The organism is Ensifer sp. MJa1 (assembly GCF_037026475.1).
GTDB lineage: Bacteria > Pseudomonadota > Alphaproteobacteria > Rhizobiales > Rhizobiaceae > Ensifer.
Map to the genome: position 1 here is coordinate 1 of NZ_JAKUMO010000023.1, position 57671 is coordinate 57671.

The following is a 57671-nucleotide window of genomic DNA, read 5'->3' on the forward strand; positions in this document are numbered from 1 at the left end:
ATGGCGGCGAGAAGTTCACCCATATCCCCTGCCTGAACGACAGCGCCGAAGGCATGGCCGTGCTCGAGCACGTCGTGCGCCGGGAACTTGCCGGCTGGCTCTGATTCCGCTTGCACCCGCTTGAAAACGGGTCGGCAATCACCACCTCTGGATGAGAGAGAAGCGCTGGCGTCAACTCACGTCTGCGCCATTCTAACATTTTGAATCTATGCGCAATCCGCTGAAACCGATTCCGAAGGGAACCGGAATGCGCTAGAGTGCAGCCTCAGGTCGCGATTGCAATTTAAGGGGGAATGTCTTGGGCGGGATGGATTTCGTTGTCATCGGCTTCGTGGTTCTCGTCATCCTAGTCCTCTTTATGGGGATCAAAACAGTGCCACAGGGCTACCGCTACACGATCGAGCGCTTCGGTCGTTACACCAAAACGCTGGAGCCCGGCCTGAACCTGATCGTTCCGTTCATCGACCGCATCGGCGCCAAGATGAACGTGATGGAGCAGGTGCTCGACGTTCCGACCCAGGAAGTCATCACCAAGGACAATGCCAGCGTGTCTGCCGACGCGGTTGCCTTCTATCAGGTGCTGAACGCGGCGCAGGCCGCCTACCAGGTCGCGCATCTGGAAAACGCCATCCTCAACCTGACGATGACCAACATCCGCTCGGTCATGGGTTCGATGGACCTCGACGAGCTGCTGTCCAACCGCGATACGATCAACGATCGGCTGCTGCATGTCGTCGACGAAGCCGCAAGTCCCTGGGGCATCAAGATCACCCGCATCGAGATCAAGGATATCGCACCGCCGAAGGATCTCGTCGACGCCATGGCAAGGCAGATGAAGGCAGAGCGCGAAAAGCGCGCCCAGGTGCTCGAAGCCGAAGGCGCCCGAAACGCCCAGATCCTGCGCGCCGAGGGCGCCAAGCAATCGGCGATCCTCCAGGCCGAGGGCCAGCGTGAAGCAGCCTTCCGCGACGCCGAGGCCCGCGAGCGTCTGGCAGAGGCTGAAGCCAAGGCGACCAGGATGGTCTCCGACGCCATCGCGGCCGGCGACGTGCAGGCGATCAACTACTTCGTGGCACAGAAATACACCGAGGCACTCGCTTCGATCGGCACCGCCAACAACCAGAAGATCGTGCTGATGCCGATGGAGGCTTCCGCGCTGATCGGCTCGCTCGGCGGCATCGGCGCAATCGCCAAGGAAGTGTTCGGCGATGGCCAGACGGCTCCGGCAGCCCGGCCGCGCCAATCGACGCCGCGCACCACCCCTGCCTTTCCGGCTGATCCGTCGCAAGGAAAGTAAGGGATGATCGAACGCGCCATTCAAGAACTCGGGCCCTGGAGCTGGTGGGTTCTCGGTTTCTTGCTTCTCGCCGCCGAACTTGTCGCGCCCGGCGTGTTCCTGATCTGGATCGGCATCGCCGCACTGGTCGTCGGTATCCTGTCACTGCTGCTCTGGGATGTCGGCCTCTGGACCTGGCAGGTCCAGTTCGTCCTGTTCGCGCTGCTTTCGGTGGCGGCCGTCCTGCTTGGCCGCCGTTTTGTCCTGTCCTCGTCCGAAACCACCGACGAGCCGCTATTGAACCAGCGCGCCGAAAGTCTCGTCGGCCGCACGGCGGTGCTGGACAAGCCGATCGCCGAGGGACGCGGCCGCATCCGCCTCGACGACACGTTCTGGATCATCGAGGGGCCCGACCTGCCCGCCGGAACCCGCGTACGCGTCGTTTCCGCCCACGGCCGCAGCCTGACCGTCGAAAGCGCCTGAACGGCGGCTCCGTCGCCAACAAGCGGCTGATGCCACGACGTTTTTTCCGGTTGGAAACGATTGCTTAACCACGTCGCTTTACGATTGCGAAAGGATTGCAATCAGGCTCGTGGACAGACGGCATATGGTGCCAGGCTCATCACGCTCGACCAGAGGAGACGCGCGGCGTTCGACGTCGCTGGCGTTGCTGTTGGCCGGGACCGCACTGTTTGCCCCCGCGTCGTTGAGCGCCCAGACGGCGACGACCCCAGCCACGAACCCTTCCACGACATATGGCACCGGCGCCGCGCCGGGAGCCACGGCTGCCACGACGGCCACGCCGCAGGCAATCGCGGATCCACAGACCACCGGGGCCGTCAGCGGCGACGACTTGCCGCCCGCCCAGAACGAGGACTACGTCCGCCTCAATCAGCGCGAGCCGACGATCGATGGCCTGCGGTTGCGGACCTATAATCCCGAATACGACCGCGTACCGGGCGTCCGCATCGGCACTTTCACTTTGCGCCCAAGTATTAGCGAGTCGATCAACCACGAATGGCGCGACGACAGCGGCGTCAAGACGAACCGTGGCTATATCGAAACCGGGATCCGCGGCACCTTGACCTCGGACTGGTCGCGGCACCAGCTGACGGTGACCGGTGAAGGCGTCCTTCAAAACAACATTTCCGGTGAGGGTGAGGAAGAGCCGCGTGCCAATGTCGACGCGGAACTGCGCCTCGATCTCTGGGAAGAGACGATCGCACGCCTGCGTGCCGGCTACAGCTTCTATCGCGAAGACGCCGACGATCCGAACGCGATCTCGAACGCCAAGACCCAATCGGCGGTCAACACTTACCGCCTTGGCGCAGCCATCGAGCGCGACTTCGGCCTGATCCGCGGCTCGGTCGGTATCGACTTCGACCGGAAAACCTATGGCGATGTCGAACTGGAGAACGGCACCAACCTTTCGGTCAAATATCGCAACCGCAACACCGGCATGCTCACGGCCCGCGTCGGCTACGAGCTTTCGCCGGCATTGATCCCGTTCCTGGAAGCCTCCGTCGGCAAGTCGCTCTACGATTTGCGCGAGGATCCGCTCGGCTTCGAGCGCTCCTACCAGACCTATGGCGGTCGCGGCGGTGTCGAGGTCGACCTCGGCGAGAAATTCTATGGCGAACTCGGCCTCGGCTACGAGACCTACAACTTCGAGGACGACCGGCTCGGCGAGCTCAGCGGTCTGTCGGTCGACGGCAGCCTGAACTGGTCACCACAGCGCGGGACCGATGTGCTCTTTGCGGTTTCGACCGACCTGAACCCGTCGACGACGCCGGGCGTAGCCGGCTCGATCGACTACAACTTCACCAACATCATTACCCACCAGATGCGATCGGATCTGGTGGCGCGGCTGACCAACAGCCTGACGCTGCGCAACTATCCATCGGACGCCACCTCCTCGGACGAGACCACCTGGCGCACCGGCGCCGGCCTGACCTACGACCTCAACCGTTATCTCGCGCTGACCGGCGACGTCAGCTACGAGCTTACGACCCGCGATCAAGGCGATGACAGCGACATTACCCGCGTCGGCGTCGGCCTGACGCTGCGGCGCTAGCGCAACGCCAGGAAAAGCGTGAAGCGGTTTTCCTGGCGGAGTTGCCTCGTTTCAAAGAGGCCTGCCATCGCGAACGAAATAGGCCGCGCCCAAGGGACGCGGCCTTTCGTATCCTAGGGATTCTGCCGATTACTTCAGGCTGCCGAGCAGGTTCTTCAGCGGACCCTCGACGCTCGGACGGATGTCGCCGCGCTCGAGCGCAAAGGCGACGTTTGCCAGGATGAAGCCGTCCTTGGCGCCACAGTCATAGGTATCACCACGGAAGTGATAGGCAGCGAACTGCTGGCTGTCGGAGAGCTTGAGCATGCCGTCGGTCAACTGGATCTCGTTGCCCGCGCCGCGCTCCTGCTTTTCGAGAATCGGGAAAATCTCGGGTTGGAGGATGTAGCGGCCGTTGATGAAGAAGTTGGACGGTGCCGTGCCCGGTGCAGGCTTTTCGACCATCTTGGTGATCTTGAAACCGTCGCCCACCTTGTCGCCGACGCCGACGATACCGTATTTGTGGGCCTGGTCCGGGGCGCATTCCTCGACGGCGATGACATTGCCGCCGCTCTGTTCATAGAGCTCGACCATGCCCTTCAGGCAGCCCTTCTCCCCCTTCATGATCATGTCAGGCAAGAGCAGCGCAAACGGTTCGTTGCCGACGAGATCACGGGCGCACCAGACCGCATGGCCAAGGCCAAGCGGCGCCTGCTGGCGGGTGAAGCTGGTCGTGCCGGCCTTCGGCAGAATGCCGTCGAGAAGTGCGATCTCGGCCTTCTTGTTGCGCTCGCGCAGCGTCTGGTCGAGTTCCACCTGGATGTCGAAGTAATCCTCGATCACCGCCTTGCTGCGGCCGGTAACGAAGATCAGATGCTCGATCCCGGCCTCCAGGGCCTCGTCGACGACATATTGAATGACCGGCTTGTCCACCACCGTGAGCATTTCCTTCGGCACGGCCTTAGTGGCCGGCAGGAAACGTGTGCCCAGTCCAGCGACCGGGAACACGGCTTTGCGGACTTTACGCTTGTCGGTCATCGATACCTCCTTGATAGGATTTCACTCATAAGTCTTACCGAATGGCCCGAACGTCATTCCGCCCGGAACCATACAGCGGTCCGTAATGGAGCCGCAATCTCTATGCCGTCAGCTGAACACAGCATGAACCGACGGAACAAATGCATAGGCGAACTCCACGACCAAGGCTTGACATTTTCTTCATCGGAAGACGCCACCACAATTTCATGGTAAAGGGTTTGTTGACCACGTTTCTGTAGATTCGTTGCAATCCGGCAATGCAACAATCGCGGCCGGATCCGAAACAGGAGCCGCCGACGACTGCCCCACCGTCGACGCTGGCCCCAGACTGCCACCATGCGGCGTGATTCGGGCCATGACGGCCGAAGCCCCGCAGAGAAACGGAACCGACAGCTGATGATCAGAAACCACAGGACGTTTTTCCGTCATATCGCAGCCGCCCTCGTCCTCTCCGCCGCAGTGCTCGGTACTTCGCCTGCGCGCGCCGATGCCGGGTTCCAGAACTGGATCAACGAATTCTACGCAACCGCCGCCAAGGCCGGCATCAGCAAGGCGACCTACCGCCAGGCCTTTGCCGGCGTGAAGTCACCCGACCAGTCGGTGATCGAGAAGGCGAACTACCAGCCGGAGTTCAAGCACAAGATCTGGGAATACATCGATTCCCGCGTGAACCCCTATACCAAGCGCATCGGCCAGGAGATGGCCGCCAAACACGCCCGCACGCTCAATGCGCTCGAAAAGCGCTATGGTGTCGACAAGACGATCCTGCTGGCAATCTGGTCGATGGAATCCAATTACGGGGCCGTTCTGGAGAAGGACGACCGGCTGCACTACGTGCCGCGGGCGCTGGCCACCCTTGCCTATGCCGATCCGAAGCGGGCAAATTTCGCCAGGAAGCAGCTGATCGCGGCGCTGAAAATCCTTCAGAGCGGCGACATCACACCGCGCGAGCTGACGGGTTCCTGGGCCGGCGCCATGGGTCACACCCAGTTCATCCCGACGAGCTACCTGCTCTATGCGGTCGATGCTGACGGCAATGGCCACCGCGACATCTGGAACTCCGTCCCGGACGCCCTGGCGACCGCCGCCAACCTCCTGAAGAAGAATGGCTGGCAAGCGGGCGAAACCTGGGGCTACGAGGTCGCGCCGCCGGCAAATGCGGCGAAATACTCCGGCCAGACGAAGACGCTTGCCGAATGGGCCTCCCTCGGCTTCCTGAGACCGAACGGCAAGGGCTTCCGCAACGGCGGCACGCGCGCAGAACTGAAGCTGCCGAGCGGCGGCGAGGGCCCCGGCTTCCTGATGACCAAGAACTTCTTCGTCATCAAGCGCTACAACGCCTCCGACAGCTATGCGCTTGGCGTCGGCCTTCTCGCCGATCAGATCGCCGGCTATCAGGGCATGCAGCAGCGCTGGCCGCGTCCGGACGGATCGCTCGACATCAGCGAAAAGTTCGAACTGCAGAACCGCCTGAAGGAGCTTGGCTACTACAACGGCGAAGTCGATGGCAATTTCGGCTCCGGCTCAAAGGCTGCGATTCAGGCGTTCCAGTCACAGAACGGCCTGACCCCGGATGGACAGCCGACCCAGATGCTGCTGCGGGCCCTTCGCAACTGAGTCCGGATCGAAACGGTTTCGCGATCACAGCATCCGTGAGATAAAGTACTTCAAAGCGCGCTGCACTCCGTGCGGCGCGCTCAAACGTGACAGCGGCCGATGGCCGCCCGAACACGGGCTAGAAGCAGATGACGAGCAAGCGCCGCACGCAACAGCGCCGAACGGCCCTCGAGATTGCAACGATCTGCATCGCTGCCATGGCGATGCTTGTCGTTGGCCTCTACGCCGGTTTTGCCGAAGCGCAACAGCGCGTCCAGCGACGCACTCTGTTCCAGGTGCTTTTCGGTGGATTGGCGCGCGAGCGGCCGGTCTACGAGGACCGATCCTACTTTCCTGAACAACCGCGCCCGAAACGCCAGCGCCAGCAGCAGCAGCGGCAGAAGGGCCAGGGCGGGCAGCAGAAGACGAAGCCGAAACTGGCCGACACCCCTGCCCCCGTGCCGCAGGTGGTGGAGAAGGCACCCGATGCCAAGAAGGTTCTGGTCGTCGGCGACTTCATGGCCGGCAGCGTTGGCGACGGTCTGAAGACGGCTTTCGAAATGACCCCCGGCATCACCGTCGAAACACGAGCGAACGGCTCGTCCGGTCTGGTGCGCGAGGACTACTTCAACTGGCCGGGCACGCTTCCCGGCTATGTCGCCGAAGTGAAGCCGTCGGTGATCATCGTCAGCCTTGGCGCCAATGATCGCCAGATGATGCAGATCGGCGACGTCAAGGAGAAGTTCCGCACCGACCTGTGGACCGAAGAATATCGCAAGCGCGTCAATGCTCTGGCGGCTCTTGCCCGCAAGGAAAAGCTGCCGGTGCTGTGGGTCGGCATGCCGCCGTTCCAGTCCGCGGCCATGACCGCCGACATGGTGACCTTCAACGGCATCTACCGCGAGGAGATCGAGAAGGTCGGCGGCCAGTTCGTCGACATCTGGGACGGCTTCGTCGACGAGGGCGGCAAGTTCGTGCTGACCGGTTCCGACATCAACGGCCAGCAGGTGCGCCTGCGCGGCGCCGACGGCATCAACCTGACCAAGGCCGGCAAGCGCAAGCTCGCCTTCTATGTCGAGAAGGACATCCGCCGGCTGCTCGGCGACGCCGCGGCAACGGACAAGGACATCCCCGGCGCAGACGGGCTCAAGGATCTGGTAGTGACCGCACCGCTTGCCAATGAAGACATCGTCAAGACCCAGCCGATCGGCCTGACCGATCCGGAACTCGACGGCGCCGGATCGCTTCTCGGCAATGCCGCCCCGGCCAAGGGCACCGGCAAGAGCCCGCGCGACCTGCTGGTGGACAAGGGGGACATCGCCACGGCACCGGCTGGCCGCGTCGATGATTTCCGCCTGGCTAAGCCGAGCACGGTGATCAGCAACCCCGTCATCCGCAACTGACGACCGACGCCGCTCGATAAGGCCGGTTCCCGCTGCAATAAAAAAAGCCCCACATCGCTGCGGGGCTTTTTCGTGCTTGGGAGTAAGAGGTCTCAGCGCGGCAGGGTCGTCGACCCCATCAGCGCCTCGTCGATGGCGCGAGCGGCCTGACGGCCTTCGCGGATCGCCCAGACGACCAGCGACTGGCCGCGACGCACGTCGCCGGCGGTCCAGAGCTTGTCCACCGAAGTCTTGTAATCGCGGTCGTTGGCAACGACGTTGGTCGAACCGCGGCGGTCGGTGTTGAGCGTCAGCTTGCCACCGAGATCCTTGAGCACGCTGTTGGTGAACGGGCCACTGAAGCCGATGGCGATGAAGGCGAGATCCGCCTTGATGATGAACTCGGTGCCGGCGATCGGCTTGCGGCGATCGTCCACCTGGCAGCACTTCACACCGGTCAGGTGGCCGTCCTCATCGCCGATGAACTCGAGCGTCGCCACCTGGAACTCGCGGATCGCGCCTTCCGCCTGGCTGGAGGAGGTGCGCATCTTCGTTGCCCAGAACGGCCAGACGGCGAGCTTGTCTTCCTTTTCCGGCGGCTGTGGCCGGATGTCGAGTTGGGTCACCTTGACGGCGCCCTGGCGGAAAGCAGTGCCGACGCAGTCGGACGCCGTGTCGCCGCCACCGACGACGACCACGTGCTTGCCGCCGGCCAGGATCGGCTCCGACGGCCAGCCGGTGCTGTCGATGTTCTCGCGACCGACGCGGCGGTTCTGCTGCACCAGATAGGGCATGGCATCATGGACGCCGGCGAAATCGACACCGGGAATGCCGGCGTCGCGCGGCGTTTCCGAGCCGCCGCAATAAAGCACGGCGTCATAGTCGTCGAGCAAGCGCTGCATCGGCAGGTCGACACCGACATTGATGCCGCAATGGAAGGTGACGCCTTCGCCCTTCATCTGCTCGACCCGGCGATCGATGAAGTTCTTCTCCATCTTGAAATCAGGAATGCCGTAGCGCAGCAGCCCGCCGGGCTTGGATTCGCGCTCATAGACGTGAACCTCGTGGCCGGCGCGGGCAAGCTGCTGGGCGCCCGCCATGCCGGCAGGACCCGAGCCGATGATCGCCACCTTCTTGCCGGTCTTGGTGACGGCCGGCTGCGGCACGATGTAGCCCATTTCATAGGCCTTGTCGGCGATCGCCTGCTCGACGGTCTTGATCGCGACCGGCGTGTCTTCGAGGTTCAGCGTGCACGCTTCCTCGCAGGGCGCCGGGCAGACGCGGCCGGTAAATTCCGGGAAGTTGTTTGTCGAATGCAGGTTGCGGATCGCCTCGTCCCAGTTGCCGTTGTAGACGAGGTCGTTCCAGTCGGGGATCTGGTTGTGCACCGGGCAGCCGGTCGGGCCATGGCAATAGGGGATGCCACAGTCCATGCAGCGAGCGGCCTGCTTCTGCACTTCCGGTTCGGACATCGGAATGGTGAATTCGCGAAAATGGCGGATGCGGTCGGATGCCGGCTGGTACTTTGCCACTTGCCGGTCGATCTCGAGAAATCCAGTTACCTTACCCATCGTATCATCCTGAAAGCTTTGCGTCTGAACAGGCGCTTTTGACAAGCGCGCGTGAGGGGCCCCCGAACCGATCTGTGATGAACCGGGAGCCTTGGTCACCGGGGCCTCCTATTCGGCCGCCTCTGCCATTTTCATGCGTTCCATGTCCTCGAGCGCACGGCGGTATTCGACCGGCATGACCTTGCGGAATTTCGGCCGGCAATCCGCCCAATGATCGAGGATCTCCTTCGCCCGGGGCGAACCCGTGTGGTGAAGGTGGTTGGATATCAACTGGTAGAGCCGTTCCTCGTCGTGGCGCGTCATGTCGCCGGAGACGTCGACCATGCCCTTGTGCATGATGTCGCCGCCGTGATGATGCAGCTTCTCCAGCATGTCGTCCTCTTCGGGAACCGGCTGCAGCTCGACCATTGCCATGTTGCAGCGGCGGGCGAAATCGCCTTCCTCGTCAAGCACGTAGGCAACGCCGCCGGACATGCCGGCCGCGAAGTTGCGGCCCGTGCCGCCAAGCACGACGACGACACCGCCGGTCATGTATTCGCAGCCGTGGTCACCCACACCCTCGACGACGGCGACCGCACCGGAGTTGCGCACGGCGAAACGCTCGCCGGCGACACCGTTGAAGTAGCACTCGCCCGAGATCGCACCGTAGAGCACGGTGTTGCCGACGATGATCGATTCCTGCGGGACGATCTTCGCGTTTTCCGGCGGGCGGACGATGATGCGGCCACCCGAAAGCCCCTTGCCGACATAGTCGTTGCCGTCGCCCACGAGGTCAAAGGTGATGCCGCGTGCCAGGAACGCACCGAAGGACTGGCCTGCCGTGCCCTTGAGGGTCACGTGGATGGTATCGTCCTTCAGGCCCTTGTGGCCCCATCGCTTGGCAAGCGCACCGGCAAGCATCGTGCCGGCCGAGCGGTCGACGTTCTTGATCTCGGCTTCGATCTTGACCGGCGCCTTGGTCTCAAGCGCGACCTTGGCTTCCGCGATCAGCTTGCGATCGAGAACATCGTCGATCGGATGCTGCTGGCGCGTCGTCCAGTAGGTCTCTTCCTTGGCGGCGTCCACCTTGTGGAAGATCTTCGAGAAGTCGAGGCCATTGGCCTTCCAGTGAGCGAGCGCGCTGTCCTTTTCGAGCAGTTCGGACGCGCCGATGATCTCGTCGAGCTTCTTGACGCCAAGCGAAGCCAGGATCTCGCGCACTTCCTCGGCGACGAAGAAGAAGTAGTTGATGACGTGCTCGGCGGTGCCCTTGAAACGCTTGCGCAGAACCGGGTCCTGGGTGGCGACACCGACAGGACAGGTATTGAGATGGCACTTGCGCATCATGATGCAGCCGGCAGCGATCAACGGTGCGGTGGCAAAGCCGAACTCGTCGGCACCGAGCAGCGCACCGATGATGACGTCACGGCCGGTCTTCAGGCCACCGTCGACCTGAAGGGCGACGCGCGAGCGCAGGCCGTTCAGCACCAGCGTCTGCTGGGTTTCGGCAAGGCCGATTTCCCACGGGCTGCCGGCGTGCTTCAGCGAGGTCAGCGGCGAGGCGCCGGTACCGCCGTCGAAGCCGGCAACGGTGATGTGGTCGGCGCGCGCCTTGGCAACGCCGGCGGCAACCGTGCCGACGCCGACTTCCGAGACGAGCTTGACCGAGACGTCCGCTTCCGGGTTGACGTTCTTCAGATCGTAGATCAGCTGCGCCAGGTCTTCGATCGAGTAGATGTCGTGGTGCGGCGGCGGCGAGATGAGGCCGACACCCGGGGTCGAGTGCCGGGTCTTGGCAACCGTCGCATCGACCTTGTGGCCGGGCAACTGGCCGCCTTCGCCGGGCTTGGCGCCTTGCGCCACCTTGATCTGCAGCATGTCGGCATTGACCAGGTACTCGGTGGTCACGCCGAAACGTCCCGACGCGATCTGCTTGATCGCCGAACGCTCGGGGTTCATGGAGCCATCCGGCAGCGGCAGGTAGCGGTCACTTTCCTCGCCGCCCTCGCCGGTGTTCGACTTGCCGCCGATCCGGTTCATGGCGATCGCCAGCGTCGTATGCGCCTCGCGGCTGATCGAGCCGAAGGACATGGCGCCGGTCGAGAAACGCTTGACGATATCGGCAGCCGGCTCGACCTCGTCGACCGAGATCGACTTGCGACCGAGGGCTTCCGCACTCTTCACCGTGAACAGGCCACGGATCGTGTTCATGCGCAGCGCCGAGTTGTTCACCATCTCGGCGAATTCGCGGTAGCGGTCCTGAGCGTTACCGCGCACGGCATGCTGCAGCGAGGCGATCGCGTCCGGGGTCCAGGCGTGGCTTTCGCCGCGCATGCGGTAGGCATATTCGCCGCCGATATCGAGCGTGTTGGCAAGCACCGGATCGGCACCGAAGGCCGCCTTGTGGCGGGCGACCGTCTCGGCGGCGATCTCGTCCAGGCCGATGCCTTCGATCGTCGTCGCCGTGCCGAAGAAGAACTGGTCGACGAGCTTCGACGACAGGCCGACCGCGTCAAAGATCTGCGCGCCGCAATAGGACTGGTAGGTCGAGATGCCCATCTTGGACATGACCTTGAGGATGCCCTTACCGACAGCCTTGATATAGCGGTAGACCACTTCGCTGCCGTCGACTTCCTTGGGGAAGTCGCCGCGCTTGTGCATGTCGGTCAGCGTATCGAAGGCGAGATAGGGGTTGATCGCCTCCGCGCCATAACCGGCAAGCAGGCAGAAGTGGTGTACTTCGCGCGGTTCGCCGGATTCAAGCACGATACCGACCGAGGTGCGCAGGCCCTTGCGGATCAGGTGGTGGTGCACGGCAGCGGTTGCGAGCAGCGCCGGGATCGCCACGCGGTCCGGCCCGACCTGACGATCGGAAAGCACGATGATGTTGTAGCCGCCCTTTACCGCCGCTTCCGCACGCTCGCAGAGACGGTCGAGCATATCCGGCATGCCTTCGGCACCGCGCGAAATGTCATAGGTGAAGTCGAGCGTCTTGGTATCGAAGCGGTCTTCGGTGTGACCGATCGAGCGGATCTTTTCGAGATCGCCATTGGTCAGGATCGGTTGGCGCACCTCGAGCCGCTTGGCATGCGCCATGCCTTCGTGGTCGAGAATGTTCGGGCGCGGGCCGATGAAGGAGACGAGGCTCATCACCAGCTCTTCGCGGATCGGGTCGATCGGCGGGTTGGTGACCTGCGCGAAGTTCTGCTTGAAGTAGGTATAGAGCAGCTTGCGCTTGTCCGACATCGCCGAGATCGGCGTGTCGGTGCCCATCGAGCCGATTGCTTCCTGACCGGTCGTCGCCATCGGCGACATCAGAATCTTGGTGTCCTCGAGCGTGTAGCCGAAGGCCTGCTGGCGGTCAATCAAGGAGACGTCGCGGCGGAGAGCCCGCGGCTCGACCGGCTTCAGGTCTTCGAGGATCAGCTGCGTGTCTTCAAGCCACTTGCTGTAGGGGTGCTTCGTGGCAAGCGAGGACTTCACCTCCTCATCGGAGATGATGCGGCCCTGCTCCATGTCGATGAGCAGCATCTTGCCCGGCTGCAGGCGCCACTTCTTGACGATCTTGTCCTCGTCGACCGGCAGCACGCCGGCTTCCGACGCGAGGATGACGCGATTGTCCGAGGTGACGATGTAGCGGGCCGGACGCAGGCCGTTGCGGTCGAGCGTCGCACCAATCTGGCGACCGTCGGTAAAGGCAACGGCAGCCGGTCCATCCCACGGCTCCATCAGGGCGGCATGGTATTCGTAGAAGGCCTTGCGTTCGGGCGACATCAGCTGGTTGCCGGCCCAGGCTTCCGGGATCAGCATCATGACGGCGTGCGACAGCGAGTAACCGCCCTGCACGAGGAACTCGAGCGCGTTGTCGAAGCAGGCGGTGTCCGACTGGCCCTCGTAGGAGATCGGCCAGAGCTTGGAAATATCGTCGCCGAAGAGCGGCGAAGACACCGACGCCTGGCGCGCCGCCATCCAGTTGACGTTGCCGCGCAGCGTGTTGATTTCGCCGTTATGCGCCACCATGCGGTAGGGGTGTGCGAGCTTCCACGACGGGAAGGTGTTGGTCGAGAAGCGCTGGTGAACGAGCGCCACCGCACTTTCGAACCGCGGGTCGGACAGGTCCTTATAGTAGGCGCCGACCTGGTAGGCGAGGAACATGCCCTTGTAGACGATGGTCGAGGACGACAGCGACACGGGGTAGAAGTTGCTCTCTTCGCCCTTGTATTCGTCGTAGATGCGGTTGGAGATCACCTTGCGGAGCGTGAAGAGACGGCGCTCGAATTCGGGGTTGGAGGCGGCATCGCGGCCGGCGCCAATGAAGACCTGAATGTGGCGCGGCTCGGTTGCGGCGATTTCCGGCGCCTTCGACAGCGACGAATTGTCGACCGGCACATCGCGGTAGCCGATGAGCACCTGGCCCTCTTCGGAAACAACGTCCTTGATCACCTGCTTGAAGTGTTCGACGAGCGCATCATCCTGCGGCATGAAGATGTGACCGACGGCGTACTCGCCGGCCTTCGGCAGGGTGATGCCCTGCTTGGCCATTTCCTCGCGGAAGAAGCGGTCGGGAATCTGCACGAGAATGCCCGCACCGTCGCCCATCAGCGGGTCGGCTCCGACGGCACCGCGGTGCGTCAGGTTTTCGAGCATGAAGAGACCGTCGCGCACGATCTGGTGCGACTTCTCGCCCTTCATATGGGCGACGAAACCGACGCCACAGGCATCGTGTTCGTTGCGTGGATCATAGAGACCCTGTTTTCGTGGCAGGCCAGTCGGGAATGCGGGCGTTTTTTCAGCCGTCGCAACGCTGTGTGCGAGGTTGAGCCCAGATTGCTGTGATGGCGAATGATCCGTCATCGTTTTCCCTCCTGTTGAACCCGGCGACCGCCGGGCATGGTACCGCCCGCGCATGGCTCTTCGTTGCGCGCAAAGGCACGCCGAAAAGCCGGGGCACTCATCGTCTCATGATCCTGATCAGGTCGCAAATAAGCACGGCATCATCAGGCATTGATGTCTGCGACCATCCTGACGGCAGGCGTTAACAACCGGATGAAATCCGGCAAATCCCCCTGCTTCACACGCCGGATGCCAATTTTTTAGGCACTCGCGGCGATTGTTCCGGTCCCTAGACCGAAATAGGACAGCAAACCTGTCCTATTTCATGTGCTCTATGCCAGAAACCACCCCCCTCTGCAAGAGGCATATCAGCAAATAATAGAGAAGATTTTGCCGAACATTGCCGGAAATTTCCGCCTTTTAAAATTTAATTACGGCGATCCGGCGTTTTCTTCCTTTTGGTTTCAAACTGGCCTCCGGCTGGCCTCCCGGCCGCTCACCGTGATTGATCCGGTCGAGAACTCGGCTAAGGTCGACTGAAGCCGTCAAAAACACGGTAAAACAGAGTGAGAAGTGATGATTTTTTCGTCTGACAACTGGGCCGGCGCCCATCCCGCGATTGCCGAAAGCCTCATGGCGCATGCCGGAGGCTACGCTTCCGCCTATGGCACCAGTGAGCTTGACCGGAAGGTGGAAAAGAAGTTCGCCGAGATTTTCGAGCGGGACGTCGCGGTGTTCTTCGTCGGCACGGGAACGGCGGCCAATTCGCTGGCGCTTGCGAGCGCTCACCGCGCCGGTGGCGTCGCTTTCTGCCACCGCGAAGCACATGTGATCGCCGACGAATGCGGTGCGCCGGAGTTCTTCTCGCATGGTTCCCGGTTGAAGCCCGTCGACGGTGCCCGCGGCAAGATGGAAGCGGCACGGCTGGAAGCCGAGATCCGGCGTTTTCCCCTCGATAACGTCCATGGCGGCCAGCCGGCGGCAGTCTCTCTGACACAGGCGACCGAAAGCGGCACCGTCTATTCGCTCGCCGAGATCGAGGCGATCGCGGCCGTCGCCAAGGCGCACAAGCTACCGGTGCACATGGACGGCGCGCGCTTTGCCAATGCGCTTGTCGGCCTCGACGCAACTCCCGCCGAAATGACCTGGAAGCGCGGCGTCGATCTCGTCTCCTTCGGTGGCACGAAGAACGGCTGCTGGTGCGCCGAGGCGCTGGTGCTCTTCGACCTCTCGAAGGCGCATGAGATGCATTTCCTGCGCAAGCGTTCGGCGCAGCTCTTCTCCAAGTCGCGCTTCGTTTCGGCGCAGTTCGACGCCTATTTCGCCGGCGATCTCTGGCTGAACCTGGCGCGCCATGCCAACGCCATGGCCACGCGCCTGGCCGAAGGCATCGCCGCCTCCAAGACGAGCCGGCTCGCCTGGCAGGCCGACGCCAACGAGATTTTCGCGATCCTGAAGAAGGACGTGGCCGCGAAACTTCGGCAACAGGGCGCGGTGTTCTATGACTGGCCGGTGCCGCACGACCTCGACGGAAGCATTGCCCCGGACGAAAATCTCCACCGCCTCGTCACCAGTTTTGCGACGAAGACGGACGACGTCGACCGTTTCGCCTCGGCCTGCTGAGGCAAGGAAGGAAGGGCAAGCAGCTTTCGGTCCGGAACTGCAGGCTTGAATTGGGTCGTTCCGCCCCCTCGCGGAATGATCCGTGCGCTCACGCCTGCCCTTGTAACGTCCTCACATTGGAGAGGATCTCGACCGAAAGCGCCGCACTCAGCTTTCGGTCCACGCCCTTGCTCGGAACCAGCACGAACTCCACGTCCTCGAGCGGAGGCAGGGCGCCAACAGGTATCTCCTTCAGCCCCTGCGGCACCATGCTGCGGGGCTGCACCAGCACGCCCATGCCGGCGCGGGCTGCCGCCGTCAGACCGCTGAGGCTGCCGCAGGTGCAGACTATCCGCCACGGCAGGCGGTGCCGGTCGAGCACTTCAAGCGCGACACTGCGGGTAATGCTCGGCGGCGGAAAGGCGATCAGCGGCAGCACCTTGTCGCGCCTGATCCTCTCGGGCTCGCGCGCCAGCCACACCAGCGGCTCGCGGTAGACAAGTTCGCCCCTCACATCACCGAGCCTACGTTTGGCAAGCACGAGATCGAGATCGCCATTGTCCTGCATCTGATAGAGCACGCCACTGAGCGCCACGGTCAGTTCGAGATCGACCGACGGATGGGCGCGAACGAAGTCTTCGAGCACCGCCGGCAACCGGCTCATGACGAAATCCTCGGACACCCCGAGCCGCAGGCGGCCACGCAGGCTGCTCTCGGCAAAAAGCGCCCGCACTTCGCCGTCGATCGCCAGCATCGAGCGGGCATGAGCAAGCAGCGCCTGCCCATCGGCGGTGAGCGACACGCGGTGGGTGTCGCGGGCAACGAGTGTACGACCGAGGGAGGCCTCAAGCCTTTGAATGTGCTGGCTGACGGTCGATTGCCCGAGCGACAGTTTTTCCGCCGCAAGCGTGAAGCCGCCCATCTGTTCCAGGGCGACGAAGCTGCGCAACTGCACGAGGTCCAGCATGGTAATCTCAAATCATGATAACTGTTATTCCTTGCATCCTGTATCATAATGAGAGATCCCGGCAAGACGTTTTCTGCCGAGCAAGTGACCCGAGATGCGCCGCTACCTTCCCGATACGTTTACGATCCTGCTTCTTGCGACCGTTGTCCTCGCATCGGTCCTGCCGATCCACGGAGAGGCGACCGCTTGGTTCGGACTGGCGACCAAGGTAGCCGTCGGCATGGTCTTCTTCCTGCACGGCGCACGATTGTCGCGCGATGTCGTGATCGCCGGCATCCTGCACTGGCGGCTGCATCTGACGATCCTCGCCGCGACCTTCGTGCTCTTCCCGCTGCTTGGCCTTGCGATCGGCTTCGTGCCGGATTCGGTGCTGCCGCAGTCGCTCTACACCGGCATCCTGTTCCTCTGCGTACTGCCCTCGACCGTGCAGTCGTCGATCGCGTTTACGTCGATGGCCGGCGGCAACGTGCCGGCCGCGATCTGCTCGGCGTCGGCCTCCAATATCTTCGGCATGTTCCTGACGCCGCTTTTGGTCGGGCTCCTGTTTTCCGCCGGCGGCCATGGCGGCGTGACACTCGATGCGCTGGAGCAGATCCTGCTGCAGCTTCTGGCACCCTTCGTCATCGGGCAATTGCTGCAGCCCCTAATCGGCGGCTGGATCCGGGCACGCAAGGGGCTGTTGGCACCGGTCGACCGTGGCTCGATCCTGATGGTCGTCTATCTCGCCTTTAGCCAGGCGCTGACGTCCGGACTGTGGCAGACCTACTCGCTGACCGATCTCGGCGTCCTTGTCGCCATCGAGATCGTGATGCTGGCGCTCGTGCTTGCGGTCACCATGTTCGGCAGCCGCCTGCTCGGTTTCGACAAGGCAGACGAGATCGCCATCACTTTCTGCGGCTCGAAGAAGAGTCTCGCAAGCGGCGTCCCGATGGCAAGCGCCATCTTCGCCGGCCAGAACATCGGCGCGATCGTGCTGCCTGTCATGCTCTTCCACCAGATCCAGCTGATGGCCTGTGCCGTGATTGCCCAGCGCTATGCCGCCAAGAAGGCAGCAGCCGCCTCGGCCGTGCCCGTACCGGCCCAATCCTGATCCAACAGCCCGTAGACCCGACAAGCAAAAAGCGGCGCCCTCTTGGGGACGCCGCTCTTCGTGGGAGGTCTGTTTCGCGCCCTACCCGGGCATGATGCTTAGAGGGTCTGGGCCTCGATCTGCTTGGGCTGCGAAGCGACGGACGAAATCTCGATCCGGCGGGGCTTGGCGGCTTCGGGGATCTCGCGGGTCAGGTCGATGTGCAGCAAGCCGTTCTTCAGCGATGCGGACTTGATCTCGACATGATCGGCAAGCTGGAAGCGGCGCTCGAAGGCGCGCTTGGCAATGCCGCGATGGAGAAACTGGCTTTCTTCGCCCTTTTCTTCGGCCTTTTCACCCTTGATCGTCAGCGTGTGTTCACGCGCCTCGATCGAAAGCTCGCTTTCGTCAAAGCCGGCAACGGCCATGGTGATGCGGTAGGCGTTTTCGCCGGTGCGCTCGATGTTGTAGGGCGGATAGGTCTGGGCCTCACCCGGCTGGCCAAGGCTGTCGAGCATGGTGAACAGGCGATCGAAGCCGACGGTGGAGCGGTAAAGCGGAGAGAAATCGAAGTGACGCATGGTGTCCTCCTTGGAGCAACGTTTGCGATGTCTGGTCGGCCACCCCATTCTGGCAGTGGCAGGACCGGTGAACGGACCCGTCATCGGCGCCCGTGACCCTGATTTGGGGAGGCGTTTTCGCAAGTTCAAGACGCGACCTGCGACGATTTTTTTCCGGTGAACCTGACATGAACACCGGCTTCGGCTGCCGTTCAGCGTCACAAGATTAAAACAGAAAGCCTGGGAGGAAACTTCCAGGCTGAAGTGACATGTCCCTTCCCCTTCAGCGGCCGGAAACGGTGATCGTCCGGATTTCACCCACCGTTTCCGGCTTTTTTCTTTGACGGCAGGCAACCTGCCGCCTATCCCTGATGACATCGATCAACGCGCATCTTGAGCTCCGGCCCCGCATCCATGACCTCGATCCTCCACTCCACACCGGATAATCCGATCCCGGACAATCATGTGGCGGGATTTTTCGATGGCGTCGGCGGCCGCAAGATCCGCTACGCGATCTTCAAGACGAAGCAGCCGGTGGCGCGCGGAACGGTGGTTCTGCTGCAGGGCCGCAACGAGTCGATCGAGAAGTACTTCGAGACCATCGCCGAGTTGACCGCGGCCGGCCTCTGGGTCGCCACCTTCGACTGGCGCGGACAGGCTGGCTCCGAGCGGCTGTTGCCGCATGCTACGCGCGGCTATGTCGACCATTTTTCCGACTACGAACGCGACCTCAGCACCTTCCTCGAGCAGATCGTCCTGCCGGACACCCGCCTGCCGTTTTCGATCGTCGCCCATTCGATGGGCGCACTGGTGGCGCTCTCGCTTGCACCGATGCTCGCAAGCCGCATCGACCGGCTGGTGGTGCTCGCACCCTTCGTCGGCCTTGGCGGCCAGGCGCTCGGCGAGCGCAGCATTGCCACCGTTGCAGCCCTCATGCGCTGCGTCGGCCTCGGCGCCTTGCCGGCCCATCCCGACAAGGGCAACCGTCCCTTCGAAAACAACGTGTTGACGGCCGATCGCCGCCGCTACCAGCGCAACCTGGCGCTGACCGATACCCATCCGGAACTGAGGCTCGGCCCACCGACCGCGCGCTGGCTGAGCGAAGCCTTCCGCGCCATGCGCCGGATCATCCGCCGCGAGCACCTGACGCGCATAACCCTGCCGACAATCATTCTGGCGCCGACGGCTGACCGGTTGGTACCGCATCTCGCGGTCGAATGGCTGGCGCGCAACTTCCGCGCAGCGCAGATGATCCCGATCGACGGCGCACGCCATGAACTGCTGCACGAAGCCGATCGTTATCGCGCCCAGGCGATGGCCGCTATCCTCGCCTTCGTCATTCCCGAAGACGGCGACGGGCGCGAAAGCACGGCCGCGTGAGCAAGGCTTTTCCAGGCAAAGGACGCCTAACGTTCTGATTTTCCAGTGATCCTGGAATTGTCTAGCCGTTGAGGATTTCCAACGCCTGGGCATGCAGTTCGGCGCTGCCGGCAGCGATCACCTCGCCACCCATTTCGGCCGGCCCCCCCTGCCAGTTGGTGATGATGCCGCCGGCCTGCTCGATCAGCGGGATCAGGCCGCCGACGTCATAGGGCTTCAATCCACACTCGATCACCAGGTCGATTTGACCGGCAGCGAGAAGCGCGAAGGCGTAGCAGTCGCAGCCATAGCGGAAGAGCCGCACCTTGCTCTGAACTGCCTCGTACCTGCTCTTGAATTCACCGGTGTAGAGGTGCGGCGAGGTGGTGAACAGCACCGCATCCGAAAGCGAACCGCAGGCCCGCGTCGAAAGCACCTTTTCGCCGCCAGGACCGCTGTAGATCGTCTTCTGACCGTCAGCGAAGTAACGTTCGCCGGTGAAGGGCTGATCCATCAGTCCCATCACCGCCTCACCGTTGCGATAGAGACCGACCAAGGTGCCCCAGACCGGCAGACCGGAAATGAAGGCGCGGGTCCCGTCGATCGGATCGATGACCCAGACATGCTCGCGATCGAGACCGACATTGCCATGCTCCTCGCCAAGGATGCCGTGCTCGGGGAAGTGCGCATCGATCAGCGCCCGGATGGCGGCCTCGGCCGACTGATCGGCTTCCGTGACCGGATCAAAGCCGCCCTCGAGCTTGTTGACGACGCTGGTGCCGATGCGGAACCGCGGTAGGGTTTCTGCCTTGGCGGCATCGGCGAGGCGATCGAAGAAGGCACGGTCGGGCAGCATGGCTCTCTCTTTTAGGAACAAAGGCGGAAGGTCGATCTTGAATAGACGAATTTTATTGAAAGGCAAACGAGCTGAACGAAGCCTGATTCATCGACTGCGTGGCCATCCGGTGGTTTCAATCGGTTCAGGTCTGGCTTTCGATTGAAATTCTCTTGATGCACTGCAAAACCTTTCAGGTCCCGAACTTGACATTTGTGCAGTGCAATATTAAAGTTTCGCTACAGTCACCTGTGACTGTAAATACCCTCCTTGGGTGTTTCCTCCCTAGACTTAACCGCGCCGCTGGCGCGGTTCTTTTTAGACACCCCCAAGAGAGCTGAAGATTATTCCGCCGCAAGCGGCAGGTAGGCGCCGAAGTCTTCGACGTGGCGCGCCAGCGAGGCGATGAAAGTCGTGAGATCCGCGACCAGCGCACCGAAACCAGGTTTGCGCACAAGCGTCGTCTCATCGACATAGAGCGCCCGGTTGATTTCGATCTGCAGCGCATGCAGCCCACGCGTTGGCCGTCCGTAATGCTCAGTGATGAAGCCGCCGGCATAGGGCTTGTTGCGCGTGACGCTGTAGCCAAGCTCCTGCAACAGATCGACCGCAGTGCGCGACAGTTCCGCGGCCGCACTGGTGCCGTATCGATCGCCGACGATGAAATCCGGGCGCTGGACGCTTCCGGGCAGATGCACGTTGCCGGGCATCGAATGGCAATCGATCAGAACCGAAAGACCGAAATTGACGTGCGTGCGGGCAATCAGTTTGCGCAAGGTGGCGTGATAGGGCTTGTAGATCGTCTCGATCCGCGCAAGCGCATCTTCGACGGGCACGCGTCCGCGATAGATTTCCATGTTTTCGGCAACGAGCCGCGGGATCGTCCCGAGGCCCCCGGCGACACGCATCGAACCGATATTGGCATGCGGCGGCAACGCACCGTCGAACATGCGCGGATCGAGCTCGTAGGGTTCGCGGTTGACGTCGAGGAAGGCGCGCGGGAAATGCGCCAGAAGCATAGGCGCACCGAGAAAGGTGGCGTTCTGGAACAATTCATCGACGTAGTGATCTTCCGACCGGCGTATGGAATGCCCGTCAAGACGGGACTGGTCGAGAAAGCTCTTCGGATAGGAGCGGCCGCTATGCGGCGAGTTGAACACAAAAGGGATGCGCTGGATCGGAGGCTCCAAAACCTCGAACAGGTCCCTCTCGGCGATCTCCCCCATCTGAACCCTTTTTACCATATGCGGTTCTTACAATTGTCATCATGTTGCCAGTTGGTCCGCTCTGTGTCCATAGTGCCGCCAACAGCATTCTGGGGAGTTGACGCCCCCCATTCACCAGATATTTACCGCGTTGGGGTTTGGATAAAACGCCGCAATCCATACGCAATGAATAAAGAGAAGCAACGGCCGAATTCATGACTGTGAAAATCCTTCTTGCCGAAGACGACAACGACATGCGCCGGTTCCTGGTCAAGGCCCTGGAAAAGGCCGGCTACAAGGTCATGTCCTACGACAACGGCGCCAGCGCCTATGACCGGCTTCGTGAAGAGCCTTTCTCGCTTCTCCTGACCGACATCGTCATGCCCGAGATGGACGGTATCGAGCTTGCCCGCCGGGCAACCGAACTCGACCCGGACCTCAAGGTGATGTTCATCACCGGCTTTGCCGCCGTCGCGCTCAACCCGGATTCCAAGGCGCCGAAGGATGCCAAGGTGCTCTCCAAGCCCTTCCACCTGCGCGACCTCGTCGACGAGGTCAACAAGATGCTGGCCGCCTGAGGCCACCCGAGGTTTTCCACAGGCGCGACCGCCTGCGGCAAGCCGGCATGAAGCTTGAACTGCACGTCCGATCGACCGCCGTGATCCACAAGGATCTCCGGCGGTCTTTTCGTTTCAATGCCTTAGCCAAAATCCCGCGAATCCCGGCGATTGCGCCAACGCCGAAAAGCCCGGCCGCAGGGGAAAAAACGCGCCAGCAAAATTTCTGTCAAAAAACCTTCGAAAAGCCTATTGACGCGACAACGGCTTTTGTGGTCTATGCGCCCCATCGGATGGGCGTGTAGCTCAGCGGGAGAGCACTACGTTGACATCGTAGGGGTCACAAGTTCGATCCTTGTCACGCCCACCATTCGAATTCAAAAGGCCTTTCGAGAGATCGAGAGGCCTTTTTCGCATTACCCGACAAATGGCCAGCTCTTCCGGTCGGAAACGAGAATGCCGCGCGGTCTTCGAGTGTCTACGGGCACGCCGCGCCAGTGCGGGCCTCCCGATTGCGGCGATCTCGAATCGCCTGCGCTGATCCTGCGAGAATCATTGAAGAATCTTTGTTCCGTACCACCGGACCCTCTTTCTCACGCGACAATCATCCCGTTTTCCACCGGGGCGCCCGGCAAGAGCGGGCCGGTCGCTAGGACTTTGGTCCTACAGGCCCCGGCAAAGGTCCGGGGCGCATTGCCGAATCTGCGTCGCGACGTTCTAGATGCAGACAGCGCCCGGGAGCATAGCCCCGCCCACCAGGGCGCCATTGGTCCCGGAGCGACGCCCCGAAACCCCATACCGTCGCTCTGGGACCCCGCCTCCCTCCTCCTACTGTCGCGACAATCGCCGTTCCGTGCACGCGCTTGTCAAAGGGCGATTCCGGCCGCAATCACTCACGTCCCTGTCGCGGGTATTTGTGGCGCGCGTCGTGGAAGGCGCGCCTGCTCGCCCTATCTTTCCTGCGCAATCCCATCGCATCGCCGCGCCGAGCGCGATCGAGCAAAGGAAAATCACTGAGCGAAGACGGGCAGCATGCCTTGCGGGCGCCAAGCGACGCGCGCGCGATGCCCAGCCGACCAGATCTCAGCCAAAGCGAAAGGAACGGACCATGCCGGCAGTCAAGAACATCGTGCTTGTACACGGCGCCTGGGGCGATGCCTCTCACTGGCGCCACGTCATTCCTCCGCTGCACGCCAAAGGCTACAGGATCGCCGCTGTACAGAACCCGCTCACCTCGCTGGCCGACGACGTCGGCCGTACCCGCAAGCTGGCGGAATCGCTCGAGGGCCCGACCCTTCTCGTCGGCCATTCCTATGGCGGCGCCGTGATCAGCGGCGCAGGCCATGCCGCAAACGTCGTCGGCCTCGTCTATGTCGCAGCTTTCGCGCCGGATGAGGGCGACAGCCTCGGCAGCATCTTCGCGCGGCGCGAGCCGCCCTCCGGCGCTGCCAGCATCCGCCCGGACAAGCAAGGGTTCCTCTGGCTCGACCAGGCAACGTTCCGCCAAAGCTTCGGCCAGGATCTGAATGAGACCGAGGCCTTGGTCATGGCGGTGACGCAAAAGCCGATTGCCGGACGCTGCTTCGAGGACAAGGCCGGGCCGCCGGCCTGGAAAGCAAAGCCGAGTTGGTACCAGGTATCGAGCCACGACAACATGATCCCGCCTGAAACCGAGCAATGGATGGCCGAGCGCATCAAGGCGAAGAAGATCGTCACGCTCGACGCCAGTCATGCCTCGCTCGCCTCGCATGCGACCGAAATTGTCGCTCTCATCGACGAGGCGATTACTTCGCTCGGCTAGATCCCGATTCTATGTCGTGATAAAAAACCCCGTCGATCGCCGGATCGACGGGGTCTGTTTCAGGACCGTCGACGACGCCAGCAGCCATCGACACCCAAACCCGATGTCCTAGTGTACCATGGCAGACGCGGCGGACATCAACTCTTCGCGACGCGGCACGCCGAACAGGTTCTGGCCGCCATCCGGCACTTCCGTAAAGCTCCAGCGCACGACGCCATCACGATCGAGCAGGAACTCGCCGACGAGTTGCCCGGTCCCGGTCGCCATCATCCGCTCGTCAGCCTCGGTGATCTGGTAGTCTTCCACCTTATCGAGGTAGGCCATGGCTGCGATCGGATCCATCGGTCCGGGCAATTCGCCGGGCATGTTCACCTTCATCGCCATGATCGTCTTCTGGGCGACCTTGTACGGCCAGGCGTCCTCGTCCTCGGTGAATTCGAGGTTGGGAAGCCCGAAGGCTCGATGCGAGATCCGTTCGGGGTCGGCGGCGGCCAGCAAGTTCGGCAAAGGATGATAACGGAAATAGAGACGCGCCCGATCGATCGGCGTGTTGACGACCGTCAGGCTTTCGATGCCCTTCTCACGCAAGGCGCCGTCGAGTTGCGCCATGGCAGCGATTTGGCGTCTGCAGAAAGGACAATGCAGGCCGCGAAACAAGCCGACCAAGACCGGTTTGCGGCCACGAAAATCGTCAAGGGCGATCTGACCTTCCTGCGTGATTGCGTCGAGCACTACGTTCGGCGCCCGGTCACCCGGCTGCAACGGCCGTCCACTCAGCGTCTCAACCATGGTTTGTCTCCTCATCCCGGCCGGAACGCCCCTGGTACGCCTGGCAGGCGCTTTTTCTCCGGCAAACAGTGCGCAGCAACGCAATCGCGGGCGCCGCACCACGCGGCGATCGGGAACATCAGTCAAGAAACGGCAAAATCATCAACGCCTCAGGGTCGAGACCGTGTTGCGCACATATGTCTCGCGCCAAGGCGAAGTACCTTTCCGCTGCATCGAGATCGTCGGCGTCCAGGCAGAGCGTCGCCAATCCATCATAACACGGAAACAGGAGCTGCGCCTCTTGCGTTTCTCCACAAAGCTCAAGCGCTTCCTGATAAAGGCTGCGGGCGACATCTGGCCGGCCATGACATTGATGGATCTGGCCGAGCACCAGCAGCGATACCGGCAAATGGTCGCGCTGGTCGAGCTCCCGGTCGATCGCGATGGCGCGCTCGGCTGCCGGCATGCCATCCGGCGCACAGCGATCGGTAAAGGTACAATAAGCGACGGCAAGATTGGCAAGCAGACGCGCCTGGAAACCAAGATCGCCGATACGCTTTGCCATATCGAAACCGCAGCGGCAGACCTCAATCGCGCGTTTCGGATCGGTCACTGCGTAAAGCACCGCCAAATTGGTATAGCCACGGCAGGCGGCATTCAGCAGATTCGCGCCTTCCGCCACGGTGACGCTTCGCTCGACGATGCCGATTGCTTCGGCGCTGCGGCCGAGGCGGGCAAGTGTCACGCCCTTGGTGTTCAGCGCTTCGGCCGTGACCCGCACCGCCTCTCGCTCGGTGTCCGGGTCATCCGGCGTAAAAGCCTCAATGCGATCCAGGGCGCCATCCGCCGCCTTCAGGGCGCCCGCATAGTCACCCATGCGGAAAGCAAGGTGGCCGCATTCCTGTGACAGATGCGCACCTTCGATCGGCGCACTAGCGCCTTCGAGCAGCGCGGCGGCCGCCGCAAAGGAAGCCAAAGCCTCATCACGCCGTCCGGCTTCCCAGAGATGATGTCCGAACTTTCGCTGGATCCGTGCCGAGGCAATCCGGTCGCTCGTGGCGCGGTAAACCTCCAGGAGCGCGCCGTAGTGCTGAACCGCCGCCTCGCGCTGGCCGGTCGGCCCGAGCAGATCGGCGACGCGCTCGCGTGCGGCAAGCCATTCGGGCCCCTCGTCGCCGGCAGCCACCAGCGCCGCCATGGCCTGTTTGTAGAGCCGGATGGCATCATCATTGGCATAGAGCGCGCGTGCCCGGTCTCCCGCCGCGATCAGGTAATGGGCGCCCTTGGCCTTGTGTTCGGAGAGACCGAAATGGTGGCCGAGCAACGCCATCTCCTCAAGCCGTTCGGTATCCTCGCCGAACCGGCGCTCCAGAACCGTGCCGATCAACGCATGTTCGTCCGTGCGCCGGCTCAGCAGAAGATTGTTGTAGACCACCTCCTGCAACAGCGTCTGGGTAAACCGATAGGTCTGGGCGCCCGGGTGCCCGACGCCGTCCCGAGTTTCTTCGATGATCTCCGTGTCGCAGAGCAGATCAAGAAGCGCATCCACCGGCGCCCGCCCCGAAACCGCTTGCAGCAGATCCGCATCGAAGCGCGGACCGATCATCGCAGCGTGGTACAACATCCGGCGGGCGTCGGCCGGCAGCCGATCGACGCGACTGAGCAGCATCGCCTCGATGGTCACCGGAATGTCGGCAGCCGCTTCGCCCTCCACCGCCCGCCAGACCGAGCCGACCTGCTGCATGGCAGATACTTCGATCAGGCCACGCACGATTTCCTCGATGAAAAGGGGATTGCCCCCGGCCCGTGCCAAGATGCGTTCTGCAAGCGCCGCAGGCAGCCCTTCCCCACCGAAGAACGCCGCAAGCAGCCGTCGCCGGTCGGCCTCAGAAAGCGGCGCCAGGCGTAGCGCGGTCAAGCTTGTATGGCCGGGCTTCAGGCGATCGGCATCGACGTCGGGCCTCTGGGTGGTCAAAAGCATCAACGGGCTGCCTTCGGTCCGGTCAAGGACGAAGGATATGGCCTCGAGTGAGGCAGCGTCGGCCCAGTGCAGATCCTCGATCACCAGCAGCAACGGCGTTCGTGACAGGCGCCGTTCAAAAATCGCCCTCACAGCCGCGAAAAGCTGCCGGCGCATTTGTTCCGGCTCCACATGGCGCAACAGCTCATTCTGGAAATCCAAGCCCAGAATCCGCAGGAACAGCGGCACGAGCTGTTCGAGCTTGTCTTGCGCAAAGCCGATCTCGGCCAATCCCGCCGCAAGCAGCTCTGTCGTCCGCTGCGGGGTGTCGCTCATCGAAATCCCATAGGCACCGCGCAACACCGCCGCGAGAACGCCATAGGACGGTTCTCCGAGCGATGAGCTGCCGGCACGGCGAACCACGACCTTCGAAAAGCGCGGATCTGCAGCCACCCGCTCGAGGAATTCCTTGACCAGCCGCGACTTTCCGAGCCCCGCCTCTCCCGTCAAACGCACCAGCTGCGCCGTCCCGCCGCAGGCGAGCTCGAGGCAATCAAGTAGGCGTTTCATCTCCGCCTCACGTCCGATCAGCGGCGCGCCAAGCCCCAGCGCCTCCAGACCACGGGCCGTTCGAGGGGCCTCCAGGGACTGCGTCAGCCTGTAGACCTCGACGCTTTCCGCCTTCCCGCGCAGCGTCGTTGCCCCAAGCGCCTCGTAGGCAAATGCGTGGCAGGTCAACCGATAGGTCACCGGCCCGACGAGGATCTCCCCAGGTCCCGCCAGCGATTGCAGCCGTTGTGCCGTGTTGACCGCGTCGCCGGTTACCGAATAGGCCTTGCCGTCGCCGGCGCCCAATTGTCCCGCCACCACGGTTCCGGTGTTGACCCCGATATGCAGGTTGAGCGGCTCACCGATCCGTCGCCGCCAGCGTTCGCCGACCCGCTTTGCCCGAACGGCCATGTCGAGCGCGGCACGAAGCGCTCTCTCCGAATCGTCTTCGTGCGCCACCGGCGCGCCGAAGAGAGCAAGCAACGCATCACCGATGAATTTGTCGACGAAACCACCGTAGGCCTCGACCGCTTCGGTCAGTTCTTCGAAGAGTTCGTTCTGGAAAGCTCGGAGGACCTCCGGATCCACCTGCTCGCCGAGCCCCGTAAAGCCGCAGAGGTCGGCAAAGAGGATGGTGGCTGTGCGACGGTCGGCGCCCGCATCCTCAGGCAATTGCGGGGCAAGGCTCTCTCTGCCAGGACTTCTGACCTGAGGCGTCTGTACCGCCGCAGGTCGAAAAACCGTCGGCTGCGTCGGCGTCGCGGTTCCAAGCCTGGTACCGCAGGTGGGACAAAACGAGAAGTGTGGCGGGCAGAGTACGCCGCAACTGGGGCACGGGCTATGCTGCTTGGCACCGCAATTCGGGCAAAACGCAAACCCGCCTTGGATCTCGCAACCGCACTCGTGGCAGTTCATCGAGGACGAACCTTCGAACGAGCCCGGTTGGCAGGGCAATGCTGAGCCAGCCGGGCATGAGGGCTTTGAAAGAATGAACCCGCGTTAAGGGCTTTGCAAGCAACGGCGAGAATCTCGATGGGAGACCGCAGATACCGCCTCTTCCAGTGTTTTCCGAAGGACAGGATCCCGATCGATCCGTTGAGGCTTACGGATGAATGCAGCGATGCTTCATCGGCACGGTCAGCCTCAAGCACCGTCAGGAATCGGCACCGTCAGGAATGGGCACGGCGCGCCTTCGGCGGGCGTGAAAATGTATCGAGGTCGATCGCCGCCCCGTCGGGCGCGCGGCACACCTCTTCCGGGTGCCGATCGCTGGCCTCGACGGCAAAATGAATGGCCGCGCTCTCGTTGGTAAAGAGGCCGCCGACGACGCCCTTGCGGTCGGAAACGACCCACCAGCCGTGCCGGTCGCGACCGACGACGAAACGCGCGCGTGCGAGAAAGCCGCGGCGGATTTGCTGCGTACTGCCCATGATGGAATGGTTCCTTGTTGATGATGGGAAAGAGTTAGCCGGCGATCCACGGAATGGCGGCCTGAATGCCATAGGCAAGGCCGAGCACGATGCCGAGCCGAATGCCGATGCCGAGGAAAGCGTCGCGAACCGCACTGTCGTTGCCGTGATCGCTTTCGGCGTGCTCGGCAATTTGGGCGCGCCGGCGCAGTTCGGCTTGGGCGGCCAGATGGGGAAGGCGTGACATGATCTGTCTCCTTTGGTGAATGGGAAAGTTGGCCGCCGCCCGTATGACTGGCAGGGAAAGGGTCCGTCCGATCTGCGATGACATCGACAGGTGTCCGTGGCGGCGGGTGATCGAATGAATGCTCAACCGGCCATCGCGATGCGAAGACTGCGGCCGATATGCGTCTCGCCCCTGATCTCGGTCAGCGGCTCGAGCGCTGTGCGGATCTCCGCTGCGGTCTCTGGCGCTACCGGCGTCAGCGGCAGCCGCAGCTCGGGGCTCAGCGCCCGAACGAGGTGCAGCGCATATTTGATCGGTCCCGGATTGGTTTCGCGCTCCAGCGCCACGTGCAGCGGCCGCAGGCGTTCGTGAATGGTGATCGCTGCCGACACGTTGCCCGTCGCGATCGCCTGATGCATTGCCACCACCAATCGCGGAACGACGTTGGAGGCCACCGATATCGTGCCGTGGCCGCCGCAGAGATTGAACGGCAGCGCCGTCTGGTCATGGCCCGAGAACTGGCGTAGCCGGCTTTTCACGGCCGTCGGCGAAGACAGGAACCGGCCGAGGTCACCAGTCGCATCCTTGATGCCGACGATCCCTGGAAGCTCCGCCAACCGTTCGACCGTGCGCGCGGCCAGATCCACGCCGCAACGTGACGGCACATTGTAGACGATGATCGGCAGATCGACGGCCTTTGTCACCGCCTCGAAGTGCCGGTAGAGGCCTTCCTGCGATGGCTTGCTGTAATAGGGCGCAACGACGAGCGCCGCGTCGGCGCCAAGCGCCTTGGCTTCGGCGGTCAGCTCGATCGTCGTCTCCGTGTTGTTGGTGCCGGTCCCGGCAATGACAGGGATCTTGTGCTCGGCGACTTCGACGCAACGCTCGATCACCATTGTCCGCTCTGCGCGCGACAGCGTCGGTGCTTCGCCGGTGGTGCCGCAGGCGACGATGCCGGAGATGCCGTGGCGGATCTGCCACTCGACCAGCGACATCAAGCCGACAGCATCGACCTTGCCGTCGCGAAACGGGGTGACGAGCGCTGTTATCGCCCCTTCGAGGCGCAGCGAATGCATGTTCATGGAAATTGTCCTTCAGGTGGGAAGATGGCCGGGGCCGACACCGGCAAGCTGGTGGCCGCGGCAGGAGCGCAGGAAGGCGCCAAGGATCGCTGCGGCGAGATCGGCGTGCCGCGCCTTGAAGGTGACGCGCCCGGCGCCCGGCGGCTGATAACGGAGCGCACAGGTCCAGAGCCCGAATTCGTGGCCGAGGGTGCGCAGGCAGAGTTTCGCCTCGGTCGTGGACGTCAGGTGAATGACCGCATCGAGCAGTGCGTCTGCCCCCATCAGCTCGCGGAACCGGCGCGATGGCCATTCGTCCGCAGTGAGACCGGGAAGCTCGCGGATGACGCGGACAGCTTCCCAGACGTGGTGCTCACGCAGGCGACGCACCGCGGTCAGCCGCAAGAGCAACGCCTCAAGGGCATCCAGGATCACTTCGTTGCCCTCAAGCCGTTCGACAGGATCTGGGCCGAGGGGACCGCTCATAACCGGGCGGGAAAAGTTGAAATCATGAAGAGACATGACACTCATCCGTATTCGATGTGCGAGAGGCTAGCTCTGCTCCGCGTCCGGATTCGATTCCGACTTCAACTGTTCGGCATAAGATTTCCGTAAAGCTCCCTCGTTTGTCGCTGTGCAAGGCGCTGCTGCACCGCTAGATTGGTGCTTGAGGGATCGAAACCCCGCGAAACACGGGCGCTGAGCGTCGAAATAATCTGACGCAAAAGATGACGCGCACGCAATTTTGCGCTAGGTAGCCCCTTCGGTGGCGATCCCGATCGCCATATCCGCGCAATACCCCCTGTCCGTGAAGGAACATGCCATGCCTGCCTATCGCTCACGTACCACCACCCACGGCCGCAACATGGCCGGTGCCCGCGGCCTCTGGCGCGCGACGGGCATGAAGGACAGCGATTTCGGCAAACCCATTATTGCGGTGGTGAACTCGTTCACCCAGTTCGTGCCGGGCCACGTTCACCTCAAGGACCTTGGCCAGCTCGTTGCCCGCGAAATCGAGGCGGCGGGCGGCGTTGCCAAGGAATTCAACACCATCGCCGTCGACGACGGCATCGCCATGGGTCACGACGGCATGCTCTATTCGCTGCCGTCGCGCGAGATCATCGCAGACTCGGTCGAGTACATGGTCAACGCCCACTGCGCTGATGCGATGGTCTGCATCTCCAACTGCGACAAGATCACGCCTGGCATGCTGATGGCGGCGCTCCGTCTCAACATCCCCGCGGTCTTCGTTTCCGGCGGCCCGATGGAAGCCGGCAAGGTCGTGCTGCACGGCAAGACCCATGCGCTCGACCTGGTCGACGCCATGGTCGCTGCTGCCGACGACAACGTCTCCGACGAGGACGTGAAAGTCATCGAGCGCTCCGCCTGCCCGACCTGCGGCTCCTGCTCCGGCATGTTCACGGCTAATTCGATGAACTGTCTGACCGAGGCGCTTGGCCTGTCGCTGCCGGGCAACGGCTCGACGCTCGCCACCCACGCCGACCGCAAGCGCCTGTTCGTCGAGGCCGGCCACCTGGTCGTCGATCTCGCTCGCCGCTACTATGAGCAGGAAGACGAAAACGTGCTGCCGCGCAAGGTCGCCTCGAAGAAGGCGTTCGAAAACGCCATGGCGCTCGATATTGCCATGGGCGGCTCGACCAACACCGTCCTGCACATTCTTGCCGCCGCCCACGAAGGCGAGGTCGATTTCACCATGGCCGACATCGACCGCCTGTCGCGCAAGGTTCCGTGCCTGTCGAAGGTGGCGCCGGCCAAGAGCGACGTGCACATGGAAGACGTGCACCGTGCCGGCGGCATCATGTCGATCCTCGGCGAACTCGACAAAGGCGGCCTCATCAACCGCGATTGCCCGACGGTCCACAGTGCCACGATCGGCGACGCGATCGATCGCTGGGACATCACCCGCACCTCGAGCGAGACCGTTCGCAACTTCTTCCGCGCAGCCCCGGGCGGCATCCCGACCCAGGTCGCCTTCAGCCAGGAGGCGCGTTGGGACGATCTTGATATGGACCGCGAAAAGGGCGTCATCCGCTCGGTCGAGCACCCCTTCTCCAAGGATGGCGGCCTTGCGGTTCTCAAGGGCAACATCGCCATCGACGGCTGCATCGTCAAAACTGCCGGCGTCGACGAGAGTATCCTGAAGTTCTCCGGCCCGGCCCGCGTGTTCGAAAGCCAGGACGCGTCGGTCAAGGCGATCCTCGGCAACGAGATCAAGGCCGGTGATGTCGTCGTCATCCGCTACGAAGGCCCGAAGGGCGGCCCGGGCATGCAGGAAATGCTCTATCCGACGAGCTACCTGAAGTCGAAGGGCCTCGGAAAAGCCTGCGCGCTCATCACCGACGGCCGCTTCTCCGGCGGCACCTCGGGCCTGTCGATCGGCCACGTTTCTCCGGAAGCGGCCAATGGCGGCACGATCGGCCTGGTCCGCGAAGGCGACACGATCGACATCGACATCCCGAACCGCACGATCAGCCTGCGCGTCGACGAAACCGAACTTGCCAAGCGTCGCGTCGAACAGGACGCCAAGGGCTGGAAGCCGGTCGAACAGCGCAAGCGCAAGGTGACGACCGCGCTCAAGGCTTATGCCGCCTTCGCGACGTCAGCCGACCGCGGCGCCGTGCGCGACCTTGGCGAACGCTAAGCCAGCGACATGCAAGGCAACGAAAGGCTCCCGTTTTCCGGGAGCCTTTTTGCTTTTGACGGATACGCAGCGATGAAGACACGCTTGCTTGCCGGGCCGCGTGTATCTGTTATTTTAGGCCACCCTAAGATTTAGGCAGGTGGGTCATGGCGAACGCATCTGAACTGCTCGGCACCTGGAAGATGCTCTCCTGGAAACGCAAGGTCGTCGCCACGGGCGAAACCAGCGACGCCATGGGCGCCGATCCTATCGGCTACCTGTCCTATTACCCCGATGGCCGCGTCAGCGCTGTCGTGGTGAAGCGCGATCGCCCTGCCTTGAAGGGCGCCGTGCCAACCAATGACGAAAAGGCGGCGCTCTTCGATTCGATGCTCGCCTATGCCGGATCCTACAGGCTTGAGGATGGCCGGGTCATCCACCAGCTGGATGCAAGCTGGAACCCGGCCTGGGGCATGTCCGATCTGATCCGCCCCTTCTTCGTGGAGGGCGACAGGTTGGTGATCCACGGCGCGCCCGCCATCGACCCCACGACCGGCGAAGAAGTCACCTACCATCTCGAATTTCGCAGAGTCTGACCGGCGCCTTTTAGCAGAACCTCAGAGATGGCGCGTCTCCACCGGCGCGTGGAACCAGTTGTTGTTGCGCCCGTCCATGTATCGCACCGGCGCTTCGGCGAGCACCGCCGGATCGAGATCGTCGAGGCAGGCGACGTTGACCGAATAATAGGCGCCGCCGATTTCTTCGATATAGCCATGACCGAAGGCGGCCACGCCACAGGTTTTGCAGAAGCGGTGATGCACGCTGTCACCGCCGAACTGGTAGTCGGCGATGTTGGCTTCGTCGCACTGCAGGCGAAAATCGTCGGGCTTGACGACTGCACCCCAATAGCGCCGTTTCCAGCAGATCGAGCAGTTGCACTTGCCCGTGCCGGCATCGAGGTCGACATCGGCTTCATAGCGGATGTTTCCGCAGTGGCAGCTTCCCTTGTAGGTCAATTTCATCGCCGTCCGTCCTTTCGCACCCGCCAACAATGACAATATATTGTCATTTTTGCTTCTTGCCATAACGACAATATGTTGTCAATATTCACAGACTTCGCGGCAACGGTTTCATGCCAGCCAGGAAGGCCGCTTGCGCAAGCACTCGCGAAACGACAGCATACTGTCATAACAGCCACGGTTCCTATCTCCCATGAACGACCCCGATCGCACCCCTGCCGGCGACGCCTTCGCCGAATTCGCAATCTCGGTGCTCCGCCTCGCCGGACCCTTGAACGTCGCCGGCGACATTCTTGCCAAGCCATCCGGTCAGACCAGCGCCCGCTGGCAGGTTCTGGCGGCGGCCCGCCACGGCCCGATGTCGGTTGCCGATGCGGCGCGTGCACTCGGCCTGGCACGCCAGGGGGTGCAGCGGATCGCCGATCTGCTCGCCGAAGAGGGCTTGATTGCCTATGAGGACAACCCCGCCCACCAGCGTGCCAAACTCATGGTCCTGACACCGGCGGGAACCGGCGTGCTCGGCGAGATCAAGGAAAGGCAGGCGGCCTGGGCAGATAGGCTCGGCGCCGACCTTGGAGAAGACCGGTTGCGCCAGGCTTCGGCGCTGATCGCTGAGGCGATCTCTGTACTCAAGGAACGCTCCCCGCTGCCGGAGCAGGCGTCGGAAGATCAAGGGCACGTGCGCCGCAATTCGCGCTAGCTCCGCCCGATCATCAAGAGATCGGCCCGCAACTGTTCGGGCCCGTCGACGCCGAGCGCCATATCGAGTGCGCCATGTGTTGAAGTCCAGATCGGCAGGGCGCGCTCAAGCAGCCGTTCCCCCTCTGGTGTCAGCCGCATGCGCCGCGACCTGCGGTCTTCGGCATCCGCAAAGGTCTCGACCAGGCCCCGTCGCTCCAAAGGCTTCAGCGCCGCCGTCAGCGTCGTGCGGTCCATGGCAAGCAACGCGGCGACCGAGCCCATGTTGGGCGGCGCGGGACGGTTCAGCGACATCAACAGGGAGAACTGCCCGTTGGTAATCTCAAGCGGCCGGAGCGCCTCATCGAAACGGCGGGCAATGGCGCGAGCGGCACGCTGCACGTGAAGGCAGAGGCAGGTATCCTTCACATGCAGGGTCGTCTCGAACGGAACGATCGGCAACTTTGACATATTCGATTAATGTTGATATCAACGTAATAAGTCAAGTGCGACGTTGGAAGGAGGAACGGGCATGAGACAGGATCCGGCAATCGTATCACCGGGAGAGTGGCTGGAGGCGCGCAAGGAGCTGCTCGCGCTTGAAAAGGAACACACCCACCTGCGTGACAAGGTCAACGCCGCCCGCCTGGCGCTGCCCTGGGTGAAGATGCAAGACACCTACATCTTCGATACACCCGCTGGGCGCAGGACGCTTGCCGATCTCTTCGACGGCCGCAGTCAGCTCGTCGTCTACCACTTCATGTTCGGTCCAACCTGGGAGGCTGGCTGCCCGGGCTGTTCCTTCCTCGTTGATCACTTTGGCGGCATGCTGCCGCACCTCAATCACCACGACGTAACGCTGATTGCCGCGTCGAATGCGTCGCTGGCAAAAATCGAAGCGTACAGGAAGCGCATGGGCTGGGACTTCCCGTGGGTCTCTGCGGCAGGCAACAGCTTCAACCGTGATTTCCACGCGGCGTTCTCGCCCAAGGAACTGGCAAGCGGCAAGGTCGCCTACAAATTCGCCGAAATCGACAGCGCCAGCGCCCACGAGGAATTGCCGGGGCTGAGCGCCTTTCAGAAGGCCGAGGACGGCACCGTCTATCACACCTATTCGACCTATGCCCGTGGCCTGGAGGAACTGGCCGGCACGCTGATGCTGCTCGACCGCGCGCCAAAGGGTCGCAACGAGGACGGGACGATGGACTTCGTGCGCCGCCACGACGAATACGATGAGGACCCGAAACGCAAGGCTGGCTAGGCCGCGTGCTTGACGGGCGGAACCTTTTGTCCGCGAAAAGAGTTTCGAGAACGCCTGCGCGTCGGCACGACGTCCGGCGCCTGCCGAAAAGGAAATCCCGTGAAAGCAGAACCGGAAGAAGCGCATCGCTGGCTCGAGCAGTTGCTCGGCGACTGGCAGGTCAGCACCTCTGGACCTGACGGAGAGCCCGACGGAAGCGGCCCCTGGAGTGAGCACGTGCGCTCCCTTCAGGGCCTCTGGATCGTCTGTGAAGGCCAGGGAACCATGCCCGGTGGCAGTTTCGGCCAGACGCTGATGACGCTCGGCTTCAATCCTCAGACCAAACGCTATGTCGGCACCTGGGTCGGATCGATGATGACCCACATGTGGCTCTATGACGGTGAACTGGACGCCGAAGGCAGATCCCTGTCCCTCAATTGCGAGGGGCCGGATTTCGAAACACCCGGCAGGATGGCGCGATATCGCGACATCATCACGCTTGTCGACCATTCGCGCCGTCAACTCAAGGCGCAGGTTCTGACGGCCGACGGAAGCTGGAGGGACATCATGTCGGCGCAGTACACGCGCCGTGACTAGGCACCCTTGCGCGTTACTACGCGAGGAGAAGAGATGTGCATGAACGCGCCGCCCGCGGTTCTTACGTGCCTTTGAAGAGACAGTCGATCGGCGCGGAGCGCCACGTTTCACCACATTAAAACGGAGGGAAGGAAAGGCAATGACAGGTCAGCATGGCAAGTTCGTCTGGTACGAACTGATGACGACAGACATGGATGCGGCCGAAAAATTCTACACCGACGTTGTGGGATGGGACGCCCGCGATTCCGGCATGCCCGGGATCAGATACACGCTTTTCAACGTCGGCGAGCGACAGGTCGCCGGCCTGATGACAATGCCGGAGGGCGCTCTTGAAATGAAGGTGCCACCGGCCTGGCTCGGCTATGTCGGCGTCGATGACGTCGATGCAACCGCCGCCAAAATCGCCGGCAAGGGCGGCAAGGTGCATCGGGCGCCGGATGATATTCCGGGTATAGGGCGGTTTGCCATCGTTGCCGATCCGCATGGAGCCGTGTTTGCCATCTTCAAGGGCATCGGCGAGCCGCCACCGGCGGCCGACCCGATGGCGGCGGGTTCCGTCGGCTGGCATGAACTGGCTGCCGGCGATCTCGACACCGAGTTCCCCTTCTATGCCGACCTCTTCGGCTGGACGAAGGACCAGGGCATGGACATGGGCGACATGGGTGTCTACCAGATCTTTGCCTGGAACGGCGCCCAGATCGGCGGGATGATGACCAAGTCGAAGGAGGTCCCCTCCCCCTACTGGCTCTATTACATCGGCGTGCCCGCGCTCGATGCCTCCATCGAACGCATCAAGGCGGGTGGCGGCAAGATCGTGCTTGAACCGATGGAAGTTCCGGGCAGCGCCTGGATCGTTCAGGCACTCGATCCGCAAGGCGCCCTCTTCGCCCTCGTGGCACCGAAGCGCTAACCACCTCGCACCGGACCGGGTAGATCCCGGCCGGCTGTCGTGGAAGCACGACAGGAGCAATCAAGGCCCGCGTCCTGCACGGCGCGGGCCTTTCCCGTGGACGACGGCAGGCGCAAGCGCGACGCTGGACGGTGACACGCCCCGGCCCTGCGCCCCGCGCATCCCTCGGTTGCGGCAAAGCCCCTAGTATTTCAGGGTATTTCAAGGATATTTAACACCTTATACGATAACAGGGGCGACGAGCACACTGATTTCGGATGGGTTTCTTGCCGAGAGCAAGAATTGTCGTGACTGCCAAAGCAACGAGCGGCGACATGAGTGGAGCAACTTCACGCACATGAGCAACGAAGGCGGCAAGGACACGCCCCGGAAGGCGGGTGTTGCGGAAGCGCGCACGTCCCGGGCGTTGCGCCGCAAGCTCCAATGGCTGCTCGCGATCGTCGTTGCCTGCACCGGGGTCCTGGCCACCGAGATCATCGCGGCATCCTACAGCGATTTCGTCGTCGCCCGGCGCAACCTGATCGAAGTCGTGGCCTTTTGCCGCGTGCTTGATGCCGCCAACTACCTGTCGGCCGAACGCGGCCCGTCCAATGGCGTGCTTGGCATCGGCGTTGCGCCCGGCTCGCCGGTCCAGGCCCGCCTGACCGAGTTTCGTGCAAGAAGCGATGCAGCGCTTGCCGAGATCACCGCCGCTATCGACAACGCCAGCCGCACCGAACCGGCCGACGCCCTCTCGCCCATTCTCGTCGAGGTGCGCCGCCGCCTGATGCTCGCGCGCGCAGAGGTCGACCGTATCGCAGCACTCCCGGCCGAACGACGTGACCTTGCCGAAATCCAGGCAACGATCGAAGCCATGTTCGGGGTCGTCGACGCGCTTCGCCCGGCGATCGACTGGAACATTCAACGGCTGACCAACACCGACCCGAACCTCGCTGGCATCGCACTGGCCGCCCAGATGCTCGCCAATCTGCGCGAGGACGGCGGCCGGCTGGCGTCACAGGTCATGGCGCCGGTCGCAGTCGGCAAGCCGCTGATCGCGAAAAACATCGCCGACAGCGAGCGCACGCGCGGTCGGCTGCAGGAAATCTGGTCTGTCGTCGGCAAGCCAGGCGCCTTGCCCGGCCTGAAGCCAGCCAATATCGGCGATCTCGCCCGGATCGACCATGAGTTCTTCGGCGAGGGTTTCGCAATCATCGACAACATCGTCGCCGTCGGCAGGCACTCCGGCGCCTACCCGATGACGGCCGAGCAGCTCACCGACCGTTACGTGCCCAAGATGAAGCCGCTCGAAGAGCTGCGACGCGCCTTCATGGACGCGACCGTCGAGCGGCTCTCCGCCAACAAGACGAGGGCGTCGATCAAGCTCGCGATCGCCAGCCTTGCGACCTTAGCCCTGTTCCTCGTCCTCATCGTCCTCATGCGCCGCGCCCGCTCACTGGTGTTCGAGCCGCTGCTGCTTGCCCGCCACAGCATCATCGAACTTGCCAACGATCGCCCGATCGCGCGCCTTCAGGGCAAGGGCGGCGAAGGCGAGATGGGTCGGCTGTTCGACGCCATCGACGTGCTTCGCCAGCGCCTCGATGAGCGCACGCTCTTGATGCAGCATCTCGAACGGCAGGCGGAAACGGATGAGCTAACCGGCCTGCTCAATCGCCGCGCGCTCGAACTCATCGGCGGTGCCGAGGAGATGGCTGGCAAGGACCAGGATGCCTGTCTGATCCTGATGGACATCGACCATTTCAAGCAGATCAACGACACTCACGGCCACCTGGTCGGTGACATCGTGCTCAAGGAGATCGCCCGCATCATCCGCAATTCGGTGCGCAACTCCGATCTCGTCGCCCGCTTTGGCGGCGAGGAATTCGCCGTCATCACCCCTGGCGACAACATCGAGTCGGCGCTTGCGCTTGCCGAACGCATCAGGGCGAACGTCGCCCGCACCCCCATCGTCCTTGCCGATGGCCAGGAGCTGAACGTGACCGCGAGCTTCGGCGTCGCCGACGGCAGGAGTGTCAATGGCGCCTGGAAGCGCCTGATCGAAAGCGCAGACACGGAACTCTATCGCGCCAAGTCCGAGGGCCGCAACCGCGTCTGCGGTCGACCTGTGGAGGACACGCGCCCGCGCCTTGCAAGGACCGCTTCCGGAAAGATGTAAGCCGGCGTTTCTCCAGCATCGCCCGGTTCTAGGCTGAAACCCGAGCCCGGCTTGCCAGAAAATCAAGCACGACCCGCACGCGGGCAGGTAAAGCCCCGCCCTGGCCATGAAACACGGCGTGGAACGTTTCGGTGTCGCCGGGGTTCAAGTGCTCGGTGAGCGGCAGCAGACGACCGTCACGGATATCCGCCTTGACCATGAACGTTGGAAGCCGGGCGAGGCCAACGCCGGCAAGGGCAAGGAGGCGCAATCCCTCGCCGTCGCTCACTCGCACCCGTTCCGTCGGTGGCATGGATACCTGCTCGCCGTTCGACAGCAGCGGCCATCCGTCAACCGCTCGCTGGTAGCTGTGGCTCAGCCGATTGTGCGCCTCGAGATCCTCGACATCGCCGGGAACGCCGAAGCGTTCAAGGTAGGACGGAGCGCCAACGATCGTCATCGAAGTCGTGCCGAGCTTGCGCGCGATCAGGCCCGAGGTCTTGAGTGGACCGGCGCGCACGGCGATATCGACGCGCTCCTGCATCAGGTCGACGACGGCGTCCGTCTGCAGAATATCGAGTGAAACGGATGGAAATGCCGACAGAAATTCCGGCAGGACCGGCATCAGCACATGGGCCGCGTAGGAGGCACTGAGATTGAGCCGCACCCGTCCCTCCGGCGTTTCGCCGGCACCCGCCAGCCGTTCGGCTTCGTCGATGTCGGCAAGGATGCGCACGGCCCGCTCGTAGAAGGCACAGCCTTCCGCCGTCAGCTGCAGCCGCCGCGTCGACCGATTGACGAGCCGGACGCCAAGCCTCTCCTCCAGCCGCTGGACGAGCTTGCTGACCGCCGATGGCGTCATGCAGCAAAGCCTGGCCGCCGCGGAGAAGCCGCCAAGCTCTACCACCCTGGCAAAAACCGCCATCTCTCCCGACCGGTTCACCGGTAATCGTGACATGTGACTTCAACTCACAAATGATGTTCCTTCATGAGATCTACATCGCAAATGCGGGCAGCACCACCTTCCTCGTAACAGCGAGGCACAAACACCGGGCTCGCTGGAGAAACAGAACCAACGAGGAGCTTGAACGATGGAATACAGACGGCTTGGATCATCAGGACTGAAGGTGTCGGCCTTGAGCTTCGGCGCGGGAACCTTCGGCGGCAAGGGGCCGCTCTTCAGCGCCTGGGGCAACAGCGGCGAAGCCGAGGCGCGACGGCTGATCGACATTTCGCTCGAAGCCGGCGTCAACCTTTTCGACACTGCCGATGTCTATTCGGACGGCGCCTCCGAAACGGTGCTCGGCGCCGCCATCAAGGGGCGACGCGATGCCGTCCTGATCTCCACCAAGATCGCGCTACCGATGGGCGATGGACCGAACGACGCCGGCACCTCGCGCGCGCGCCTTATCAAGGGCGTCGACGATGCTCTCAGACGGCTCGGCACCGACTATATCGACCTCTTGCAACTGCATGCCTTCGACGCCGGTACGCCGGTCGAGGAAGTGCTGTCGACCCTCGACGGCCTCGTTCAGGCCGGCAAGCTGCGCTACGTCGGCGCCTCCAACTTTGCCGGCTGGCAATTGATGAAATCGCTGGCAGCTTCCGACAAGCACGGTCTCGTCCGCCACGTCGCCCACCAGGTCTATTATTCGCTCGTCGGTCGCGACTATGAGTGGGAGTTGATGCCGCTTGCCGCCGACCAGGGCGTCGGCGCACTCGTCTGGAGCCCGCTCGGCTGGGGCCGCCTCACCGGCAAGATCCGGCGCGGCCAGCCCTGGCCTGAAGGCAGCCGCCTGCACGACACGGCTACCTTCGGCCCACCGGTTGACGACGAGAAGCTTTACGATGTCGTCGACGTGCTCGATCAACTCGCGGAAGAAACCGGCAAGACCGTCCCGCAGATCGCCATCAACTGGCTCCTGCAGCGCCCGACGGTGTCGAGCGTGATCATCGGCGCCCGCAACGAGGCGCAGCTGCGCCAGAACCTCGGTGCCGTCGGCTGGTCTTTGTCGCCGGAACAGATTGCCCGGCTGGACGAGGCAAGCAGGACGACGCCCGCCTATCCCTATTTCCCCTATTATCGCCAGGAAGGGTTCGCGCGGATCAACCCGCCGATCGTCTGATCGTCACGAGAGCGCTTTCGCACGCCACACAGCGGCGTGCGAAGGTATTGCGGCGCCTCGATTTTCCCGGCGCGCTTTCGCGCTTGCATTCTCGATTTGCATTGCACAAACTTCATGCCGATGGGGGCGTCAGACCCACCACCAAGGGGATCAAATCCGGCATGTCGATCAAGGCCAGTATCTATCACCTGACCCACTATACCTATGACCGTCCCATAAGGCTGTCGCCGCAGATCATCCGGCTGAAGCCGGCGGCCCATTCCAAGACCAAGGTCATCAGCCACTCGCTGAAGGTTTCGCCCGGCAATCATTTCGTCAATCTGCAGCAGGACCCCTACGGCAACTACCTTGCTCGCTTCGTCTTTCCCGATCCGGTGAGCGAACTGAAGATCGAAGTCGACCTTGTCGCCGACATGACGGTCTACAATCCCTTCGACTTTTTCGTTGAAGAAGAAGCCGAGCACTGGCCGTTTTCCTACCCGGATGATCTCAGCGACGATCTCAGGATCTACATGACGCCGGAGCCGATGGGACCAGCGCTTACCGCCTTCATGGCGACGGTCGACCGCTCCCGCCAACGGACCATCGACATGGTGGTCGGGCTGAACGCCCGCCTGCAGCACGACGTCGGCTACGTCATCCGCATGGAACCGGGCGTCCAGACGCCGGAGGACACGCTGACGTCGGCCCGAGGCTCATGTCGTGACTCGAGCTGGCTGCTTGTCCAGATCCTGCGCAATCTCGGTTTTGCCGCCCGCTTCGTCTCCGGCTATCTCATTCAGCTGACGCCGGATCTTAAAGCCCTCGACGGCCCCTCCGGCACCGACCACGACTTCACCGATCTGCATGCCTGGGCGGAAGTCTATCTGCCCGGCGCCGGCTGGGTCGGGCTCGACCCCACCTCGGGCCTGTTGACCGGCGAGAGCCACATCCCGCTTGCGGCAACCCCGCACTACCGCAACGCAGCCCCCATCTCCGGCGGCTTCTTCGGCGACCCCGACACCCGCACCGACTTTGCCTTCGACATGAAGGTCACGCGCGTGGCCGAGCATCCGCGCATCACCAAGCCGTTTTCCGACGAGAGCTGGGAGGCGCTGAACGCGCTTGGTGGCGAAGTCGACCGGGTGCTTCAGGAAAACGACATCCGGCTGACGATGGGCGGGGAGCCGACCTTCGTTTCGATCGATGACTTCGAGTCCGAAGAATGGAACACCGCCGCGGTTGGACCGACCAAGCGCGAAAAGGCAGACGACCTCATTCGCCGCCTGCGCGAGCGCTTCGCCCCCGGCGGCTTCCTGCACTACGGCCAGGGCAAATGGTATCCGGGCGAGAGCCTGCCGCGCTGGACCTTCTCGCTCTACTGGCGCAAGGACCGCGTGCCGATCTGGCGTCGCCCGGACCTGATTGCCGAGGAAGCCGGCCGCCATGACGTCACCGAAAAGGATGCCGAACGGCTGCTGAAGGCGATCGCCGGCGAACTCAATGTCGCCGCCGACATGGTCGTGCCGGCATTCGAGGACCCGGCCGAATGGTTGCTCAAGGAGGCAAACCTCCCCGACAATGTCGATCCCGCCAACTCGAAACTCAAGGACCCGGAGGAGCGCAGCCGCATGGCGCGCGTCTTCGAGCGCGGCCTGACGTCGCCGACCGGCTACGTGCTGCCGGTCCAGGCCTGGAACGCCCGCGCCACCGGGCGGCAATGGATGAGCGAAAGGTGGAGCACCCGGCGCGGCAAGATCTTCCTGGTACCCGGTGACAGCCCGGTCGGGTACCGGCTGCCACTCGGCGCGCTGCCCTACATCTCCCCGTCCTGGTTTCCCTATATCAACCCGGTCGATCCGACCGTTTCGCGCGACGACCTGCCGGATTTCTCCGAAGACAGCGGCCGGCCACAGCACGCGCGGTTCCAGCCCGCGGAGGTTCCGGAATCGCCTCTCCCCGCACCCCGCGATGAGATCGCCGGCCTGGTGCGCACCGCCATCAGCGTCGAGCCGCGCGACGGCAGGCTCTGCGTCTTCATGCCGCCGACGACGAGCATCGAAGAATATCTCGACCTGATCGCGTCCGCCGAAAGGGCAGCGGCAGCCATCGGCCTGCCGGTGCATATCGAGGGTTACGCCCCGCCGCAGGACGAGCGCATCAATGTCATCCGCGTCGCACCGGACCCGGGCGTGATCGAGGTCAACATTCACCCGGCCGCCCATTGGCAGGACTGTGTCGACATCACGACCGCGATCTACGAGGAGGCGCGCCAGAGCCGCCTCGGTGCCGACAAGTTCATGATCGATGGTCGCCACACCGGCACCGGTGGCGGCAACCACGTGGTCGTCGGTGGCGCCAACCCCAATGACAGCCCGTTCCTGCGCCGCCCGGACCTTCTGAAGAGCATGGTGCTGCACTGGCAACGGCACCCGTCGCTTTCCTACCTGTTCTCCGGTCTCTTCATCGGCCCGACCTCGCAGGCGCCGCGCATCGACGAGGCCCGGCACGACAGTCTCTACGAGCTCGAAATCGCACTTGCCCAGGTGCCGATGCCGGGTTCGGCGACACCGCCGCCGCTGCCCTGGCTCATCGACCGGCTGTTCCGCAACCTGCTCGTCGACGTTACCGGCAACACCCACCGGGCGGAAATCTGCATCGACAAGCTGTTTTCGCCCGATGGTCCGACCGGCCGCCTCGGTCTCGTCGAGTTCCGCGGCTTCGAGATGCCGCCGAACGCCCGCATGTCGCTCGCCCAGCAATTGCTGGTGCGCGCCTTGATCGCCCGATTCTGGAAACACCCTGTTGATGGCCGCTTCGTGCGCTGGGGCACGGCCCTGCATGATCGCTTCATGCTGCCGCATCACGTCTGGCAGGATTTTCTTGAAGTGCTCGCCGATCTCAGGGCCCATGGCTTCGATCTGAAGCCCGAATGGTTCGAGGCCCAGCTCGAGTTCCGTTTCCCCTTCTGCGGCGAGGTCGAATACCAGGGAGCAAAGCTGGAGATCCGCCAGGCGTTGGAACCCTGGCACGTGATGGGCGAACAGGGCGCGATCGGCGGCACCGTACGCTATGTCGACAGTTCGGTCGAACGGCTGCAGGTCAAGCTCGATACCGCCAATCCCGAGCGCTATGCGGTTGCCTGCAACGGTCGGCCGGTACCTCTGACACGCACCGGATCCAACGGGTCAGCGGTCGCCGGCGTGCGCTACAAGGCCTGGCAGCCGGCCTCGGGCCTGCATCCGGTCCTGCCGGTCAACACTCCCCTTACATTCGATATCTATGATACATGGTCGAATCGGGCGATTGGCGGATGCGTCTACCACGTCGCTCATCCGGGTGGGCGCAACTACGACACGTTTCCTGTCAACGGCAACGAGGCGGAGGCACGGCGCCTGGCGCGGTTCGAGCCCTGGGGGCAAACGCCAGGAGGATACCCGCTTCGCCCGGAAAGCCCGTCGATGGAATTCCCGATGACGCTTGATCTCAGGCGTCCGCCAGGAGCGTAAATGGCGAAGAAGCAGATAGCGGCCGCAAATCACCACCGGGCCACCGAAGACGATCCGGTCTTCGGCTACCGCGCGCTTCCAGGCATCGCAGACGAAATGCTCGACCAGGAGGGCAATGTCCGCCCTGTGTGGCAGCGGCTGCTTGCGACATTGGGACGGCTCGACGAAACCGAGCTCGCCAACCGTTTTGCCCGCGCCGACCGCTACCTGCGCGACGCCGGCGTCTTCTACCGCGTCTATGGCGCCAAGGAGAACGCCGAGCGAAGCTGGCCGCTGTCGCACATCCCGGTCCTGATCGACGAGAAGGAATGGGCGACGGTTTCTGAAGGGCTCGTGCAACGCGCCGAACTGCTGGAGAAGGTGGTCGCCGACATCTACGGCGAGAACCGGCTGGTGCGCGAGGGGCTGCTGCCGCCGGCGCTGGTGGCCTCCAATCCGGAATTCCTGCGCCCGCTCGTCGGCGTGAAGCCGGCCGACGGCCATTTCCTGCACTTCGTCTCCTTCGAGATCGGCCGCGGCCCCGACGGCAATTGGTGGGTGCTGTCGGATCGCACCGAGGCGCCGTCCGGCGCCGGCTTCGCGCTCGAGAACCGCGTCGCGACCACGCGTGCCTTCTCCAATCTCTATGCGGAAACCCACGTTCACCGGCTGGCTGGCTTTTTCGGCGAGTTTCGCGAGACGCTCCAGAGCCGCAAGCTGCATCCGGACGACCGCATCGCCGTGCTTTCGCCCGGCATCGCCAACGAGACCTATTTCGAGCACGCCTATATCGCCCGCTATCTCGGCTTCATGCTGCTGGAAGGCGAAGACCTGACGGTCGTCGGCGGCCGGGTGATGGTGCGCACCGTCGCCGGCCTCAAGCCCGTGGGCGTGCTCTGGCGCCGCCTTGATGCCGCCTTCGCCGATCCGCTGGAGCTCAATCAGTCCTCGCATATCGGCACGCCCGGCATCGTCGAGGCGCTCCGGGCCGGTTCCGTCTCGATCGTCAATGCGCTCGGCACCGGCATTGTCGAGACGCGCGCCTTCCTCGCTTTCCTGCCGGCGATCTGTCGCCATCTGCTCGGTGAGGAACAGCATTTGCCTTCGATCGCCACCTGGTGGTGCGGCCAGCAAGCTGAACGTGAGCAGGTCGCCGCCGACCTCGACCGCATGGTCATCGGCCCGGCCTATGCGACACGCCCCTTCTTCGACGACAACGGCCAGTCCGTGCTCGGCGCCTCCCTCGATGAGCCGGCGCGCGCCGCCATTGCCGACTGGCTGGGCGCTGAAGGCGGCAAGCTCGTCGGCCAGGAAGTCGTCACCCTTTCGACCACGCCCGCCTGGGTGCGCGGCCGGCTGACGCCGCGCCCCATGAGCCTGCGCGTCTTTGCCGCCCGCACCCGCGACGGCTGGCAGATCATGCCTGGGGGCTTCGCCCGCATCGGCTCCGGCGACGATGTCGCGGCGATTGCCATGCAGGCCGGCGGCACCGCTGCCGATGTCTGGATCGTCAGCGAGCGCCCGGTCGAGCGCACCACGCTGCTTCCGGCCGAAGAAAGCTTCACCCGCAACATGCCGGGAAGCCTGCCAAGCCGGGCGGCCGACAACCTCTTCTGGCTCGGGCGCTATATCGAGCGCGCCGAAGGGGCGCTGCGCATCCTGCGCGCCTGGCATGGCCGCTTCGCCGAAACCGCCAATCCTGATCTGCCGCTCTTGAAAGACGTCAGTGACTATCTGGCAGCGCTCGACATCGACACCCGACAGGCGGTGCCTGACAGCCTGCTTGCCAACATATCGAGCGCCCTCTTCAGCGCCGGCAACATCCGCGACCGGTTTTCGCCGGACGGCTGGCTGGCGCTCAACGACCTGTCGCTGACGGCGCGCAAGTTCCATGCAACGGTGCAATCCGGCGACGATGCCACGCGGGCGATGACCGTGCTCCTGCGCAAGCTCGCGGGCTTTGCTGGTCTGGTGCACGAAAACATGTACCGCTTCACCGGCTGGCGCTTCCTGTCGATCGGCCGCTACATCGAACGCGGCCTTCACATGACGCGGCTGCTCGGCCACATGTCGGGCCCGGATGCGCCCGACGGTGCCTATGACATGCTGCTCGAAATCGGCGATAGCGTCATGACCCATCGTCGCCGCTACAATGTGAGCACGGCAGCGCTGACCGTCACCGACCTTCTGGCGCTTGACCCGCTGAACCCGCGCTCGGTTCTCTACCAATTGAACGAAATCAAGACCGAGGTGGAATTGTTGCCGAACGCCTTCGTCAACGGGCAGATGTCGCCCTTCTACCGCGAGGCCATGCGCCTGCATTCAAGCCTCGCCGTCATGACGCCGGAGGCAATGAACCTCGGTGTCTACAACCGGCTTGAGCGCGACCTCGAAGGTCTGTCCGATCTGCTGGCACGAACCTATCTTGGCTAGAGCGCGATGGCGATGCTTTACGATATCAGCCTGAAGATCACCTACGACTATGAAGTCCCGGTCTCCGGCGGCCGCCATCTCGTGCGCGTGATGCCGGCAACCCTTCCCGGCCGGCAACGCCTCGTCGTCGGTTCGCTGAGTTGCCAGCCGATGCCAGCCGAGCGCGCCGAAAGTGTCGACTTCTTTGCCAACCCCTTTACCTCGATCCTGTTCCGCTCCTCGCACGGCGATCTGACCATCCGCATGCAGGCGCGGGTCCAGGTCGAACCACAGCTCCTGACCGCCGATTTTTCACCAAGGCTCGAGGGGCTGCCGGGCGAGCTTGCCGCCTGCTGGTCCGTCGGCTGCGAGGCGCCGCACCACTTCACTGGGCCGAGCCCGTTCCTGCCGGAGGTTCCGGCGATTGCCGCCTATGCACGTGACATCGCCACCGATACGATGACCATTCGCCAGATTGCGGTCGCTCTGTGCGAGCGGATCCACGGGGACTTCGTCTATGATGGCGAGGCGACAACGGTGAATACGACGCCCGCCGAGGCCTTCAAGCTGAAGCGCGGCGTCTGCCAGGATTTCACCCATGTGATGATCGTGGCGCTTAGAAGCCTTGGCATTCCCGCCGGCTATGTTAGTGGGTTCTTAAGGACAATTCCGCCACCGGGCAAGGAACGCCTGGAAGGCGCCGACGCCATGCACGCCTGGGTGCGCGTCTGGTGCGGCACAACCGCTGGGTGGCTCGAGCTCGATCCGACCAACAATATTCCCGCCGGCACCGACCATATCGTCGTCGGTCATGGCCGCGATTACGGCGACGTCGCACCGGTGATCGGGGTCCTGAAAAGCTACGGCAGCCAGACAACAAAGCAGGCCGTCGACGTCATTCCGGTATCGTGACCCGAATTGACACAGGCCCGTTCCCGTTTCCGGACAGGGCAAACACCGCGGAACCCGCTGTAACCGCTGGATTTCCTGCATTCCGTTAAAATTGCAGCTATCGCAGGAACGATATCGTAAGGCATCACCCCTATTGTCGCCCCAAGCTTGCAACGTGTTTCCTTTGGGGTGTGCAAAGATGGGAAGACGATCCACGGTAAGCCGGTCCTTCTTGGCTATGTTGAAGGACCGGAGTGGCAATTTCGGTGTGATGGCGGCAGTGGCTACGCCTCTGATCCTGGCAGCCGGAGGTGTCGCGATCGACATGGCCGACATGATGGCGACCAAGACCCGCATGCAGGACGCGGCCGATGCCGCGGCTCTCGCGGCTGCGTCTTCCCTCGTTTCGAAGGATCCACCGACGATCGCCAAGGCCAAGGAGATCGCGGAAGCCTTCCTCAAGGCCCAGTCGGGTAGCAGCACCGTCGACGACCTCGGCGGCGGCGAGAGCGGCACGGGCACGACAGCGTCGGGTGGCGGGCCCATCGCTTCGCCGGAGCTGCCCGAAGTCGACCAGGCAACCGTCGAAATCGAAGAGAGCACCAATGGCCCGACCGGCAAGGCCTACAAGGTCACGGTCCTGAACAAGCAGACGCTGCAGTTCAACGCCATGACGCGCCTGCTCGGCACGAAATCGATCCAGCTTCAGACCCTCGCCACCGCCGAAAGCGCCACCGAGAGCAAGAACGCACTGTCGATGTATCTGGTGCTCGACCGCTCGGGCTCCATGGCCTGGAAGACCAACACGAAGAATACGGCCAAAACATCGTGCCCGAACTATACGGAAGCGAACTGGAGCAAGTATCCCAACCTGGCAGCAACGAGCCCCTGCTACGTGACGAAAGTCGATGCGTTGAAGACCGCTGTCGGTGACTTGCTCAAGCAGTTGAACACCGCTGATCCGAGCACGCTTTATGTTCGAACCGCAGCAATATCCTACAACTCTGCACAGGACACCGCCGGCACCCTCGACTGGGGCACCACCGGAACCTCGACCTATGTGAACAAGCTCGTTGCGACGGGCGGCACCGCATCGGGCAATGCGTTTAAGACAGCCTATGGCCGCGTTACCGCAACGACCGAGGATACGGCTCACAAGGCCAAGAACGGCCAGGTCCCCTCGAAGTACATCGTCTTCATGACCGATGGCGACAACAACAACACCAGCGATGACACGATGACGCTGACCTGGTGCGATACGGCTCGAAAGAACAACGTCACGGTCTACACCGTCGCCTTCATGGCACCTGACCGCGGCAAGGCACTGCTCAAGGCGTGCGCCACGACTGAAGCCAACTACTTCCAGGCGGAAGAAGCAGCCGATCTGATCGCAGCCTTCAAGGCGATCGGCGAGCGGGCTTCGGCAATGGCGACCCGCCTGACGAAGTAAAAAACAGATTACCGATCTTCTGCGCCGCCCGGTTCCGCCGGGTGGCTTTTTTTTCGTTTCCCGCCGGATTGCGCCCGATCGGCCCGGTGAGATCTGTTCACTTGAGGCAAGTCTAATCCATTTAAAAACATCTGTTGCAAGCGCTTCGGATCGATGCATAAATTGCCCCATCCCCGGTCGGATCCGGCCTGCGACCTCCCAACGCAAAAGGGTAAAGACAGTTTCATGATGAACAGGCTCTCCACCAACGACGTGCCGCAGCCCGCCCCAAGGTCGTCTGAACCTGGCCAGCTCGCCGTCGAAATCCTCGAACGTCTGAAGTACCGCATCGGCAAGGACCCGAAGGTCGCCAAGCCGCATGACTGGCTGACGGCGGCGATCCTGGTCGCCCGCGACCGCATCACCGACAAGTGGATGGACTCCACCCGCAAGACCTACGCGACCGGTGCCAAGCGCGTCTATTACCTCTCGCTCGAGTTCCTCATCGGCCGCCTGATGCGCGACGCCATGACCAATATCGGCCTGATGGACGAGATGCGCGATGCGCTGGCCTCCCTCGGCGTCGATATCGACGTCGTCGCCCAACTCGAGCCGGATGCGGCACTCGGCAACGGGGGCCTTGGCCGTCTCGCCGCCTGTTTCATGGAATCGATGGCGACCGTCGACGTACCGGCCTATGGCTACGGCATCCGCTATATGCACGGTCTCTTCCGCCAGCAGATGGCCGATGGCTGGCAGGTGGAGCTACCGGAAACCTGGCTTGCCCATGGCAACCCTTGGGAATTCGAACGGCGCGAAAGCTCCTACGAAATCGGTTTCGGCGGGGTCGTCGAAACCGCCAATATCGACGAGGAAATCCAGCGTTTCGTCTGGAAACCGGCCGAACGCGTCATTGCCACGGCCTTCGACACGCCTGCCGTCGGCTGGCGGGCAAAGCGCGTCAACACGCTGCGCCTGTGGACGGCGCAGCCGATCGATCCGATCCTGCTGGCCGCCTTCAACGCCGGCGACCACATCGGCGCGCTGAAAGAAAGCAACAAGGCGGAAAGCCTGACCCGCGTTCTCTATCCCGCCGACGCGACGCCGGCCGGCCAGGAACTACGGCTGCGCCAGGAGTATTTCTTCTCGTCTGCCTCGCTGCAGGACATCCTGCGCCGCCATCTGCAGCAATACCCCGATTTCACCTCGCTGCCGGACGCCGTCGCCATCCAGCTGAACGACACCCACCCGGCGATCTCGGTTGCCGAACTGGTGCGGCTCCTGACCGACCTGCACGGCCTCGATTTCGAGCAGGCCTGGGACATCACCCGCCGCACGATCTCCTACACCAACCATACGCTTCTGCCGGAAGCACTTGAAAGCTGGCCGGTTCCGCTGATCGAGCGGCTGTTGCCGCGCCACATGCAGATCGTCTACGCGATCAACGCCAAGATCCTGATCGAGGCGCGTAAGCAGAAGGGTGCGACTGACGACGAGATCCGCAACATCTCGCTGATCGACGAAAGCGGCGAACGGCGCGTGCGCATGGGCAACCTTGCCTTTGTCGGCTCGCACTCGATCAATGGCGTTTCGGCGCTGCATACGGAGCTGATGAAGGAAACGGTCTTTGCCGACCTGCACAAGCTCTACCCTGATCGCATCAACAACAAGACCAATGGCATCACACCGCGCCGCTGGCTGATGCAGTGCAATCCTGGCCTCTTCGGGCTGATCCGCGACGCGATCGGCGACGAGTTCATGGACAACACCGAAGCTCTTCAAGCGCTCGACGCCTTCGCGGACAAGGCCGACTTCCAGGAGCATTTCGCCGCCGTCAAACGCGCCAACAAGGTACGCCTCGCCCAGCTCGTCCAAAGCCGGCTCGGCATCCGGATCGATCCGTCGGCGATGTTCGACATCCAGATCAAGCGCATCCACGAGTACAAGCGCCAACTCCTCAACATCGTCGAGGCTGTGGCGCTCTATGACCAGATCCGCTCGCATCCCGAACTCGACTGGGTACCGCGCGTCAAGCTCTTCGCCGGCAAGGCGGCGCCGAGCTACCACAATGCCAAGCTGATCATCAAACTTGCCAATGATGTCGCCCGCGTCGTCAACAACGACCCAGCGGTGCGTGGTCTCCTCAAGATCGTCTTCGTGCCGAACTACAACGTCTCTCTCGCCGAGATCATGGTTCCGGCCGCCGATCTCTCCGAGCAGATCTCGACCGCCGGCATGGAAGCGTCCGGTACCGGCAACATGAAATTCGCGCTGAACGGCGCGCTGACGATCGGCACGCTCGACGGCGCCAATGTCGAGATGCGTGACTGGATCGGCGAGGAAAACATCAAGATCTTCGGCATGACGGCCGAAGAGGTGACCAAGGCGCGGGCCGAAGGGCACAACCCCCGCGCCATTATCGAAGGATCGCGTGAACTGTCGCAGGCGCTCCAGGCGATCGCCTCGGGCGTCTTCTCGCCGGATGACCGCAATCGCTTCTCCGGCCTTATCGAAGGGCTCTACAATCACGACTGGTTCATGGTTGCCGCCGATTTCGAGGCCTATGCCAAGGCCCAGCGCGAGATCGACCAGCTCTGGACGACGCCGTCGGAATGGTACGCGCAGGCAGTTCGCAACACCGCACGGATGGGCTGGTTCTCGTCCGATCGCACCATCCGGCAATATGCCGGAGAAATCTGGAGAGCCGGATGACATCTTCGGCCGGCAAGGATCCGGAACCCGCAGCTTCAGGTCTGCTGTCAGCGCCGGATATAGCGGCCATCCTCAAGGGCACGCACGACGACCCGTTCGCGGTCCTCGGCGTGCACCCCGCCGGCAAGGCGCTCTTTGCCCGCTGCTTCATTCCCGATGCCGAGGCCGTGACGGTGGAAACACTGGCCGGCAAGGAACTCGGCGCGCTCGAACGGCGTGACGATGCCGGCTTCTTCGAAGGCCCCGTGTCGCTGAAAAAGCCCCAGCCGGTGCGCTACCGCGCCAGCAATCAGGGTGGCGAGTGGGTGGTGGTCGATCCCTACAGCTTCGGTCCGGTGCTCGGGCCGATGGACGACTACTACATCCGCGAGGGCTCGCATCTCCGCCTCTTCGACAAGATGGGCGCCCATCCGATCGAGCATGACGGTGCGAGCGGCTATCATTTCGCCGTCTGGGCACCGAACGCCAAACGCGTTTCGGTCGTCGGCCAGTTCAACGACTGGGATGGTCGGCGCCACGTCATGCGGCTGCGCGCCGACACCGGCATCTGGGAAATCTTCATTCCCGGGGTCGTGGCGGGCCTTGCTTACAAATACGAGATCCTCGACCGCAACGGTACGCTGCTGCCGCTGAAGGCCGACCCCTTTGCCCGGCGCTCCGAGCTTCGTCCCAACACCGCTTCGATGACGACGCCGGAGATCGTGCAGACCTGGGACGACGAGGCGCACCGCAAGCACTGGGCCTCGACGGACGCCCGGCGCCAGCCGATTTCGATCTACGAGGTGCATGCCGGCTCCTGGCAGCGCCGCGACAATGGCGAGATGCTCTCCTGGGACGAGCTCGCTGACCGGCTGATCCCCTACTGCGTCGACATGGGCTTCACCCATATCGAGTTCCTGCCGATCTCGGAATTCCCGTTCGATCCGTCCTGGGGCTACCAGACGACCGGCCTCTATGCGCCGACCGCGCGCTTCGGCGAGCCCGAAGGTTTTGCCCGTTTCGTCAACGGCTGCCACAAGGTCGGCATCGGCGTCATCCTCGACTGGGTGCCAGCGCATTTCCCGACCGACGAACACGGCTTACGCTGGTTCGACGGCACAGCACTTTACGAGCATGAGGACCCGCGCCAGGGCTTCCACCCCGACTGGAACACGGCGATCTACAATTTCGGCCGTCAGGAAGTGCTGTCGTTCCTCGTCAACAACGCGCTCTACTGGGCGGAAAAATTCCATGTCGACGGCCTGCGCGTCGATGCCGTCGCCTCGATGCTCTACCTCGACTATTCGCGCAAGCACGGCGAATGGGTGCCGAATGAGTACGGCGGCAACGAAAACCTCGAAGCGGTTCGCTTCCTGCAGACGATGAACACCCAGATCTACGGCATCCACCAGGGCATCCTGACGATCGCCGAGGAATCAACATCCTGGCCGAAGGTCTCCCATCCGGTTCACGCCGGCGGTTTGGGCTTCGGCTTCAAGTGGAACATGGGCTTCATGCACGACACGCTGCAATATCTGTCGCGCGAGCCGGTTCATCGCAAGTTCCACCACAACGACCTGACCTTCGGCCTGCTCTATGCTTTCAGCGAGAACTTCGTTTTGCCGCTGTCGCACGACGAAGTCGTGCACGGCAAGGGCTCGCTGATCGCCAAGATGGCCGGCGACGACTGGCAGAAGTTTGCCAATCTTCGCGCCTACTACGCCTTCATGTGGGGCTATCCCGGCAAGAAGCTTTTGTTCATGGGCCAGGAGTTCGCACAGTGGCGCGAATGGTCCGAGGAGCGCGCGCTCGACTGGAACCTGCTCGAATACCACCTGCATGAGGGCATGCGGCGGCTGGTGCGTGACCTCAACGGTACCTACCGCGCCAAGGCTGCATTGCACGCCCGCGACTGCGAGGGCGACGGCTTCGAATGGCTCCTTGCCGACGACCGCGACAATTCGGTCTTTGCCTGGTTGCGCAAAGCGCCCGGCGAGAAGCTGGTCGCCGTCATCACCAACTTCACCCCCGTCTATAGGGAAGACTACAGCGTTCCGCTGCCGATCGAAGGTCGCTGGAAGGAGATCCTCAATTCGGATGCGGAGATCTACGGAGGAAGCGGCAAGGGCAACGGCGGCGCCGTTCAAGCCAAGAAGAACACCACAGGTGCGATAATGGCCAGCATCACGCTGCCGCCTCTGGCGACGCTGATGCTGGAACAGGAATAAGCAGCCAATTTCGAGGGCCGCGAGGTGTCGCCGAAAGCCGCCTTGACGACCCCGAGGACAATGTTTGGGGAGGACAAACGGTGGAAAAGCGTACGCAACCTCTGGCACGTGATGCCATGGCCTATGTTCTCGCTGGCGGTCGCGGCAGCCGTCTGAAGGAACTGACCGACCGACGGGCGAAACCGGCCGTCTATTTCGGCGGCAAGGCCCGCATCATCGACTTCGCGCTTTCGAATGCGCTGAACTCCGGTATCCGCCGCATCGGCGTTGCCACCCAGTACAAGGCGCACTCGCTGATCCGCCATCTGCAGCGCGGCTGGAACTTCTTCCGGCCTGAGCGAAACGAGAGCTTCGACATCCTGCCGGCCAGCCAACGCGTTTCCGAAACGCAGTGGTACGAGGGCACCGCCGACGCGGTCTATCAGAACATCGACATCATCGAGGACCACGGCGTCGAGTACATGGTGATCCTCGCCGGCGACCATATTTACAAGATGGACTACGAATTGATGCTGCAGCAGCACGTCGATTCCGGCGCCGACGTCACCATCGGCTGCCTCGAAGTGCCGCGCATGGAAGCGACCGGTTTCGGCGTCATGCATGTCGACGACAAGGACCGTATCATCGCCTTCGTCGAGAAGCCCGCCGATCCGCCGGGCATTCCCGGCAATCCCGACATGGCGCTTGCCTCCATGGGCATCTATGTCTTCCACACGAAGTTCCTGATGGATCTTCTGCGCCGCGACGCTGCTGATCCGAAATCGAGCCGCGACTTCGGCAAGGACATCATCCCCTACATCGTCGACAACGGCAAAGCCGTCGCCCACCGGTTTGCACAGTCCTGCGTGCGCTCCGATTTCGAGCGCGAGGCCTATTGGCGCGACGTCGGCACGATCGACGCCTATTGGCAGGCCAATATCGACCTCACCCACGTGACGCCCGAGCTCGACATCTACGACAGCACCTGGCCAATCTGGACCTTTGCCGAGATCAAGCCGCCGGCGAAATTCGTGCATGACGACGAGAACCGCCGCGGCTCGGCAACGTCGTCGCTCATCTCAGGCGACTGCATCATTTCCGGCGCCGCACTCAATCGCAGCCTGTTGTTCACAGGCGTCCGGGTAAATTCATATTCCCGTTTGGAGAATGCCGTAGTTCTTCCCGATGTGAAGATCGGTCGCCATGCGACGCTGCGTAACGTGGTCATCGACAGCCGTGTCGTGATCCCGGAGGGCCTCGTCGTCGGCGACGATCCGGAGCTCGATGCCAAGCGTTTCCGGCGTTCGGAAAACGGCGTCTGCCTGATCACGCAAACGATGATCGACAAACTGGGAATGTAGGCACTCCATGAACGTCCTGTCCGTTGCGTCCGAAGTCTATCCGCTGATCAAGACCGGGGGGCTCGCCGATGTCGTCGGCGCGCTGCCCTCAGCGCTTTTGCCGCACGGCGTCAAAACCCGCACTCTGGTGCCCGGCTATCCCGCCGTGCTGCAGAAGCTGAAGAAGAAAAAGAAGATCAGCACCTTCGACAACCTGTTCGGCAATCCGGCCACGGTCCTTTCGGCCGAGATCGACGGGCTCGACCTTCTGATCCTCGACCAGGCCGCACTCTACAATCGCGACGGCGGCCCTTACGTCGACGCGACCGGCCTCGACTATGCCGACAACTTTCGCCGCTTCGCAGCGCTTTCGCTGGCCGCCGCAGAAATTGCCGCCGGCGATGTCGTGCCTGGCTGGAAGCCCGATATCGTCCATGCGCACGACTGGCAGACGGCGCTGACACCCGTCTACATGCATTTCGGCCGCGCTACCGAAACACCGACGGTCATGACGATCCACAACATTGCCTTCCAGGGGCAGTTCGGCGCTTCGGTCTTCCCCGAGCTTGCGCTGCCTCCCGAAGCCTTTTCGATGCAATTCGTCGAATATTACGGCGACGTCGGCTTCCTGAAGGGCGGCCTGCAGACGGCGGACGCGGTCACCACCGTCAGCCCTTCCTATGCGCAGGAGATCCTGACGCCCGAATTCGGCATGGGTCTCGAAGGTCTGTTGAAGAGCCGCGTCGCCGATCTCTCGGGCATCGTCAACGGCATTGACGCCGATGTCTGGGACCCGCAGACCGACCCGCATATCGCCCAGCATTTCAGCGCCACAACACTGAAGCAGCGCGCCGGCAACCGTCGGGCGCTCGAAGAACGCTTCGGCCTCGAAAAAGGCAACGGCCCGATCTTCTGCGTCGTCAGCCGGCTGACCTGGCAAAAGGGCATGGACCTCGTCGCCGAAGTCGCCGACGAACTCGTCGCGATGGGCGGCAAGCTTGTCGTGCTCGGCTCCGGCGATGCGGCGCTTGAAGGCGCCCTTCTCGCCGCCGCCTCCCGCCACCGCGGCCATATCGGCATGGTCACCGGCTACAACGAGCCGCTATCGCACCTGATGCAGGCGGGCTCCGACGCGATCCTCATTCCGTCGCGGTTCGAGCCCTGCGGCCTGACCCAGCTCTATGGCCTGCGCTACGGCTGCGTACCGGTCGTCGCCCGTACCGGCGGTCTTGCCGATACGATCATCGACGCGAACGAGGCAGGCCTTGCGGCCAAGGTTGCTACCGGCTTTCAATTCACGCCTGTCAATGGCGACGGGTTGCGACTTGCGATCCGGCGCGTGCTGCGTGCATACAGCGAGCCCAAGGTCTGGGCGAAAATTCAGACCCAGGGCATGAAATCGGACGTTTCCTGGGCCACAAGTGCCGAGCGTTACGTCTCACTATATTCCGGTCTTCTCGGGAAAGGTTAAGTCAGCATGATAAGAACGGTTACCACAACCCCCTATGGCGACCAGAAGCCTGGCACGTCGGGGCTGCGCAAGAAGGTCCCGGTCTTCCAGCAGAAGAACTATGCCGAGAACTTCATCCAGTCGATCTTCGATTCGCTCGAGGGCTTTCAGGGCGAGACACTGGTGATCGGCGGTGACGGCCGCTACTACAACCGCGAAGTCATCCAGATTGCCCTCAAGATGGCAGCGGCCAACGGCTTTGGCCGCGTGCTCGTCGGCCGCGGCGGCATCCTGTCGACGCCGGCCGCCTCCAACGTCATCCGCAAGTACAAGGCTTTCGGCGGCATCGTGCTTTCCGCCAGCCACAATCCCGGCGGTCCGACCGAAGATTTCGGCATCAAGTACAATATCGGCAATGGCGGCCCGGCGCCGGAAAAGATCACCGACGCGATCTTCGCCCGCAGCAAGGTGATCGACAGCTACAAGATCTCCGACGTCGCCGACATCAACCTCGATGCCGAAGGCACGCAGGAACTCGACGGCATGACGGTCACCGTCATCGATCCGGTCGCGGATTATGCCGAACTGATGGAGAGCCTGTTTGACTTCGGCGCCATCCGCAAGCTGATCTCGGGCGGCTTCCGTGTCGTCTTCGATGCGATGAGCGCCGTCACCGGTCCCTACGCCAAGGAGATCATCGAGAAGCGTCTTGGCGCGCCCAAGGGCTCGGTGATGAACTTCATTCCGCTGCCGGACTTCGGCGGCCATCATCCCGACCCGAAC

44 protein-coding genes and 1 tRNA gene (1 of these 45 running past the window's edge) are annotated in these 57671 nt (G+C 63.0%); 29 read left to right on the forward strand and 16 right to left on the reverse strand.

Going from position 1 to position 57671, the window contains the following annotated elements; translation table 11 throughout:
* The first annotated feature begins 298 nt into the window (after positions 1-298).
* The 3 genes from MKZ91_RS25110 (at position 299) to MKZ91_RS25120 (ending at position 3350) form a co-directional block, all read left to right on the forward strand.
* The gene (locus MKZ91_RS25110; protein ID WP_336173750.1) at positions 299-1297 is read left to right on the forward strand and encodes an SPFH domain-containing protein; all 999 of its coding nucleotides are present in this window, start codon (positions 299-301) and stop codon (positions 1295-1297) included.
* A gap of 3 nt (positions 1298-1300) precedes the next feature.
* The gene (locus MKZ91_RS25115) at positions 1301-1759 is read left to right on the forward strand and encodes an NfeD family protein (protein ID WP_336173751.1); all 459 of its coding nucleotides are present in this window, start codon (positions 1301-1303) and stop codon (positions 1757-1759) included.
* Positions 1760-1883: 124 nt separating this feature from the next.
* On the forward strand, positions 1884-3350 hold the full coding sequence (locus MKZ91_RS25120; protein ID WP_336173752.1) for an outer membrane beta-barrel protein: 1467 nt from the start codon (positions 1884-1886) through the stop codon (positions 3348-3350).
* Between the two features lie 129 nt (positions 3351-3479).
* Here MKZ91_RS25120 and galU read toward each other — a convergent pair whose 3' ends face one another.
* Positions 3480-4367, reverse strand: a complete 888-nt coding sequence (galU, locus tag MKZ91_RS25125; RefSeq protein WP_336173753.1) for a UTP--glucose-1-phosphate uridylyltransferase GalU — start codon at positions 4365-4367, stop codon at positions 3480-3482.
* Between the two features lie 396 nt (positions 4368-4763).
* On the opposite strand from galU, the gene MKZ91_RS25130 reads away from it, so the two are divergent.
* Together MKZ91_RS25130 and MKZ91_RS25135 are read left to right on the forward strand one after the other, a co-directional pair.
* Positions 4764-5984 carry a lytic murein transglycosylase gene (locus tag MKZ91_RS25130; protein ID WP_336173754.1) on the forward strand — a complete coding sequence of 407 codons (1221 nt, stop codon included), beginning with the start codon at positions 4764-4766 and terminating at the stop codon, positions 5982-5984.
* Between the two features lie 128 nt (positions 5985-6112).
* Entirely contained in the window at positions 6113-7366 is a 1254-nt protein-coding gene (locus tag MKZ91_RS25135; RefSeq protein ID WP_336173755.1) for an SGNH/GDSL hydrolase family protein, read from the forward strand.
* 92 nt (positions 7367-7458) lie between these two features.
* Here the strand turns inward: MKZ91_RS25135 and MKZ91_RS25140 are convergent, their stop codons facing one another.
* Together MKZ91_RS25140 and gltB are read right to left on the reverse strand one after the other, a co-directional pair.
* Positions 7459-8916, reverse strand: coding sequence for a glutamate synthase subunit beta (locus MKZ91_RS25140; protein ID WP_336173756.1), 1458 nt, complete (start codon positions 8914-8916; stop codon positions 7459-7461).
* A 108-nt stretch (positions 8917-9024) separates the two neighbouring features.
* On the reverse strand, positions 9025-13749 hold the full coding sequence (gltB, locus tag MKZ91_RS25145) for a glutamate synthase large subunit (protein WP_336173757.1): 4725 nt from the start codon (positions 13747-13749) through the stop codon (positions 9025-9027).
* Between the two features lie 555 nt (positions 13750-14304).
* Here gltB and MKZ91_RS25150 point away from each other — a divergent pair.
* On the forward strand, positions 14305-15351 hold the full coding sequence (locus MKZ91_RS25150; RefSeq protein WP_336173758.1) for a threonine aldolase family protein: 1047 nt from the start codon (positions 14305-14307) through the stop codon (positions 15349-15351).
* An 88-nt stretch (positions 15352-15439) separates the two neighbouring features.
* On the opposite strand, the gene MKZ91_RS25155 is transcribed toward MKZ91_RS25150, so the two are convergent.
* On the reverse strand, positions 15440-16297 hold the full coding sequence (locus MKZ91_RS25155; RefSeq protein WP_336173759.1) for a LysR substrate-binding domain-containing protein: 858 nt from the start codon (positions 16295-16297) through the stop codon (positions 15440-15442).
* Positions 16298-16391: 94 nt separating this feature from the next.
* Here MKZ91_RS25155 and MKZ91_RS25160 point away from each other — a divergent pair, with 94 nt between their 5' ends.
* Positions 16392-17387 (forward strand): bile acid:sodium symporter family protein, encoded by a 996-nt coding sequence (locus tag MKZ91_RS25160; RefSeq protein WP_336173760.1) that lies wholly within the window; start codon positions 16392-16394, stop codon positions 17385-17387.
* Between the two features lie 98 nt (positions 17388-17485).
* Here the strand turns inward: MKZ91_RS25160 and MKZ91_RS25165 are convergent, their stop codons facing one another.
* Positions 17486-17947 (reverse strand): Hsp20 family protein, encoded by a 462-nt coding sequence (locus MKZ91_RS25165; RefSeq protein ID WP_336173761.1) that lies wholly within the window; start codon positions 17945-17947, stop codon positions 17486-17488.
* A 393-nt stretch (positions 17948-18340) separates the two neighbouring features.
* On the opposite strand from MKZ91_RS25165, the gene MKZ91_RS25170 reads away from it, so the two are divergent.
* The gene (locus tag MKZ91_RS25170) at positions 18341-19306 is read left to right on the forward strand and encodes an alpha/beta hydrolase (RefSeq protein ID WP_336173762.1); all 966 of its coding nucleotides are present in this window, start codon (positions 18341-18343) and stop codon (positions 19304-19306) included.
* Between the two features lie 61 nt (positions 19307-19367).
* Here MKZ91_RS25170 and hisN read toward each other — a convergent pair whose 3' ends face one another.
* Positions 19368-20141, reverse strand: a complete 774-nt coding sequence (gene hisN / locus MKZ91_RS25175) for a histidinol-phosphatase (protein ID WP_336173763.1) — start codon at positions 20139-20141, stop codon at positions 19368-19370.
* A gap of 323 nt (positions 20142-20464) precedes the next feature.
* Positions 20465-21346 carry an N-formylglutamate amidohydrolase gene (locus tag MKZ91_RS25180; RefSeq protein WP_336173855.1) on the reverse strand — a complete coding sequence of 294 codons (882 nt, stop codon included), beginning with the start codon at positions 21344-21346 and terminating at the stop codon, positions 20465-20467.
* Positions 21347-21540: 194 nt separating this feature from the next.
* Here MKZ91_RS25180 and cpdR1 point away from each other — a divergent pair, with 194 nt between their 5' ends.
* The 4 genes from cpdR1 to MKZ91_RS25200 all read left to right on the forward strand — a co-directional run bounded on the left by cpdR1 (position 21541) and on the right by MKZ91_RS25200 (position 23683).
* Positions 21541-21903, forward strand: coding sequence for a response regulator CpdR1 (cpdR1, locus tag MKZ91_RS25185; RefSeq protein ID WP_025424823.1), 363 nt, complete (start codon positions 21541-21543; stop codon positions 21901-21903).
* Positions 21904-21950: 47 nt separating this feature from the next.
* A complete protein-coding gene (locus MKZ91_RS25190; RefSeq protein ID WP_336173764.1) occupies positions 21951-22187 on the forward strand; it encodes a hypothetical protein in 237 nt (78 codons plus the stop codon).
* Positions 22178-22252, forward strand: a tRNA-Val gene (locus MKZ91_RS25195). Before MKZ91_RS25190 ends, MKZ91_RS25195 begins: the two co-directional genes overlap by 10 nt.
* A gap of 738 nt (positions 22253-22990) precedes the next feature.
* On the forward strand, positions 22991-23683 hold the full coding sequence (locus tag MKZ91_RS25200) for an alpha/beta hydrolase (RefSeq protein WP_336173765.1): 693 nt from the start codon (positions 22991-22993) through the stop codon (positions 23681-23683).
* Between the two features lie 108 nt (positions 23684-23791).
* Here the strand turns inward: MKZ91_RS25200 and MKZ91_RS25205 are convergent, their stop codons facing one another.
* From MKZ91_RS25205 to MKZ91_RS25230, 6 genes are all read right to left on the reverse strand, one after another.
* Positions 23792-24472: a peroxiredoxin-like family protein gene (locus MKZ91_RS25205; protein WP_336173766.1), complete on the reverse strand. Its 681-nt coding sequence runs from the start codon at positions 24470-24472 to the stop codon at positions 23792-23794.
* Between the two features lie 118 nt (positions 24473-24590).
* Positions 24591-27875, reverse strand: a complete 3285-nt coding sequence (locus MKZ91_RS25210) for an adenylate/guanylate cyclase domain-containing protein (protein WP_336173767.1) — start codon at positions 27873-27875, stop codon at positions 24591-24593.
* Between the two features lie 254 nt (positions 27876-28129).
* Complete coding sequence (locus MKZ91_RS25215) at positions 28130-28390, reverse strand: hypothetical protein (RefSeq protein ID WP_336173768.1); 261 nt, start codon at positions 28388-28390, stop codon at positions 28130-28132.
* A 34-nt stretch (positions 28391-28424) separates the two neighbouring features.
* On the reverse strand, positions 28425-28616 hold the full coding sequence (locus MKZ91_RS25220) for a hypothetical protein (RefSeq protein ID WP_336173769.1): 192 nt from the start codon (positions 28614-28616) through the stop codon (positions 28425-28427).
* A 122-nt stretch (positions 28617-28738) separates the two neighbouring features.
* On the reverse strand, positions 28739-29677 hold the full coding sequence (dapA, locus tag MKZ91_RS25225; RefSeq protein ID WP_336173770.1) for a 4-hydroxy-tetrahydrodipicolinate synthase: 939 nt from the start codon (positions 29675-29677) through the stop codon (positions 28739-28741).
* Between the two features lie 12 nt (positions 29678-29689).
* Positions 29690-30178 carry a hypothetical protein gene (locus MKZ91_RS25230; protein ID WP_336173771.1) on the reverse strand — a complete coding sequence of 163 codons (489 nt, stop codon included), beginning with the start codon at positions 30176-30178 and terminating at the stop codon, positions 29690-29692.
* Positions 30179-30479: 301 nt separating this feature from the next.
* Here MKZ91_RS25230 and ilvD point away from each other — a divergent pair, with 301 nt between their 5' ends.
* Both ilvD and MKZ91_RS25240 read left to right on the forward strand, forming a co-directional pair.
* Entirely contained in the window at positions 30480-32318 is a 1839-nt protein-coding gene (ilvD, locus tag MKZ91_RS25235; protein ID WP_336173772.1) for a dihydroxy-acid dehydratase, read from the forward strand.
* Positions 32319-32464: 146 nt separating this feature from the next.
* Positions 32465-32893, forward strand: coding sequence for a lipocalin-like domain-containing protein (locus MKZ91_RS25240; RefSeq protein WP_336173773.1), 429 nt, complete (start codon positions 32465-32467; stop codon positions 32891-32893).
* Between the two features lie 21 nt (positions 32894-32914).
* Here MKZ91_RS25240 and MKZ91_RS25245 read toward each other — a convergent pair whose 3' ends face one another.
* Positions 32915-33319, reverse strand: coding sequence for a GFA family protein (locus MKZ91_RS25245; protein ID WP_336173774.1), 405 nt, complete (start codon positions 33317-33319; stop codon positions 32915-32917).
* 190 nt (positions 33320-33509) lie between these two features.
* Between MKZ91_RS25245 and MKZ91_RS25250 the strand changes: the two genes are divergently transcribed.
* Entirely contained in the window at positions 33510-34016 is a 507-nt protein-coding gene (locus MKZ91_RS25250; RefSeq protein ID WP_336173775.1) for a MarR family winged helix-turn-helix transcriptional regulator, read from the forward strand.
* On the opposite strand, the gene MKZ91_RS25255 is transcribed toward MKZ91_RS25250, so the two are convergent.
* A complete protein-coding gene (locus tag MKZ91_RS25255; RefSeq protein WP_336173776.1) occupies positions 34013-34465 on the reverse strand; it encodes a MarR family winged helix-turn-helix transcriptional regulator in 453 nt (150 codons plus the stop codon). The genes MKZ91_RS25250 and MKZ91_RS25255 overlap by 4 nt on opposite strands.
* A 61-nt stretch (positions 34466-34526) precedes the next feature.
* On the opposite strand from MKZ91_RS25255, the gene MKZ91_RS25260 reads away from it, so the two are divergent.
* From MKZ91_RS25260 to MKZ91_RS25275, 4 genes are all read left to right on the forward strand, one after another.
* Positions 34527-35255 (forward strand): DUF899 domain-containing protein, encoded by a 729-nt coding sequence (locus tag MKZ91_RS25260; protein ID WP_336173777.1) that lies wholly within the window; start codon positions 34527-34529, stop codon positions 35253-35255.
* Between the two features lie 99 nt (positions 35256-35354).
* The gene (locus MKZ91_RS25265; RefSeq protein ID WP_336173778.1) at positions 35355-35831 is read left to right on the forward strand and encodes a DUF1579 domain-containing protein; all 477 of its coding nucleotides are present in this window, start codon (positions 35355-35357) and stop codon (positions 35829-35831) included.
* Between the two features lie 139 nt (positions 35832-35970).
* Positions 35971-36741, forward strand: coding sequence for a VOC family protein (locus MKZ91_RS25270; RefSeq protein ID WP_336173779.1), 771 nt, complete (start codon positions 35971-35973; stop codon positions 36739-36741).
* Between the two features lie 337 nt (positions 36742-37078).
* Positions 37079-38896, forward strand: a complete 1818-nt coding sequence (locus MKZ91_RS25275) for a GGDEF domain-containing protein (protein WP_336173780.1) — start codon at positions 37079-37081, stop codon at positions 38894-38896.
* Positions 38897-38924: 28 nt separating this feature from the next.
* Here the strand turns inward: MKZ91_RS25275 and MKZ91_RS25280 are convergent, their stop codons facing one another.
* A complete protein-coding gene (locus tag MKZ91_RS25280; protein ID WP_336173781.1) occupies positions 38925-39833 on the reverse strand; it encodes a LysR family transcriptional regulator in 909 nt (302 codons plus the stop codon).
* A 133-nt stretch (positions 39834-39966) separates the two neighbouring features.
* On the opposite strand from MKZ91_RS25280, the gene MKZ91_RS25285 reads away from it, so the two are divergent.
* The 10 genes from MKZ91_RS25285 to MKZ91_RS25330 all read left to right on the forward strand — a co-directional run.
* A complete protein-coding gene (locus MKZ91_RS25285) occupies positions 39967-41001 on the forward strand; it encodes an aldo/keto reductase (protein WP_336173782.1) in 1035 nt (344 codons plus the stop codon).
* Between the two features lie 161 nt (positions 41002-41162).
* Positions 41163-44489, forward strand: a complete 3327-nt coding sequence (locus tag MKZ91_RS25290; RefSeq protein WP_336173783.1) for a transglutaminase family protein — start codon at positions 41163-41165, stop codon at positions 44487-44489.
* Positions 44490-46901, forward strand: coding sequence for a circularly permuted type 2 ATP-grasp protein (locus MKZ91_RS25295; protein WP_336173784.1), 2412 nt, complete (start codon positions 44490-44492; stop codon positions 46899-46901).
* 12 nt (positions 46902-46913) lie between these two features.
* Complete coding sequence (locus MKZ91_RS25300) at positions 46914-47792, forward strand: transglutaminase family protein (protein ID WP_336173856.1); 879 nt, start codon at positions 46914-46916, stop codon at positions 47790-47792.
* A gap of 178 nt (positions 47793-47970) precedes the next feature.
* Positions 47971-49221, forward strand: coding sequence for a TadE/TadG family type IV pilus assembly protein (locus MKZ91_RS25305; protein ID WP_336173785.1), 1251 nt, complete (start codon positions 47971-47973; stop codon positions 49219-49221).
* Between the two features lie 228 nt (positions 49222-49449).
* Positions 49450-51912: a glycogen/starch/alpha-glucan phosphorylase gene (locus MKZ91_RS25310; RefSeq protein WP_442892349.1), complete on the forward strand. Its 2463-nt coding sequence runs from the start codon at positions 49450-49452 to the stop codon at positions 51910-51912.
* Complete coding sequence (gene glgB, locus MKZ91_RS25315) at positions 51909-54119, forward strand: 1,4-alpha-glucan branching protein GlgB (RefSeq protein ID WP_336173787.1); 2211 nt, start codon at positions 51909-51911, stop codon at positions 54117-54119. Before MKZ91_RS25310 ends, glgB begins: the two co-directional genes overlap by 4 nt.
* An 80-nt stretch (positions 54120-54199) precedes the next feature.
* Entirely contained in the window at positions 54200-55459 is a 1260-nt protein-coding gene (gene glgC, locus MKZ91_RS25320; RefSeq protein WP_336173788.1) for a glucose-1-phosphate adenylyltransferase, read from the forward strand.
* A 7-nt stretch (positions 55460-55466) separates the two neighbouring features.
* On the forward strand, positions 55467-56909 hold the full coding sequence (gene glgA, locus MKZ91_RS25325; protein WP_336173789.1) for a glycogen synthase GlgA: 1443 nt from the start codon (positions 55467-55469) through the stop codon (positions 56907-56909).
* Between the two features lie 6 nt (positions 56910-56915).
* Positions 56916-57671, forward strand: partial view of an alpha-D-glucose phosphate-specific phosphoglucomutase gene (locus MKZ91_RS25330; protein ID WP_336173790.1) — the start only. It continues 873 nt past the right edge of the window; 756 of the gene's 1629 nt are visible here — the first part of the coding sequence; the start codon lies at positions 56916-56918; its stop codon lies off the right edge, out of view.

Bases quoted from the DNA above. Each gene is read 5' to 3' on its own strand.
- MKZ91_RS25115 (WP_336173751.1), top strand. From the start codon at position 1,301: ATGATCGAACGCGCCATTCAAGAACTCGGGCCCTGGAGCTGGTGGGTT.
- MKZ91_RS25120 (WP_336173752.1), top strand. From the start codon at position 1,884: ATGGTGCCAGGCTCATCACGCTCGACCAGAGGAGACGCGCGGCGTTCG.
- galU (WP_336173753.1), bottom strand. From the start codon at position 4,367: ATGACCGACAAGCGTAAAGTCCGCAAAGCCGTGTTCCCGGTCGCTGGA.
- MKZ91_RS25130 (WP_336173754.1), top strand. From the start codon at position 4,764: ATGATCAGAAACCACAGGACGTTTTTCCGTCATATCGCAGCCGCCCTC.
- MKZ91_RS25135 (WP_336173755.1), top strand. From the start codon at position 6,113: ATGACGAGCAAGCGCCGCACGCAACAGCGCCGAACGGCCCTCGAGATT.
- MKZ91_RS25140 (WP_336173756.1), bottom strand. From the start codon at position 8,916: ATGGGTAAGGTAACTGGATTTCTCGAGATCGACCGGCAAGTGGCAAAG.
- gltB (WP_336173757.1), bottom strand. From the start codon at position 13,749: ATGACGGATCATTCGCCATCACAGCAATCTGGGCTCAACCTCGCACAC.
- MKZ91_RS25150 (WP_336173758.1), top strand. From the start codon at position 14,305: ATGATTTTTTCGTCTGACAACTGGGCCGGCGCCCATCCCGCGATTGCC.
- MKZ91_RS25155 (WP_336173759.1), bottom strand. From the start codon at position 16,297: ATGCTGGACCTCGTGCAGTTGCGCAGCTTCGTCGCCCTGGAACAGATG.
- MKZ91_RS25160 (WP_336173760.1), top strand. From the start codon at position 16,392: ATGCGCCGCTACCTTCCCGATACGTTTACGATCCTGCTTCTTGCGACC.
- MKZ91_RS25165 (WP_336173761.1), bottom strand. From the start codon at position 17,947: ATGCGTCACTTCGATTTCTCTCCGCTTTACCGCTCCACCGTCGGCTTC.
- MKZ91_RS25170 (WP_336173762.1), top strand. From the start codon at position 18,341: ATGACCTCGATCCTCCACTCCACACCGGATAATCCGATCCCGGACAAT.
- hisN (WP_336173763.1), bottom strand. From the start codon at position 20,141: ATGCTGCCCGACCGTGCCTTCTTCGATCGCCTCGCCGATGCCGCCAAG.
- MKZ91_RS25180 (WP_336173855.1), bottom strand. From the start codon at position 21,346: ATGGGGGAGATCGCCGAGAGGGACCTGTTCGAGGTTTTGGAGCCTCCG.
- cpdR1 (WP_025424823.1), top strand. From the start codon at position 21,541: ATGACTGTGAAAATCCTTCTTGCCGAAGACGACAACGACATGCGCCGG.
- MKZ91_RS25190 (WP_336173764.1), top strand. From the start codon at position 21,951: ATGAAGCTTGAACTGCACGTCCGATCGACCGCCGTGATCCACAAGGAT.
- MKZ91_RS25200 (WP_336173765.1), top strand. From the start codon at position 22,991: ATGCCGGCAGTCAAGAACATCGTGCTTGTACACGGCGCCTGGGGCGAT.
- MKZ91_RS25205 (WP_336173766.1), bottom strand. From the start codon at position 24,472: ATGGTTGAGACGCTGAGTGGACGGCCGTTGCAGCCGGGTGACCGGGCG.
- MKZ91_RS25210 (WP_336173767.1), bottom strand. From the start codon at position 27,875: ATGAACTGCCACGAGTGCGGTTGCGAGATCCAAGGCGGGTTTGCGTTT.
- MKZ91_RS25215 (WP_336173768.1), bottom strand. From the start codon at position 28,390: ATGGGCAGTACGCAGCAAATCCGCCGCGGCTTTCTCGCACGCGCGCGT.
- MKZ91_RS25220 (WP_336173769.1), bottom strand. From the start codon at position 28,616: ATGTCACGCCTTCCCCATCTGGCCGCCCAAGCCGAACTGCGCCGGCGC.
- dapA (WP_336173770.1), bottom strand. From the start codon at position 29,677: ATGAACATGCATTCGCTGCGCCTCGAAGGGGCGATAACAGCGCTCGTC.
- MKZ91_RS25230 (WP_336173771.1), bottom strand. From the start codon at position 30,178: ATGTCTCTTCATGATTTCAACTTTTCCCGCCCGGTTATGAGCGGTCCC.
- ilvD (WP_336173772.1), top strand. From the start codon at position 30,480: ATGCCTGCCTATCGCTCACGTACCACCACCCACGGCCGCAACATGGCC.
- MKZ91_RS25240 (WP_336173773.1), top strand. From the start codon at position 32,465: ATGGCGAACGCATCTGAACTGCTCGGCACCTGGAAGATGCTCTCCTGG.
- MKZ91_RS25245 (WP_336173774.1), bottom strand. From the start codon at position 33,319: ATGAAATTGACCTACAAGGGAAGCTGCCACTGCGGAAACATCCGCTAT.
- MKZ91_RS25250 (WP_336173775.1), top strand. From the start codon at position 33,510: ATGAACGACCCCGATCGCACCCCTGCCGGCGACGCCTTCGCCGAATTC.
- MKZ91_RS25255 (WP_336173776.1), bottom strand. From the start codon at position 34,465: ATGTCAAAGTTGCCGATCGTTCCGTTCGAGACGACCCTGCATGTGAAG.
- MKZ91_RS25260 (WP_336173777.1), top strand. From the start codon at position 34,527: ATGAGACAGGATCCGGCAATCGTATCACCGGGAGAGTGGCTGGAGGCG.
- MKZ91_RS25270 (WP_336173779.1), top strand. From the start codon at position 35,971: ATGACAGGTCAGCATGGCAAGTTCGTCTGGTACGAACTGATGACGACA.
- MKZ91_RS25275 (WP_336173780.1), top strand. From the start codon at position 37,079: ATGAGCAACGAAGGCGGCAAGGACACGCCCCGGAAGGCGGGTGTTGCG.
- MKZ91_RS25280 (WP_336173781.1), bottom strand. From the start codon at position 39,833: ATGTCACGATTACCGGTGAACCGGTCGGGAGAGATGGCGGTTTTTGCC.
- MKZ91_RS25285 (WP_336173782.1), top strand. From the start codon at position 39,967: ATGGAATACAGACGGCTTGGATCATCAGGACTGAAGGTGTCGGCCTTG.
- MKZ91_RS25290 (WP_336173783.1), top strand. From the start codon at position 41,163: ATGTCGATCAAGGCCAGTATCTATCACCTGACCCACTATACCTATGAC.
- MKZ91_RS25295 (WP_336173784.1), top strand. From the start codon at position 44,490: ATGGCGAAGAAGCAGATAGCGGCCGCAAATCACCACCGGGCCACCGAA.
- MKZ91_RS25300 (WP_336173856.1), top strand. From the start codon at position 46,914: ATGCTTTACGATATCAGCCTGAAGATCACCTACGACTATGAAGTCCCG.
- MKZ91_RS25305 (WP_336173785.1), top strand. From the start codon at position 47,971: ATGGGAAGACGATCCACGGTAAGCCGGTCCTTCTTGGCTATGTTGAAG.
- MKZ91_RS25310 (WP_442892349.1), top strand. From the start codon at position 49,450: ATGAACAGGCTCTCCACCAACGACGTGCCGCAGCCCGCCCCAAGGTCG.
- glgB (WP_336173787.1), top strand. From the start codon at position 51,909: ATGACATCTTCGGCCGGCAAGGATCCGGAACCCGCAGCTTCAGGTCTG.
- glgA (WP_336173789.1), top strand. From the start codon at position 55,467: ATGAACGTCCTGTCCGTTGCGTCCGAAGTCTATCCGCTGATCAAGACC.